Origin of the sequence: Pantoea sp. GCM10028869 (assembly GCF_042666835.1) — a bacterium.
Lineage (GTDB): Bacteria > Pseudomonadota > Gammaproteobacteria > Enterobacterales > Enterobacteriaceae > Pantoea > Pantoea leporis.
In genome coordinates, this window is sequence record NZ_JBHTGO010000005.1 from 432242 (window position 1) to 478824 (window position 46583).

The 46583-nt window shown below is 54.2% G+C and carries 44 protein-coding genes (1 of these 44 cut by a window edge); 28 read left to right on the forward strand and 16 right to left on the reverse strand.

Going from position 1 to position 46583, the window contains the following annotated elements; translation table 11 throughout:
- Nucleotides 1–776 carry the 5' portion of a glutamate-1-semialdehyde 2,1-aminomutase gene (hemL, locus tag ACFQW4_RS15960; RefSeq protein ID WP_101762056.1) on the reverse strand. It extends 505 nt beyond the left edge of the window, so 776 of the gene's 1281 nt are visible here — the first part of the coding sequence; it begins with the start codon at nucleotides 774–776; the stop codon falls past the left edge of the window.
- Nucleotides 777–976: 200 nt separating this feature from the next.
- On the opposite strand from hemL, the gene erpA reads away from it, so the two are divergent.
- The gene (erpA, locus tag ACFQW4_RS15965; protein WP_007893884.1) at nucleotides 977–1324 is read left to right on the forward strand and encodes an iron-sulfur cluster insertion protein ErpA; all 348 of its coding nucleotides are present in this window, start codon (nucleotides 977–979) and stop codon (nucleotides 1322–1324) included.
- 35 nt (nucleotides 1325–1359) lie between these two features.
- Here the strand turns inward: erpA and ACFQW4_RS15970 are convergent, their stop codons facing one another.
- The 3 genes from ACFQW4_RS15970 to mtnN form a co-directional block, all read right to left on the reverse strand.
- Entirely contained in the window at nucleotides 1360–1611 is a 252-nt protein-coding gene (locus tag ACFQW4_RS15970; RefSeq protein ID WP_101762055.1) for a hypothetical protein, read from the reverse strand.
- A 114-nt stretch (nucleotides 1612–1725) separates the two neighbouring features.
- Nucleotides 1726–2529 (reverse strand): vitamin B12 ABC transporter substrate-binding protein BtuF, encoded by an 804-nt coding sequence (gene btuF / locus ACFQW4_RS15975; RefSeq protein WP_101762368.1) that lies wholly within the window; start codon nucleotides 2527–2529, stop codon nucleotides 1726–1728.
- Nucleotides 2522–3220 carry a 5'-methylthioadenosine/S-adenosylhomocysteine nucleosidase gene (mtnN, locus tag ACFQW4_RS15980; RefSeq protein ID WP_101762054.1) on the reverse strand — a complete coding sequence of 233 codons (699 nt, stop codon included), beginning with the start codon at nucleotides 3218–3220 and terminating at the stop codon, nucleotides 2522–2524. Before mtnN ends, btuF begins: the two co-directional genes overlap by 8 nt.
- Nucleotides 3221–3317: 97 nt before the next feature.
- Between mtnN and dgt the strand changes: the two genes are divergently transcribed.
- The 4 genes from dgt (at nucleotide 3318) to ACFQW4_RS16000 (ending at nucleotide 8958) form a co-directional block, all read left to right on the forward strand.
- Nucleotides 3318–4811 carry a dGTPase gene (gene dgt / locus ACFQW4_RS15985; RefSeq protein ID WP_101762053.1) on the forward strand — a complete coding sequence of 498 codons (1494 nt, stop codon included), beginning with the start codon at nucleotides 3318–3320 and terminating at the stop codon, nucleotides 4809–4811.
- Between the two features lie 136 nt (nucleotides 4812–4947).
- On the forward strand, nucleotides 4948–6390 hold the full coding sequence (gene degP / locus ACFQW4_RS15990) for a serine endoprotease DegP (RefSeq protein ID WP_101762052.1): 1443 nt from the start codon (nucleotides 4948–4950) through the stop codon (nucleotides 6388–6390).
- A 184-nt stretch (nucleotides 6391–6574) separates the two neighbouring features.
- Complete coding sequence (locus ACFQW4_RS15995) at nucleotides 6575–7732, forward strand: CdaR family transcriptional regulator (RefSeq protein ID WP_110867567.1); 1158 nt, start codon at nucleotides 6575–6577, stop codon at nucleotides 7730–7732.
- Nucleotides 7732–8958: an alginate lyase family protein gene (locus ACFQW4_RS16000; protein WP_377726167.1), complete on the forward strand. Its 1227-nt coding sequence runs from the start codon at nucleotides 7732–7734 to the stop codon at nucleotides 8956–8958. The genes ACFQW4_RS15995 and ACFQW4_RS16000 overlap by 1 nt, the downstream gene beginning before the upstream one ends.
- Before the next feature lie 42 nt (nucleotides 8959–9000).
- Here the strand turns inward: ACFQW4_RS16000 and ACFQW4_RS16005 are convergent, their stop codons facing one another.
- From ACFQW4_RS16005 to map, 4 genes are all read right to left on the reverse strand, one after another.
- The gene (locus ACFQW4_RS16005) at nucleotides 9001–9393 is read right to left on the reverse strand and encodes a DUF3461 family protein (RefSeq protein WP_007893894.1); all 393 of its coding nucleotides are present in this window, start codon (nucleotides 9391–9393) and stop codon (nucleotides 9001–9003) included.
- A 293-nt stretch (nucleotides 9394–9686) separates the two neighbouring features.
- Nucleotides 9687–10511 (reverse strand): 2,3,4,5-tetrahydropyridine-2,6-dicarboxylate N-succinyltransferase, encoded by an 825-nt coding sequence (gene dapD / locus ACFQW4_RS16010; RefSeq protein WP_008108489.1) that lies wholly within the window; start codon nucleotides 10509–10511, stop codon nucleotides 9687–9689.
- A gap of 76 nt (nucleotides 10512–10587) precedes the next feature.
- A complete protein-coding gene (gene glnD / locus ACFQW4_RS16015; RefSeq protein ID WP_101762367.1) occupies nucleotides 10588–13242 on the reverse strand; it encodes a bifunctional uridylyltransferase/uridylyl-removing protein GlnD in 2655 nt (884 codons plus the stop codon).
- Between the two features lie 70 nt (nucleotides 13243–13312).
- Nucleotides 13313–14107, reverse strand: a complete 795-nt coding sequence (gene map, locus ACFQW4_RS16020) for a type I methionyl aminopeptidase (RefSeq protein ID WP_101762049.1) — start codon at nucleotides 14105–14107, stop codon at nucleotides 13313–13315.
- 318 nt (nucleotides 14108–14425) lie between these two features.
- On the opposite strand from map, the gene rpsB reads away from it, so the two are divergent.
- From rpsB to ACFQW4_RS16125, 21 genes are all read left to right on the forward strand, one after another.
- Nucleotides 14426–15145, forward strand: a complete 720-nt coding sequence (gene rpsB, locus ACFQW4_RS16025; protein WP_007893898.1) for a 30S ribosomal protein S2 — start codon at nucleotides 14426–14428, stop codon at nucleotides 15143–15145.
- 182 nt (nucleotides 15146–15327) lie between these two features.
- The gene (tsf, locus tag ACFQW4_RS16030; protein WP_101762048.1) at nucleotides 15328–16179 is read left to right on the forward strand and encodes a translation elongation factor Ts; all 852 of its coding nucleotides are present in this window, start codon (nucleotides 15328–15330) and stop codon (nucleotides 16177–16179) included.
- Nucleotides 16180–16333: 154 nt separating this feature from the next.
- On the forward strand, nucleotides 16334–17059 hold the full coding sequence (gene pyrH / locus ACFQW4_RS16035) for a UMP kinase (RefSeq protein ID WP_007893903.1): 726 nt from the start codon (nucleotides 16334–16336) through the stop codon (nucleotides 17057–17059).
- A 142-nt stretch (nucleotides 17060–17201) separates the two neighbouring features.
- Complete coding sequence (gene frr / locus ACFQW4_RS16040; RefSeq protein WP_271460756.1) at nucleotides 17202–17759, forward strand: ribosome recycling factor; 558 nt, start codon at nucleotides 17202–17204, stop codon at nucleotides 17757–17759.
- A gap of 119 nt (nucleotides 17760–17878) precedes the next feature.
- On the forward strand, nucleotides 17879–19081 hold the full coding sequence (gene ispC, locus ACFQW4_RS16045; protein WP_192412747.1) for a 1-deoxy-D-xylulose-5-phosphate reductoisomerase: 1203 nt from the start codon (nucleotides 17879–17881) through the stop codon (nucleotides 19079–19081).
- A gap of 165 nt (nucleotides 19082–19246) precedes the next feature.
- Entirely contained in the window at nucleotides 19247–19999 is a 753-nt protein-coding gene (gene ispU / locus ACFQW4_RS16050) for a (2E,6E)-farnesyl-diphosphate-specific ditrans,polycis-undecaprenyl-diphosphate synthase (RefSeq protein ID WP_336768528.1), read from the forward strand.
- 18 nt (nucleotides 20000–20017) lie between these two features.
- Nucleotides 20018–20875 (forward strand): phosphatidate cytidylyltransferase, encoded by an 858-nt coding sequence (gene cdsA, locus ACFQW4_RS16055; protein ID WP_101762046.1) that lies wholly within the window; start codon nucleotides 20018–20020, stop codon nucleotides 20873–20875.
- 12 nt (nucleotides 20876–20887) lie between these two features.
- Entirely contained in the window at nucleotides 20888–22237 is a 1350-nt protein-coding gene (gene rseP / locus ACFQW4_RS16060) for a sigma E protease regulator RseP (RefSeq protein ID WP_101762045.1), read from the forward strand.
- Between the two features lie 51 nt (nucleotides 22238–22288).
- Complete coding sequence (bamA, locus tag ACFQW4_RS16065; RefSeq protein ID WP_110867573.1) at nucleotides 22289–24700, forward strand: outer membrane protein assembly factor BamA; 2412 nt, start codon at nucleotides 22289–22291, stop codon at nucleotides 24698–24700.
- Nucleotides 24701–24795: 95 nt separating this feature from the next.
- A complete protein-coding gene (locus tag ACFQW4_RS16070) occupies nucleotides 24796–25296 on the forward strand; it encodes an OmpH family outer membrane protein (RefSeq protein ID WP_007893920.1) in 501 nt (166 codons plus the stop codon).
- 3 nt (nucleotides 25297–25299) lie between these two features.
- A complete protein-coding gene (lpxD, locus tag ACFQW4_RS16075; RefSeq protein ID WP_110867574.1) occupies nucleotides 25300–26325 on the forward strand; it encodes a UDP-3-O-(3-hydroxymyristoyl)glucosamine N-acyltransferase in 1026 nt (341 codons plus the stop codon).
- A gap of 189 nt (nucleotides 26326–26514) precedes the next feature.
- On the forward strand, nucleotides 26515–26970 hold the full coding sequence (gene fabZ, locus ACFQW4_RS16080; protein WP_007893924.1) for a 3-hydroxyacyl-ACP dehydratase FabZ: 456 nt from the start codon (nucleotides 26515–26517) through the stop codon (nucleotides 26968–26970).
- Nucleotides 26971–26973: 3 nt separating this feature from the next.
- Entirely contained in the window at nucleotides 26974–27762 is a 789-nt protein-coding gene (gene lpxA / locus ACFQW4_RS16085; RefSeq protein WP_101762042.1) for an acyl-ACP--UDP-N-acetylglucosamine O-acyltransferase, read from the forward strand.
- 3 nt (nucleotides 27763–27765) lie between these two features.
- Nucleotides 27766–28914, forward strand: coding sequence for a lipid-A-disaccharide synthase (gene lpxB, locus ACFQW4_RS16090; RefSeq protein WP_377726174.1), 1149 nt, complete (start codon nucleotides 27766–27768; stop codon nucleotides 28912–28914).
- Nucleotides 28907–29533, forward strand: a complete 627-nt coding sequence (gene rnhB / locus ACFQW4_RS16095) for a ribonuclease HII (RefSeq protein ID WP_377726176.1) — start codon at nucleotides 28907–28909, stop codon at nucleotides 29531–29533. The genes lpxB and rnhB overlap by 8 nt, the downstream gene beginning before the upstream one ends.
- A gap of 31 nt (nucleotides 29534–29564) precedes the next feature.
- Nucleotides 29565–33047, forward strand: coding sequence for a DNA polymerase III subunit alpha (dnaE, locus tag ACFQW4_RS16100; RefSeq protein ID WP_192235645.1), 3483 nt, complete (start codon nucleotides 29565–29567; stop codon nucleotides 33045–33047).
- Between the two features lie 12 nt (nucleotides 33048–33059).
- Nucleotides 33060–34019, forward strand: a complete 960-nt coding sequence (gene accA, locus ACFQW4_RS16105) for an acetyl-CoA carboxylase carboxyl transferase subunit alpha (RefSeq protein ID WP_280172481.1) — start codon at nucleotides 33060–33062, stop codon at nucleotides 34017–34019.
- A 375-nt stretch (nucleotides 34020–34394) separates the two neighbouring features.
- Nucleotides 34395–36545: a lysine decarboxylase LdcC gene (locus ACFQW4_RS16110; RefSeq protein ID WP_377726179.1), complete on the forward strand. Its 2151-nt coding sequence runs from the start codon at nucleotides 34395–34397 to the stop codon at nucleotides 36543–36545.
- Nucleotides 36546–36620: 75 nt separating this feature from the next.
- Nucleotides 36621–37010 (forward strand): VOC family protein, encoded by a 390-nt coding sequence (locus ACFQW4_RS16115; RefSeq protein WP_210080834.1) that lies wholly within the window; start codon nucleotides 36621–36623, stop codon nucleotides 37008–37010.
- A gap of 54 nt (nucleotides 37011–37064) precedes the next feature.
- The gene (gene tilS, locus ACFQW4_RS16120; protein ID WP_377726182.1) at nucleotides 37065–38366 is read left to right on the forward strand and encodes a tRNA lysidine(34) synthetase TilS; all 1302 of its coding nucleotides are present in this window, start codon (nucleotides 37065–37067) and stop codon (nucleotides 38364–38366) included.
- Nucleotides 38367–38380: 14 nt separating this feature from the next.
- Nucleotides 38381–38689, forward strand: coding sequence for a cytochrome c (locus ACFQW4_RS16125; RefSeq protein WP_101762035.1), 309 nt, complete (start codon nucleotides 38381–38383; stop codon nucleotides 38687–38689).
- Between the two features lie 39 nt (nucleotides 38690–38728).
- Here the strand turns inward: ACFQW4_RS16125 and rof are convergent, their stop codons facing one another.
- Both rof and ACFQW4_RS16135 read right to left on the reverse strand, forming a co-directional pair.
- Nucleotides 38729–38992: a Rho-binding antiterminator gene (gene rof, locus ACFQW4_RS16130; RefSeq protein ID WP_101762034.1), complete on the reverse strand. Its 264-nt coding sequence runs from the start codon at nucleotides 38990–38992 to the stop codon at nucleotides 38729–38731.
- On the reverse strand, nucleotides 38979–39179 hold the full coding sequence (locus ACFQW4_RS16135; RefSeq protein ID WP_036622231.1) for a YaeP family protein: 201 nt from the start codon (nucleotides 39177–39179) through the stop codon (nucleotides 38979–38981). Before ACFQW4_RS16135 ends, rof begins: the two co-directional genes overlap by 14 nt.
- A 214-nt stretch (nucleotides 39180–39393) precedes the next feature.
- Between ACFQW4_RS16135 and arfB the strand changes: the two genes are divergently transcribed.
- Nucleotides 39394–39804: an alternative ribosome rescue aminoacyl-tRNA hydrolase ArfB gene (gene arfB / locus ACFQW4_RS16140; protein WP_101762033.1), complete on the forward strand. Its 411-nt coding sequence runs from the start codon at nucleotides 39394–39396 to the stop codon at nucleotides 39802–39804.
- 30 nt (nucleotides 39805–39834) lie between these two features.
- On the opposite strand, the gene proS is transcribed toward arfB, so the two are convergent.
- From proS to metN, 6 genes are all read right to left on the reverse strand, one after another.
- Complete coding sequence (proS, locus tag ACFQW4_RS16145) at nucleotides 39835–41553, reverse strand: proline--tRNA ligase (protein ID WP_110867580.1); 1719 nt, start codon at nucleotides 41551–41553, stop codon at nucleotides 39835–39837.
- A gap of 89 nt (nucleotides 41554–41642) precedes the next feature.
- Entirely contained in the window at nucleotides 41643–42350 is a 708-nt protein-coding gene (gene tsaA / locus ACFQW4_RS16150; RefSeq protein WP_192235639.1) for a tRNA (N6-threonylcarbamoyladenosine(37)-N6)-methyltransferase TrmO, read from the reverse strand.
- Nucleotides 42347–42748 carry an Rcs stress response system protein RcsF gene (gene rcsF / locus ACFQW4_RS16155; protein WP_101762030.1) on the reverse strand — a complete coding sequence of 134 codons (402 nt, stop codon included), beginning with the start codon at nucleotides 42746–42748 and terminating at the stop codon, nucleotides 42347–42349. The genes tsaA and rcsF overlap by 4 nt, the downstream gene beginning before the upstream one ends.
- 129 nt (nucleotides 42749–42877) lie before the next feature.
- Entirely contained in the window at nucleotides 42878–43693 is an 816-nt protein-coding gene (locus tag ACFQW4_RS16160; protein WP_377726186.1) for a MetQ/NlpA family lipoprotein, read from the reverse strand.
- 37 nt (nucleotides 43694–43730) lie between these two features.
- Entirely contained in the window at nucleotides 43731–44384 is a 654-nt protein-coding gene (locus ACFQW4_RS16165) for a methionine ABC transporter permease MetI (protein WP_101762028.1), read from the reverse strand.
- Nucleotides 44377–45408 (reverse strand): methionine ABC transporter ATP-binding protein MetN, encoded by a 1032-nt coding sequence (metN, locus tag ACFQW4_RS16170; RefSeq protein ID WP_101762027.1) that lies wholly within the window; start codon nucleotides 45406–45408, stop codon nucleotides 44377–44379. The genes ACFQW4_RS16165 and metN overlap by 8 nt, the downstream gene beginning before the upstream one ends.
- A 187-nt stretch (nucleotides 45409–45595) precedes the next feature.
- Here metN and gmhB point away from each other — a divergent pair, with 187 nt between their 5' ends.
- Nucleotides 45596–46156 carry a D-glycero-beta-D-manno-heptose 1,7-bisphosphate 7-phosphatase gene (gene gmhB / locus ACFQW4_RS16175; RefSeq protein ID WP_192412323.1) on the forward strand — a complete coding sequence of 187 codons (561 nt, stop codon included), beginning with the start codon at nucleotides 45596–45598 and terminating at the stop codon, nucleotides 46154–46156.
- Nucleotides 46157–46583 lie beyond the last annotated feature (427 nt).

Genomic DNA, 46583 nt, shown 5'->3' on the forward strand with positions numbered 1-46583 from the left:
TCTGGCGTCACGTCGTAATAGGCCTGAGCACCACCTAATGCGACACGGAAGCCGGTCATCACTTCGTCGATGATCAGCAGCGCACCGAATTCGTCACACAGCGTACGCAGGCCTGGCAGGAAGTCTGGCTGCGGTGGAATGCAGTTCATGTTGCCCGCTACCGGCTCAACGATGATGCAGGCAATATCCTCAGGATACTGTTCGAAAGCCGCACGCACGGTGCTGAGATCGTTATAGGTGCAGGTCAGCGTGTGCTTAGCGAAATCGGCCGGTACGCCCGGCGAGTTTGGCTGGCCGAGCGTCAGCGCGCCGGAGCCGGCTTTCACCAGCAGGCAGTCGGCGTGGCCGTGATAGCAGCCTTCGAACTTGATGATTTTGTCGCGATGGGTGAAGCCGCGCGCCAGGCGAATGGCGCTCATGGTGGCTTCGGTGCCGGAGTTAACCATGCGCACCATGTCCATGCTGGGCACCAGCTCGCACACCAGCTCGGCCATTTTCACTTCCATCTCGGTTGGCGCGCCGAAGCTCAGACCGCGCGCAGCCGCTTCAATCACTGCGTTACGGATGTTGGCGTTGTTATGACCCAGCACCATCGGGCCCCACGAACCGACATAATCGATATAGCCTTTGCCGTCGGCGTCATACAGATACGCACCGTCAGCGCGTTCGATGAACAGCGGCACACCGCCCACACCGGTAAATGCACGTACCGGGGAGTTCACACCGCCGGGGATCAGGCGTTGCGCTGCGGCATACAGGTTTTCTGACTTACTCATTGTTCTGCTCCTGCTGTTCGGGAAAAAATCTGGCGCCATTCTACGGGAATAACGGCTTGCGCTAAAGTTTAGGGTATATACTTTCCTGCGCATGCGGCGGCACACAGTGTCAAGCGTGAGACTTGATTGCACTGGACGGCTGGCAGATAATAGCGAGATTAAGGTCGTTTTCTGACCTCGACGTTTACCCGGAGTAAAAGATGAGTGACGACTTAGCAGCGCTGCCTTTGCAATTTACTGATGCAGCAGCAAAAAAAGTGAAAAACCTGATTTCTGATGAAGAAAATCCCGAGCTGAAATTGCGCGTTTACATTACCGGCGGCGGTTGCAGCGGTTTCCAGTACGGCTTCACGTTTGACGATCAAATGAATGACGGTGACATGACCATCGAGAAACAAGGCGTGGCGCTGGTGGTGGATCCGATGAGCCTGCAATATCTGGTGGGCGGTTCCGTGGATTACACCGAAGGCCTGGAAGGTTCACGTTTTATCGTGACCAACCCGAATGCCAAAACCACCTGCGGTTGTGGTTCTTCCTTCAGCATCTAATGCTGCTTCTGGCTGCCGTTCTGGTAGCCAGATTCCTACCACTCAATAGTCACTAAACGCGCAGATTCGCGGCGTTTAGCATCGCGTTTTAATACTCGTTCGGTAATGCGCGGCTGCGCGCTGAAGTGACGTCCACAATCCACTTTGGGCAGAGAGTGTTCACTCTGGCGTGAGATATCGCAACGCGAGAATAATGTTAAGGTAGCGGCAATAGAGCCGGTCGACGTGGCCGCACTCAGAGGTGCAGCGATCACGAGCCCTATGGCCAGCAGCAGTGCTCTGGTCATGAATAGTTCCTGGTGAAGACAAAATTGCGCTAAGCGCTAAAAAAGGGCACAGAGCATACGTGGCCGCTGTGCCTTGTATTATGATTTACGACAACTTATGCCGAATCTTTAATCTTAATTAGTGCTTTTTTTCGTCGGATGTAAATCTGCACACAGCTGTTTCGCTGCCAGCAGCATGCGAGGCCCCGGACGGCTCAGCCAGTCGTCATTGATGGCGATCACCGGCACATCCAATTGCGGCTGCCAATATTGCGCGATGCTGGCGGCCCGAGCGGCATCACCCCCGATGACAATCGCCTGCGGATGGCGCATCAGCACCTGTTCGCGGCTCACCTGCGGCCAGCTAACGCTGCTATCGGCAAAAATATTCCTGCCGCCGCACAGCTCAATGACCTGGTTTTGCATGGTGTTACGCGAAGCCGTAAACAGCGGCTGCTGACCAAACTGCAAAAACAGCGGCAGCGGCGTACTTTGCTGATACTGCTTGCGCAGCGCCGCTTCCTGCGCGCGTAATGCCTGCGCCGCATCGATGGCTTGCTGCGGCTGCGGACTCCAGCGCTGTAACGCCGCCAGCGCATCGATCATTTGGTCAATGGTTTGCGGATCGATCCACTCAACCTTGACCCCGAAACGCTGCAGCTGTTCAATTTGCCGCTGTGGATTACCGCCGCGCCACGCCAGCACCACATCCGGCTTCAGTTGCAGAATGCGTTCCACTTTAATGCCTTGCCAGTTCGCCACCTGTTCCAGCGCGTTGGCCTGCGCGGGATAATCGGAGAAGGCGCTGACGGCGAGCGGCGTAATGCCTGCGGCGAAGGCCAGTTCCGTCAGATGGGGCGAAAGAGTGATGACGCGCGGCGCGGCAGCGAACAGGCTGTTGCACAGCAGCAACAGCCCAAGCAGCAGGATTTTAGCCACGCGCCAGCTGAACCAGCAGGTTTTCAACCATCAGTGAAGATTGTTTTGCCGCAACACTGAGGAACTCATCGAAGCTGAGGTGTGATTCCTGATCGGCAACGTCAGAAATGGCGCGCACCACCACAAATGGCACCTTGAACTGATGGCAAACGTGACCAATTGCGGTCGCTTCCATCTCCACCGCAATCGCCTGCGGGAAGGTGGTGCGGATGCGTTCCAGTGGTGCAGCGCCGTTGATAAACGCATCGCCGCTCACCACCAAACCACGTACCGCGTTGAGGTCGAGCTGCTTGATAACCATTTCAGCGGCGGCAATCAGTTTGTCATCCGCCACGAAAGCGGCGGGGCAGCTGGCCATCTGGCCTGGCTCGTAACCGAAGGCGGTGACGTCGGCATCGTGATAGCGCACTTCATCCGACACCACGATATCGCCCACTTTCAGCGTTGGCGCCAGGCCGCCGGCAGAACCGGTGTTGATTACCACATCCGGCTTGCACAGCTGAAGCAGCAAGGTGGTGCCGAGCGCGGCAGCCACTTTGCCGATGCCTGATTTCAGCAGCGCCACCTCAACACCATTCAGCGTACCGGTGTAAATTTCGCAGCCGGCCAGCGTCAGTGTCTGGCGGTTTTCGATTTTGTCACGCAGCAGTGTAACTTCCTGCTCCATCGCGCCAATAATGCCTACTTTCATAAGAATCTCGCTAATTTAATGGATGTAACCCGCAAAAGTGAGGCATAGTCTAACATGGCTGATTGAGGAAGAATTCACGAAAAAATAAGGGGTAATTATGGCGACGATCAATTTCAGGAAGAAGATCAGTTTCACCCGCCCTTATACCAGCCGCAAAGATCCCGAAGGGGAATACTTTATTACCCGCCACTTTGAAAGCGATCGCGGACGTATTATTAACTCCGCCGCCATTCGTCGCCTGCAACAGAAAACCCAGGTATTCCCGCTCGAGCGCAATGCGGCGGTGCGTTCGCGTCTAACGCACTCGCTGGAAGTGCAGCAAACCGGGCGATATATCACCAAAGAGATTCTGCAAGCGCTGAAAACCCAGGGCGGCGGGCTGGCGAATTATGGGCTGGATGAGTTTGAAGGTGCCTTCGAAAGCCTGATTGAGATGGCCTGTTTACTGCACGATGTCGGCAATCCGCCGTTTGGTCATTTTGGCGAGGCGGCGATCAATGACTGGTTCGACGAAAATCTGCCTGCCGAGCTGGTCGATCCGCTGGTGGCGGGCGTTGCCGATGAGGCTGAGCGCGCCGCTTTTGACCAGTTGAATGCAATGATTCGTCAAGATTTATGCCATTTCGAGGGTAACGCGCAGGCGATTCGCCTGGTGCATACGCTGCTGCAACTCAATCTCAGCTATGCGCAGGTCGCCTGTATATTGAAATATACCGCGCCCGCATGGTGGCAAGGCGATAAACCGGCCGAATTTAGCGTATTAATGAAAAAGCCGGGCTTCTATTTATCTGAGCGAGAATATGTGGCTGAGTTGCGTGAAGCGACCAATATTAAACAGCACCATCGTTTCCCGCTTACCTGGATAATGGAAGCCGCCGACGATATCTCTTATTGCATTGCCGATTTGGATGACGCCGTAGAAAAAGACATCTTCCACGTTGAAACGTTGTATAAGCATTTATTGGATGCCTGGGGCGCGGTAAAAAACGGCGATGTTTTCAGCCGCACTATCGGTGATGCCTGGAAAGAGGCTAATCAGAAAAAACGCCGCAGTATCAGCGATCAATTCTTTATGTCATTGCGGGTTAACGTGCAAAACGTGCTGGTTAGCCATGCGGTTAAGCGTTTCATCGACAACTTACCGGCTATTTTCGAAGGCGATTTTAATCACGCTTTACTGGAAGATGATGGTGAAGAAGGGCGTTTGCTGAAACTATTTAAAACGGTCGCGCGTCAGCAGGTGTTTAATCATCCGGAAGTTGAACAACTGGAATTGCAGGGTTATCGGGTAATTAAAGGTTTGCTCGAAATATATCAGTCACTGCTGTTGCTGGATTACGAGCAATTTACCACCTTGATGAACGAAGACTTTCTGGCAAAGCATCCGATTGAAACCCGCTTGTTTCACAAGCTTTCCGGCAAACATCGAAAGGCCTATCAACAACACATGCGCTCATTAATTGTTGAGCATAAATATCAGCGCTTGTTGTGGGAACGTTATTATCGTGCGCGCCTGATTCAGGACTACATTAGTGGGATGACGGACAATTATGCCTGGGATGAATATCGTCGTTTAATGGCGGTTGAATAAGCGCACAATTGTAAAGATGAAGAACAATTTTTTACCTTTACCTAAAACTTTATTAGGAACTTCGCGCTAAAAACTTAATCTCACCATCACGACCACAGCAATGGTCTGGCCGTAATTCTTAGAGAGACACAGATAAATGAAAAAAAACACAATTATGCTGGCGTTGGCGCTGAGTTTCGGCGCGGCGACGTTGAGCCCTGTGAGTGTATTTGCCGCAGAGACCGCTTCTTCTTCCAGCCAGCAGTTGCCAAGCCTGGCACCCATGCTGGAAAAAGTCATGCCTTCCGTGGTGAGTATCAGTGTGGAAGGCTCGACGACGGTTAAAACGCCGCGTATGCCGCAGCAGTTCCAGCAATTCTTTGGTGATAATTCTCCGTTCTGCCAGGACGGTTCACCGTTCCAAAGCTCACCCATGTGTCAAAACGGCGGTGGTGACGGCGGCGCGGATGGCGGTGCTAACGCGCAGAAACAGCAGTTCCGTGCGCTGGGTTCCGGCGTGGTAATTAACGCGGATAAAGGCTATGTGGTGACCAACAACCACGTGGTGGATAACGCGACCAAAATCCAGGTGCAGCTCAGCGATGGACGTCGTTACGACGCCAAAGTGATCGGTAAAGATCCACAATCAGATATCGCGCTGATTCAGCTGCAGGATGCGAAAAACCTCACCGCAATTAAGATTGCCGACTCCGACAACCTGCGCGTCGGTGATTACACCGTGGCGATTGGTAACCCGTACGGCCTTGGCGAAACGGTGACTTCAGGGATTGTTTCGGCGCTGGGCCGCAGCGGCCTGAACGTTGAAAATTACGAAAACTTCATCCAGACCGATGCGGCGATTAACCGTGGTAACTCCGGTGGCGCATTGGTAAACCTTAACGGCGAGCTGATCGGGATTAACACCGCGATTCTGGCGCCGGACGGCGGCAACATCGGTATCGGCTTTGCCATTCCAAGTTCAATGGTGAAAAACCTTACCGCGCAGATGGTGGAGTACGGTCAGGTGAAACGCGGCGAGCTGGGCATTATGGGCACCGAGCTGAACTCAGAACTGGCGAAAGCGATGAAAGTTGATGCGCAGCGCGGTGCCTTTGTTAGCCAGGTATTGCCGAACTCTGCTGCGGCGAAAGCCGGCGTGAAAGCGGGTGACGTGGTGGTGTCGATGAACGGTAAAGCGCTGACCAGCTTTGCAGCGCTGCGTGCCGAAGTCGGCTCGCTGCCGGTCGGTACCAAGCTGCAGCTGGGTCTGCTGCGCGAAGGCAAACCGGTGAACGTCACCGTTGAACTGCAGCAGAGCTCGCAGGATAAAGTGCAGTCCGCCACCATTTACACCGGTATTGAAGGTGCCGATCTCAGCAATATTGATACCAACGGCCAGAAAGGCGTGCGCGTCGATAGCGTCAAGCCTGGCAGCGCAGCGGCGCGTATTGGCTTGAAGAAAGGTGACGTGATTCTGGGTGTCAACCAGCAAGCCGTGGCTAATCTTGGCGAGCTGCGTAAAGTGCTCGACACCAAACCTTCGGTGCTGGCACTGAACGTACAGCGCGGTGACAGCAGCCTGTATCTGCTGATGCAGTAAGTTTCAGGTTGTTGATAACAGGCGAGCTTTGGCTCGCCTTTTTTGTGTCTGTGCAAATGTCCGGTACTGAATGTGACGCTTACCGCAAATCCCGCATAATCCCGCTGGCTATGTGCAGTTGCACAATGTCAGCGCCGTAACGGATGCGTATTCTGTCTGTTCGTCCTTATCTCCGGAGTGTTTGATGGCCACCTATCATCTCGATGCGCGACTGGCTCAGGATATTGTTGCCCGCACCATGCAAATTATTGACAGCAATGTCAACGTGATGGATGCGCGTGGTCGCATCATCGGCAGTGGCGATCGTGAGCGCATTGGCGAATTGCACGAAGGCGCGCTTTTGGTGCTGTCACAAGGGCGTGTGGTAGATATCGACGAAGCGGTGGCAAAACATCTGCACGGCGTGCGTCCTGGCATCAATTTGCCGCTGCGTATTGATGGCGATATCGTCGGCGTGATCGGTTTGACCGGCCAACCGGCAACGCTGCGTCACTACGGCGAATTGGTGTGTATGACCGCCGAAATGATGCTGGAACAGGCGCGTTTGCTACACATGCTGGCGCAGGATAGCCGCTTGCGAGAAGAGCTGGTGCTGAATTTGGTGCGCAGCGAAACCTTATCGCCAGCGCTCAGCGAATGGGCGCAGCGGCTCGGCATCGATCTCAATCAGCCGCGCGTGGTGGCGGTGGTGGAAGTGGACAGCGGCCAGCTCGGCGTTGATAGCGCCATGTCCGAGCTGCAACAGCTGCAAACGCTGCTGACCACGCCAGAGCGCGACAACCTGATTGCGATTGTTTCACTCACCGAAATGGTGGTGCTGAAACCGGCACTGAATGTACATGGCCGCTACGATCAGGACGATCATCGTCGTCGCGTGGATCAACTGCTGCAACGCATGAAGGAGAGCGGCCAGGTGCGAATGCGCATCGCGCTCGGCAACTACTTTACCGGTCCCGGCAGCATCGCACGTTCGTACCGCACCGCGCGTACCACCATGATGGTGGGCAAACAGCGCATGCCGGAACAGCGCAGCTATTTTTATCAGGATCTGGTGCTGCCGGTGCTGCTCGACAGTTTACGCGGCGGCTGGCAGGCCAACGAGCTGGCGCGCCCGCTGGCAAAGCTGAAAAGCATGGATAACAACGGCTTGCTGCGACGCACGCTGGTGGCGTGGTTCAGCCACAACGTGCAACCCAGCGCCACGGCACGCGCGCTGTTCATTCATCGCAACACGCTGGAGTATCGCCTCAACCGTATTTCCGAGCTTACCGGGCTCGATCTGGGCAATTTTGACGATCGCTTGCTGCTGTACGTGGCGCTTCAACTGGATGAGCAAAGTTAATGAGGAACCTATGGATTGCGCTGCTGTGGCTGTATAGCGCGCTAAGTGTGGCTAACGATCCGGCCTTTCTCTCGTTAAACGATCTGCAGAAAGTTAAGCAGCAGCTGGCACATCATCAGGCCGCGCCGCCAACGCTCGACGCCTGGCATCAGCTAAAACAGCAGGCGGATAACGTGCTGCAACACCCCAATCCCAGCGTCACCGATAAAGGTATGTTGCCGCCGAGCGGCTCGAAGCAGGATTATTTAAGCCTGAGCGCCTATTGGTGGCCGGACGCCAGCACCGCCGACGGCCTGCCGTGGCAGCGTCGTGATGGCGAAGTGAATCCTGCCAGTAAGAATGATCAAAGTGATGGCGTGCGGCTGGCGCGCTTTACCGCTGATTTTCAGGCGCTGACGCTGGCCTGGTATTTTTCTGGCGATCAACGTTATGCCGACAAAGCGCTGGCGATGATGCGTCACTGGTTTATCAATCCCACCAGCCGTATGCACCCTAATCTTAACTTTGCTCAAGGCATTCCGGGCCGATCCGCGGGCCGCCATGATGGCGTGCTCGATGGGCGCTACTTTGCCACGCGCGTGGTGGATGCGCTGACTTTGCTACGCAATGCGCCCGGTTGGCAGCCTGCCGATCAGCAAGCGATGCAGCAGTGGTTTAGCGAGTATCTGCACTGGCTGCGGCACAATCCGCTAGCACTGCAAGAAGCGGCGGCGGTGAATAATCATGGCAGTTGGTATTGCACGCAGGTGGCGGGAATCGCGTGGTATCTGGGCGATCGTGAGACAGTCACAGCGATGGTAGAGTTGGCGCGCAATAAAATTGCGCTGCAAATTCGTGCCGATGGCAGCCAGCCCGCAGAGTTAGCGCGTACGCGATCCTTCCATTACAGCTACTTCAATCTGCAGGCGCTTAGCGCATTGGCGCAGCTAGCCGGTAAAGCAGGGTTAGGCGATTTATGGCATAGCCAGCAGCCAGGCGGATCGTTACTGGCAGCGCTCGACATGATGGCGCCGTACAGCGATGCCACTAAACTCTGGCCGTGGAAAAATCGCGATCGCGTGAGCCAGCGCATCATTCCGCTGCTTTCAATGGCCGATAACAGCCTGCAGCAGCCGCGTTATCAACAGTGGATCATGCAGACGCAATGGAAAGATCAAAAGAGTGGGGCGGTGAGGCAGGCACAGCGTGATACCTGGCTGCTTTCGCTGCCTTATCAGCAGCCATAAAAAAAGGCCAGCATCGGCTGGCCTGTTATCTAAAGCGCGAAATTAACGGTTGTTGCGGGTCAGCTGATCAAGGTCTGATTCGATTTCAGCGATCTTGTTCGAAACCACGCTTTCCAGATGGCGCAGATCCGCCAGAATTTTGCGCTTCAGATCCACTTCAACCTGGTCGCGCTGGCAAATCTGGTCCAGTTCATCGATCACATAACGCAGGTTCGGGCTGATTTCCTGCACTTCTTTGTAACCCTGGCTGGTGTGATCGGCGACAACGGTTTTGCGCTGACGTGGATATTTGAATTTCACGCTTTTAGCAAAGAATTCACCTTTGTCTTTGCGGAAGTAGATTTTAAGAATGTCGTTGTTAGCTTCCTGACGCAGGCTGTAACGGTCGATGTCGTCAGGGTTGCTGATACCTAAGCTTTTCAGGTTGTCGTACATAGCGTTTATATTCCATCTAAGAGTGGGTGAGCGCGCAGGACTATCATCATCATTCGGGATGCAGCAGAAACGCGGCAACCGGAACGCTTACGGCATACTTAATCAACTGTAGACACAAAAACCGGGATGAACAGTGCGCGACCGGAGTTAACTTGGCGCGGATTATGAACTGTTTGAAAAATAAACGCACGTGTTAATTCGCGGCGCGAAACAGGTAATTCTTGCGGGAGTGTAAACAAATAATTACGGGCCTGTAGGCAGGCCCGTCGGGAAGATCTTCAGGCAGGAGAAGCTCAGTCGATGCTGCGCAGCAGTTCGTTAATGCCTGTTTTGCTGAGCGTTTTAGCGTCAACTTTCTTCACGATTACCGCGCAGTACAGGCTGTAGCTACCATCTTTAGACGGCAGATTACCGGAAACCACCACGGAACCCGCAGGTACGCGGCCGTAATGCACTTCGCCGGTTTCGCGGTCAAAGATTTTGGTGCTCTGGCCGATGTAAACGCCCATGGAGATCACGGAACCTTCTTCGACGATCACGCCTTCAACGATTTCTGAACGTGCGCCAATGAAGCAGTTATCTTCGATGATGGTTGGGTTAGCCTGCAGCGGCTCCAGCACGCCACCGATGCCCACGCCGCCTGACAGGTGGACGTTTTTACCGATCTGCGCGCAAGAACCCACAGTCGCCCAGGTATCAACCATGGTGCCTTCATCAACGTAAGCGCCGATGTTGACGTAGGAAGGCATCAGCACGGTATTACGTGCGATGAATGCGCCCTGACGCACGGCAGCAGGTGGCACAACGCGGAAACCGGCGTTTTTAAAACGCGCTTCATCCCAGCCAGCAAACTTCATTGGCACTTTGTCGTAGAAGCGGGTTTCAGAACCTTCCATGACCTGATTGTCGTTGATGCGGAACGACAACAGCACTGCTTTCTTCAGCCACTGATGCGTTACCCACTCACCGTTGATCTTTTCAGACACGCGCAGTTCACCGCTATCCAGCAGGCCAATAACCTGGGTGATAGCATCGCGGGTCGCGCTGTCTACGCTAGATGGCGTGATGTCGGCGCGGCGCTCAAAGGCAGATTCGATAACGCTCTGTAACTGTTGCATAATGATTTCCTAAGTCTGTAATACGGGTGCCAGCATCGCACTGGCACGGTAAATAAATTTGATTAATCGATTGCGGTCACACTTTATCGTTTGGATTAAGGGCCTCTGTCAACCTCTGTTGCAACACATTGCGCATTTCCACCCCAAGCGCACGTCGCTCACTATCGGCGAGGATGAAAAGATCCTCAACCCGTTCACCAATCGTACTAATGCGTGCGCCGTGCAGCGACACACCCAAATCGGCGAACACTTCACCCACGCGCGCCAGCAAGCCGGGCTGATCGAGCGCGACCAATTCCAGATAACTGCGGCGGTCGGTGTGCGTTGGCAGGAAATTGACTTCGGTATCGACACTGAAATGCTTGAGGCGCGCAGACTGACGGCGCGTACGCGGCGGCACCCATTCGTTTTGCGTGATGGCTTGTTCCAGCGCCTGAATGATCAGCGGATGGCGATCGGCTGCCAGCGGGCTGCCATCCGGCTCCAGCACAATAAAGGTGTCCATTGCCATGCCATCGCGACTGGTAAAGATCTGCGCATCATGCACGCTGAGATTGCGGCGATCCAACTCGCCGGCCACCGCCGCAAACAGGTGCGGACGATCCGGGCTCCAGATAAAGATCTCGGTACCGCCGCGCGTGGCCTGCGGGCTGACCAGCACCAGCGGTTTGTTGAGATCGTGATGAATTAAATGACGCGCATGCCAGGCGAGCTGATTCGGTGTGTGGCGCAGGAAATAGTCGGCGCGGCAGCGGCTCCAGATATGGTGCAAACGCTCTTCATCGAGGTTTTCCATCCGCAGCAGCGCCAGCGCTTGCAGACGATGATGGCGCACGCGCTCGCGCAGATCCGGGCTGTTTTCCATGCCGCGGCGCAGCTGTTTTTCGGTCGCGAAGAACAGCTCGCGCAACAGGCTCTGCTTCCAGCTGTTCCACAAGCTTTCATTGGTGGCGCAGATATCGGAAACCGTCAGGCACGCCAGATAGCGTAAGCGATTTTCGTTCTGCATCACTTCGGCGAATTGCTGAATCACGGTGGGATCCTGAATATCGCGGCGCTGCGCGGTGACTGACATCAATAAATGATGACGTACCAGCCAGGCAACCAGCTGCGTTTCGCGGGAGTTCAGTCCGTGTAGTTCGGCAAAGTCGAGCGCATCCTGCGCGCCGAGAATGGAGTGATCGCCGTTGCGGCCTTTGGCGATATCGTGCAGCAGCGCAGCCATCAGCAACAGTTCCGGCTGTGGCAGGCGCGGCCAGAGTTCAACGCACAGCGGATGCATCGGGCGCGTGGCTTCGTCGGCAAAACTCTCCAGCTTCTGCAACACGCGGATGGTGTGCTCATCCACCGTGTAAGCGTGGAACAGATCGAACTGCATCTGGCCAACGATGTTGCCCCACAGCGGCGTATAGGCCCATAACACGCTGTGACGATGCATCGGCACCAGCGCACGCTTAACCGCGCCAGGATGACGCAGAATCGCCATAAAGGTTTCACGCGCTTCAGGAATTTGACACAGCGGCTGCTTCAAATGGCGGCGCGCATAGCGCAGTTGCCGCAGCGTGGTGGAGTAAATACCTTTGATGTTTTCGTTACGCACCATCACGTAGAACATACGCAAGATGGCTTGCGGCTCACGCTCAAACAGCGTGAGATCGCGCAGGTCGATGAGATCACCGCGAATCTGGAAATCGTCATCAATGTTGCGCGGTTTTTCAGTGGTCGACAGCGCCAGAATCGCTTCATCGAACAGCTGCAGCAGCATCTGATTGAGTTCGCCGATGCGACGCGTGACGCGATAGAAGTCCTTCATCATGCGCTCAACCGGCTCGTTGACTTCGCCCAGATAGTTGAGGCGCTGAGCGACGGTGAGTTGGCGATCGAACAGCAGACGATTGTCATAGCGTGGCAGCGTTAAGTGCAGCGCAAAGCGAATGCGCCACAAAAATTCCTGACACTCGTTGATTTCATTGCGTTCCGCTTCGGTGATAAAGCCGAAACCAACCATCTCATCCATGGTGGTAGCGCCAAAGTGACGACGCGCCACCCATTGCAGCGTGTGTATGTCGCGCAGGCCGCCGGGGCTGCTTTTGATATCCGGTTCAAGGTTGTAGCTTGTGCCGTGATAGCGCTGGTGGCGCTCCTGTTGCTCTTCAATTTTGGCGGCGAAGAAGCGCGACGACGGCCAGAAACCATCGCTGAAGATGTTCTTTTGCAGTTCGAGAAACAGCGCCACATCGCCGGTGAGCATGCGCGATTCGATCAGGTTGGTGGCGACCGTAAGATCGGATAAACCTTCCAGCAGGCACTCTTCCAGCGTACGTACGCTGTGCCCGACTTCCAGCTTCAAATCCCACATCAGCGTTAGCAGCTCGCTGGTGCGCTGCGCGGCTGTGTCGTCCAGCGGCTGGCGGCTGAGGATCAGCACATCAATATCGGAGAGCGGATGCAGTTCGCCGCGACCATAACCGCCAACGGCAACCAGTGCGATCTCCTTCATCTGGTCGAAACCAAAGAAGCGCCACAGACGACGCAATAAGCGGTCGATAAACAGCGTGCGGGCATCAATCAGAGATTCAATATCGGTGCCCGCATCAAATGCAATGCCCAGGTGCTGCTGGAATTGCTCAAGATAGTGTTTGAGCTTGTCGCGCGTCAGGGCGTCATCGGGCCAGCTGGCGGGGGAATCGGTCAGGCCTTTGTGTACTGCTTCGGTCACGCTACCACTCATCAACATGCCTCTTCATTACGCACATAAAAAAGGCCAGCGATAAGCCGGCCTGGTACTGTTAGCGAGATGATTACGCGACGTTTTCAAGCACCGCTGGAAGGGTGTCGTCTTCACGCAGCGTCAGAATCTCACAGCCGTTTTCTGTCACCACAATAGTATGCTCATACTGCGCGGACAAGCTGCGATCTTTGGTTTTCACGGTCCAGCCATCCTTCATGGTGCGGATGCGGTAATCACCGGCATTGACCATCGGTTCGATGGTGAAGGTCATGCCTGCTTGCAACACCACGCCGCTATCATCCGCGTCGTAATGCAGTACCTGCGGCTCTTCGTGGAAGCCTTTGCCGATGCCGTGACCGCAATACTCGCGCACCACCGAAAAATCCTGTGCTTCGACATACTGCTGAATCGCGCGGCCCAGTTCACGCAGACGAATACCCGGTTTCACCAGACGCAGCGCGATATAGAGACTTTCCTGAGTAACGCGACACAGGCGCTCGCCCTGAATGGTGGCTTTACCGACGATGAACATTTTTGAGGTATCGCCGTGATACTCATCTTTGATCACCGTGACATCGACGTTAACCACGTCGCCATCCTTCAGCACGCGATCGTCGCTCGGAATACCGTGACATACCACTTCATTCACCGAAATACACACCGATTTCGGGAAGCCGTGATAGCCGAGGCAGGCGGAAATCGCCTGCTGCTTCTGCGTGATGTGTTCGTGGCAGAGACGATCCAGTTCACCGGTGGTGACGCCAGGCACCACGTGCGGGGCAATCATCTCCAGCACTTCAGCGGCAAGGCGGCCCGCCACGCGCATTTTTTCGATTTCTTCAGGGGTTTTAATTGAAATAGCCATTAAATTAATCCGCAATCGTCGAATTTTTCGACAATAATGAGTTCTGTGGCAGTCATGTTAGCAGCCAGCAAAAGGGCTGCCAAATGGCGATTGTCTGCGCCTGCGGCGCTCAACTACTATTGGCGTATTCCTGCGCATTGTGGTATAAAGCGCGCCGACGATTCTCTGTCACCGACGTTTGGCTGGCAGGAAACGCATAAAACTCATTATGTGTACTAAAACACACATGTATCGACACATACGCCGGGGTGCCTTGAAAGAGGTCGGTCGTATGGGATACATGGAGGCCCAACCCCAAATCAAACTTTAGAGGTAATCATGGCAACTGTTTCAATGCGCGACATGCTCAAGGCTGGTGTTCACTTTGGTCACCAGACCCGTTACTGGAACCCGAAAATGAAGCCATTCATCTTCGGCGCACGTAACAAGGTTCACATCATCAACCTCGAGCAGACTGTGCCAATGTTCAACGACGCTCTGGCTGAGTTGAAAAAGATCTCTTCCCGTAAAGGTAAGATCCTGATCGTTGGTACTAAGCGCGCTGCTGCCGAAGCGGTAAAAGAGTCAGCTCTGAGCTGCGACCAGTTCTTCGTAAACCACCGCTGGTTGGGTGGCATGCTGACTAACTGGAAAACCGTTCGTCAGTCAATCAAACGCCTGAAAGATCTTGAGTCTCAGTCTCAGGACGGTACTTTCGACAAACTGACCAAGAAAGAAGCGCTGATGCGCACTCGCGAACTGGCCAAGCTGGAAAACAGCCTGGGCGGTATCAAAGATATGGGCGGTCTGCCGGATGCACTGTTCGTTGTTGACGCTGATCACGAGCACATCGCTATCAAAGAAGCAAACAACCTGGGTATCCCAGTTTTTGCTATCGTTGATACCAACTCTGATCCAGACGGCGTTGACTTCGTTATCCCAGGTAACGACGATGCGATCCGTGCTGTAAGCCTGTACCTGACTGCCGTTGCCACTACCGTGCGCGAAGGCCGTTCACAGGATCTGGCTGAGCAGGCTGAAGAAGCTGCTGAAGCTTAATAAGGTTCGCTCTTTCTAAGAGCCCTTAGACATCAGATGTTATCTGTTAAGGGGGCCGTTCAGGCCCCTTTATTTTATCTAAGTCTGTCACGCTCACTACAGAGCGAGCGGGGCAGAGTAAATTTTCCGCAACAAGTTTCTGACAGTGTGTGAGCACACAGAGACGAATCGAGGATTCTGGAATGGCTGATATTACCGCTGCATTGGTAAAAGAACTGCGTGAGCGTACTGGCGCAGGCATGATGGACTGCAAAAAAGCGCTGACCGAAGCGAACGGCGACATCGAGCTGGCGATTGAGAACATGCGCAAATCTGGCGCAATCAAAGCGGCTAAGAAAGCAGGCAACGTTGCTGCTGATGGCGTGATCAAAACCAAAATCGCTGACGGCTTCGCGGCGATCCTGGAAGTAAACTGCCAGACCGACTTCGTTGCAAAAGATGGCGGTTTCCAGGCGTTTGCTGACAAGGTTCTGGATGCAGCTGTCGCTGGCAAAGTTACCGATGTGGAAGTTCTGAAAGCGCAGTTCGAAGAAGAACGCGTAGCGCTGGTTACGAAAATCGGTGAGAACATCAACATCCGTCGTATTGCTATCCTGGAAGGCGCTGAGCTGAACAGCTATCAGCATGGCGCACGTATCGGTGTGGTTGTTTCTACCACCGGTGCTGACGAAGAACTGAGCAAGCAAGTTGCTATGCACATCGCTGCGAGCAAGCCAGAATTCGTTAAGCCAGAAGACGTGTCTGCAGACGTGGTTGAGAAAGAGTACCAGGTTCAGCTGGATATCGCCATGCAGTCTGGCAAGCCAAAAGAAATCGCAGAGAAAATGGTTGAAGGCCGCATGAAGAAATTCACCGGCGAAGTTTCTCTGACCGGTCAGGCTTTCGTTATCGACCCAAGCAAAACCGTTGGCCAGGCGTTGAAAGAGAAAAACGCTGACGTCATCAACTTCATCCGCTTCGAAGTGGGCGAAGGCATTGAGAAAGTTGAAGCTGACTTCGCAGCAGAAGTTGCTGCAATGTCCAAACAGTCTTAATGGTCCGAAAGAACCGCCACAAGGCGGTTCTTTTTTGTCTGCGATTTAGTGCAGCACTTTCAGTCTCATCCCAATAGCTTTTCTCGCGGGCTTTGCGGATGATCGACCAGATTTTACTTCTCCTTTTCATCATATCTTCCAGGAAGAACTGACCATGGCGACCAACGCAAAACCTGTATATCAACGTATCCTGCTAAAACTGAGTGGCGAAGCACTGCAAGGTGCCGAAGGTTTTGGCATCGACGCGAGCGTGCTTGACCGCATGGCGCAAGAGGTGAAAGAGCTGGTTGAGCTGGGCATTCAGGTGGGTGTGGTTATTGGTGGCGGTAACCTGTTCCGCGGCGCAGGTCTGGCCCAGGCGGGCATGAACCGTGTGGTCGGCGACCATATGGGCATGCTGGCAACAGTGATGAATGGCCTGGCAATGCGTGACGCGCTGCACCGTGCGTATGTCAATGCGCGCTTGATGTCAGCGATTCCGCTGAACGGCGTGTGTGATAACTACAGCTGGGCAGAAGCGATCAGCCTGCTGCGTAATAACCGCGTCGTGATCTTCGCGGCCGGTACCGGCAACCCGTTCTTTACCACTGACTCTGCAGCCTGCCTGCGCGGCATCGAAATCGAAGCCGACGTGGTACTGAAAGCCACCAAAGTAGACGGCGTCTACTCTGAAGATCCGGTGAAAAACCCGGATGCCACGCTGTATGACCAACTGAGCTATGCAGAAGTGTTGGATAAAGAGCTTAAAGTAATGGATCTCGCCGCCTTTACGCTGGCGCGTGACCACAAGCTGCCTATCCGCGTCTTCAACATGAACAAGCCTGGCGCATTGCGTCGCGTCGTGATGGGTGAAAAAGAAGGCACCCTGATTACGCATTAATACCCGACGCGCGTTAAAATAAGGTATATTCTTTTGCCGCGATGCTCTGACATCGCGCAGCAATTAGGATGATCGATGTTTATCGATACCGCTTCCGGTTAGCCCGGAAATGGCCAGGTCAACCGAATTCAAGGGTTTCAACGTGATTAACGACATTAAAAAAGATGCAGACACGCGCATGGAAAAATGTGTGGATGCATTTAAAAACAACATCAGCAAAATCCGCACCGGTCGTGCTTCGCCTTCACTGCTCGACGGCATTGTGGTTCCTTATTACGGTACACCAACGCCGCTGCGCCAGCTGGCTAGCGTGACGGTTGAGGATTCACGTACGTTGAAAATCAACGTATTTGATCGCTCGCTGAGCACTGCGGTTGAGAAAGCGATTATGACGTCTGATTTGGGTCTGAACCCAAGCTCAGCCGGTAGCGATATTCGTGTGCCGCTGCCAGCGCTGACCGAAGAGCGTCGTAAAGACCTGATCAAGATCGTACGTGGCGAAGCAGAGCAGGGCCGTGTTTCCGTGCGTAACGTCCGCCGTGACGCCAACGATAAGATCAAAGCGCTGCTGAAAGACAAAGAGATCAGCGAAGACGACGAACGTCGTACGCAGGACGAGATCCAGAAAATGACCGATGCGCACATCAAGAGTGTTGATGCCGCATTGGCCGATAAAGAAAAGGAACTGATGGATTTCTAATTCCATCAACTGCTTTTCAAAACGCCGTTCAGAGACGAGACGTGTTCGACTCTGGCGGCGTTTTACATTGTGTTCGGCGCTGTTGCGGACACTCTCCACGACTTCACAGGGATAGCATGATGAAGCGATTAACTCTGCTGGGATCGACCGGCTCCATTGGTACCAGCACGCTGGCGGTGATTGCCGCAAATCCTGAACTTTATCAGGTGACCGCGCTGGTGGCTGGCCAGAATGTGGCGTTGATGGCTGAACAATGCCTGCAATTCCAACCGCGCTATGCCGCGATGTCCGATGAGACTTCCGCACAAGCGCTGCGTGAGCGACTGAAAGCACTCAACGTTAATACCGAAGTGCTCTCCGGCGTTCAGGCAGCCTGCGAATTGGCCGCGCTGGATGACGTGGATCAGGTGATGGCGGCGATTGTTGGCGCCTCAGGTTTACAGCCCACCATGGCGGCGATTCGCGCCGGTAAAACCGTGCTGCTGGCCAACAAAGAGTCGCTTGTCACATGCGGCCGTCTGTTTATGGAGGCGGTACGCCAACATCAGGTGCAATTGCTGCCGGTCGATAGCGAGCACAACGCCATTTTTCAGAGTTTACCCGCTTCCATACAGCATCAGTTGGGGTACGCTGATCTGCGGGGAAACGGCATCGAGTCGATTCTCCTTACGGGATCGGGTGGTCCTTTTCGTGACACGCCATTAGCGGATTTAGCCGGTATGTCGCCGGATCAGGCTTGTGCGCATCCGAACTGGTCAATGGGGCGTAAAATCTCCGTTGATTCGGCCACCATGATGAATAAAGGTCTTGAATACATTGAAGCCCGCTGGCTGTTTAATGCGACTGACGCGCAGATGGAGGTGATCCTGCATCCGCAGTCGGTTATCCATTCGATGGTGCGTTATTGCGACGGCAGCGTGCTGGCGCAACTGGGCTCTCCGGATATGCGGACGCCTATTGCGCACAGCATGGCATGGCCAGCACGTATTTCTGCGGGCGTAACGCCGCTCGACTTCACGCGCATGAAGTCGTTGACGTTTTCCGAGCCGGACTACGAGCGCTATCCCTGCCTGAAGCTTGCGATTGATGCCTGTGCCACAGGTCAGGCCGCTACGACATCGCTGAATGCAGCGAATGAAGTGGCGGTGGCAGCTTTTCTGCAGCACCAGATTCGCTTTACCGATATTGCCGCCATCAACAGCGAAGTGCTGGCGTCCCTGAGTTGTCAGGAGCCGGGCAGCATTGACGAGGTGATGGAGATTGATCGGTTAGCGCGCGTGCGTGCCAATGAATTGTTACCGCGCTTTCGTTTAGCAGGTTGATAGTTCCCGCTATTTGTTCGCTCTGGGTGAAAATGGTATAGTCGCTCGCTCGCGTTTCACAGCCGACATTGTTTCGATGTCATCTGGCGTGTTTGCCGGAGTTTGCTGCAGGCGCAATGTATTCAGAAACCACAGCATTTCTGATGAAAGGAATTATTACGCGTTATGTCGTCCAACAATCACAACACAATCGATGACGAGTCGTACTGCACGCCACGTCACGTGGCCATCATTATGGATGGTAATGGTCGCTGGGCAAAAAATCAGGGCAAACTGCGTATTTCAGGCCACAAAGCCGGGGTAAAATCAGTACGCCGGGCTGTCAGCTTTGCGGTTAGCCATAAACTGGAAGCGCTCACGCTTTATGCGTTCAGCAGTGAAAACTGGAGCCGTCCGATTCAGGAAGTGACAGCGTTAATGGAGTTGTTTGTCTGGGCGCTCGACAGCGAAGTTAAAAGCCTGCACAAACACAATGTGCGTCTGCGCATTATTGGCGATATCAGTCGTTTCAATAACCGAATTCAGGAACGCATTCGCCGCGCCGAGGAACTGACTCAGCAAAATAATGGACTGACCCTAAACATTGCTGCCAACTATGGCGGCCGTTGGGATATTATCCAGGGTGCCAGAAAATTGGCCGAACAGGTTCAGGAAGGTTTACTGCGTCCTGACCAGATTACCGAAGAAAGCCTGGCTCCGCATCTGTGTATGCAGGAGCTGGCGCCAGTGGATTTAGTGATAAGGACCGGGGGAGAGCATCGGATTAGCAACTTCCTGCTGTGGCAAATCGCCTATGCTGAGTTTTGGTTTACCGATGTTCTTTGGCCTGATTTTGATGAAAACGTTTTTGAAGGTGCACTGAATGCATTCTCTACGCGGGAGCGACGCTATGGCGGTACTGCACCAGGCGGCGCCTAAGCAATTTGGGGGTAACCTTTGCTGAAGTCTCGTCTGATTACCGCGTTAATTTTGATTCCGCTGGTGATCGCTGCACTGTTCTGGTTACCCCTGTCCGGTTTTGCGATTATCACTATCATCATCTGCATGCTTGCCGCCTGGGAATGGGGGCAGTTTGCTGGCATGAAAACGCGTCAGCAACGTATCTGGCTGGCCGTGCTTTGCGGCCTGTTGCTGTCCGCGATGCTCTTTACCCTTGAACCCTATCAACGCAATCTGCACCAATTCCAGATGGAAGGCTCGCTCTGGGCATCGCTGTTGTGGTGGATTGTCGCGCTCATCTTAGTACTGTTCTATCCCGCTTCTGCCGCGTTGTGGCGTCACTCACGTACGCTGCGCCTGCTGTTTGGCGTGCTCACCTTGATTCCGTTCTTCTGGGGCATGATGGCGCTGCGTCAGTATCATTACGATACCGACCATTTCGCCGGCGCATGGTGGCTGCTGTTCGTAATGTTCCTTGTCTGGGGCGCAGATTCTGGTGCTTACATGTTTGGTCGCCTGTTTGGCAAACACAAGCTGGCACCAAAAGTCTCTCCGGGTAAAACCTGGGAAGGTTTCTTCGGTGGCCTATTGTCATCTGCCATCATCGCCTGGCTGTTTGCTCTGCTGGCACCGCTTTCGGTGGCGCCGGGCACGCTAATTATCTGTGCGGTGATTGCGACGCTGGCATCGGTATTGGGCGACCTGACAGAAAGTATGTTCAAGCGTGAAGCGGGCATTAAAGACAGCGGTAACTTGATTCCGGGGCACGGTGGTATTCTCGATCGTATTGATAGCCTGACTGCTGCGGTGCCGGTGTTTGCCTGCCTGCTGCTGTTGGTGTTTCGCACCCTCTGAGGATAGCTGGCGATGTTGAGTATACTCTGGAGTTTTGCCGCCTTTATCGTGGCGCTTGGCGTGCTAATTACCGTGCACGAGTTTGGCCATTTCTGGGTGGCGCGCCGCTGCGGTGTTAAAGTTGAACGTTTCTCGATTGGCTTTGGTAAAGCGCTGTGGCGTCGCAGCGATCGTCAGGGCACCGAATATGTCATCGCGCTGATCCCTCTTGGCGGCTACGTCAAAATGCTCGACGAACGCGTTGAAAGCGTTCCCGCCGAGCTGCGTCATCAAGCCTTCAACAATAAAACCGTGCTGCAGCGTGCTTCGATTATCGCAGCCGGTCCTATCGCCAACTTCATCTTCGCCATCTTTGCTTACTGGGTAGTGTTTATTCACGGCGTGCCAGGTGTGCGTCCTGTGGTTGGTGAAATTCTGAACGGTTCCGTCGCTGCCGAAGCGCAAATTACTTCCGGCATGGAACTTAAAGCGGTAGATGGTATCGAAACGCCTGATTGGGATGCTGTGCGTATGGCGCTGATCGGTAAAATCGGCGACAGCGATGCCACGCTTACCGTCTCGCAATTTGGCGAAGAAGCCACGCAGCAAAAGCAATTAAATTTGCGCGATTGGCAATTTGAGCCTGATAAACAGGATCCGGTGGTCGCTTTAGGTATTCGTCCACGTGGGCCGCAGATTGAAACGACCTTAGCCGAAGTTCAGGCAAACTCACCGGCAAGCAATGCTGGTTTGCAAGCGGGCGATAGGATCGTTAAAGTCGATGGTCAGCCATTGTCACAGTGGCAGGCTTTTGCGGCACAGGTGCGGGATAATCCGGGTAAAAACATGGCGCTAGATATCGAGCGCAACGGCGAACCTGTGGCGTTGACGTTAACGCCGGAAGCGAAACCGGGCAATGAAGCGGAAGGCTTCGCGGGTGTCATCCCGCGTGTGATTCCGCTGCCTGATGAGTACAAAACGGTAAGGCAGTATGGACCTTTTGCGGCGATCGGCGAAGCCAGTGTAAAAACCTGGCAGTTGATGAAGCTAACAGTCTCCATGCTGGGCAAGTTGATAATCGGGGATGTGAAGCTGAATAACCTGAGCGGGCCGATTTCGATCGCGCAGGGTGCCGGGTTATCAGCAGAGTACGGGGTGATTTATTACCTGATGTTCCTGGCGCTGATCAGCGTCAACCTGGGCATCATTAACCTGTTCCCTCTGCCGGTTTTAGATGGTGGTCACCTGCTCTTTCTGGCGATCGAAAAGATCAAAGGTGGACCGGTGTCCGAGCGAGTTCAGGACTTTAGTTATCGCATTGGCTCAATATTGCTAGTGCTGTTAATGGGGCTTGCACTTTTCAATGATTTCTCACGTCTGTAATAGCTGGAACGCATACAGGCGCGGGATGTGTTAGGAAAACGCATAACAACGATGGCGATGAAAAAGTTGCTCATAGCGTCGCTGCTGTTTAGCAGCGCCACCGTTTACGGTGCAGACGATTTCGTAGTGAAGGACATTCATTTCGAAGGTCTCCAGCGAGTCGCCGTCGGCGCGGCTCTGCTCAGCATGCCGGTACGTGTCGGTGATACGGTGAATGACGATGATGTCAGAAACACCATTCGCTCACTGTTCGCCACCGGTAACTTTGAAGATGTGCAGGTTCTGCGTGACGGTACAACCCTGATTGTTCAGGTGAAAGAGCGTCCAACCATTGCCAACATCACTTTCTCCGGCAACAAAGCGGTGAAAGAAGATCAGCTGAAACAGAACCTCGAAGCCTCTGGCGTGCGCGTTGGCGAAGCGCTGGACCGCACCACGCTCTCTTCAATCGAGAAGGGTCTGGAAGACTTCTACTACAGCGTCGGTAAATACACCGCCAGCGTCAAAGCGATTGCTACGCCGCTGCCGCGCAACCGTGTGGATCTGAAATTCGTCTTCCAGGAAGGCGTTTCAGCGCAGATCCAGCAGATCAACATCGTCGGTAATAAAGCATTTACCTCTGATGAACTGATCTCGCGCTTCTCACTGCGTGACGAAGTGCCATGGTGGAACGTGGTGGGCGATCGTAAATACCAGAAACAGAAGTTAGCGGGCGATCTCGAAACCCTGCGCAGCTTCTATCTGGATCGCGGTTATGCGCGTTTCAACATCGATTCCACGCAGGTGAGCCTGACGCCAGATAAGAAAGGCATCTACATCACCGTGAACATTAACGAAGGCGATCAGTACAAGATTGCTGGCGTGATCGTGAACGGCAGCATGGCGGGCCATTCTGCTGAAATCGAAAAGATGACCAGGATTCCATCGGGTGAGTTGTATAACGGCACTAAAGTCACCCAGATGGAAGATGACATCAAGAAATTGCTGGGTCGCTACGGTTACGCCTATCCGCGCGTAATGACGCAGCCAGAAATCAACGATGCTGATAAAACCGTCAAGCTGCATATCAACGTGGATGCGGGCAACCGTTACTACGTGCGTAAAGTGCGCTTTGAAGGTAACGACACCTCAAAAGATTCCGTACTGCGCCGTGAAATGCGTCAGATGGAAGGTGCCTGGTTGGGCAGCGACCTCGTCGATCAGGGTAAAGAGCGTCTGAATCGTACCGGTTACTTCGAAACCGTGGATGTGGATACGCAACGTGTACCGGGTGCGCCGGATCAGGTTGATGTGGTCTACAAGGTGAAAGAGCGTAACACCGGTACTTTCAACTTTGGTGTCGGTTACGGTACTGAAAGTGGCGTCAGCTTCCAGGTGGGCGTGACCCAGGAAAACTGGCTCGGCACCGGTAACACTGTTGGCATCAGCGGTACCAAAAACGATTACCAGACCTATGCTGAGTTCTCACTGACCGACCCATACTTCACGGTCGACGGCGTGAGCCTTGGCGGTCGTTTGTTCTATAACGACTTTAAAGCTGATAACGCCGATCTGTCTGACTATACCAACAAAAGTTATGGTCTCGACGGTACGCTGGGCTTCCCGGTCAATGAAAATAATACGCTGCGTGTTGGTTTAGGTTATGTGCATAACGACCTGTCCAACATGCGTCCTCAGGTTGCGATGTGGCGTTATCTCGATTCGGTCGGTCGCCATCAGGGCTTGAACGATGACGGTGATTTCTCTGCAGATGATTTCACCTTCAACTACGGTTGGACCTATAACACTTTAGACCGCGGCTTCTTCCCTACGCGCGGTAACCGTACCAACCTGAACGGTAAAGTGACGATTCCAGGCTCTGATAATGCGTTCTATAAAGCGACATTGGATAGCCAGCAATATGTGCCGCTGAACCGCGATGGTACGTGGGTGGTGTTAGGCCGTGGCCGTGTAGGATATGGTGACGGACTTAATGGAAAAGAGATGCCGTTCTATGAGAACTTCTACGGCGGTGGCTCGAGCACGGTTCGTGGCTTCCAGTCCAACACCATTGGTCCTAAAGCTGCGTACCTGAACGATGGCTCGTCAAACTGTAAGATCTCTGATCCAAACGGCGTCTGTAAGTCGGACGATGCGGTTGGTGGTAACGCCATGGCGATTGCCAGCCTGGAGCTGATTACACCAACGCCGTTCCTGAGCGAGAAGTATGCGAATTCCGTGCGTACCTCGGTGTTTATGGATGCCGGTACCGTTTGGGATACCAAATGGCAGAACACTGCGGAAACACGCGCGGCGGGTGTGCCAGATTACAGCGATCCTAATAACATTCGCGTCTCTGCCGGTGTGGCACTGCAGTGGATGTCACCGTTAGGACCGCTGGTCTTCTCATACGCCCAGCCGATGAAGAAAGTCGAGGGAGACAAGTCAGAGCAATTCCAGTTTAACATTGGTAAAACCTGGTAAGGCTCTGAGCAGGGAAGTGAAAATACCGTCTTGCACGCGTGCTGCCTGATAATGTGGCACGCTGCAAACACACACGTTGAGGTAAGGAGTTTATAGTGAAAAAGTTGTTCTGTGCTGCTGCTCTGGGTGTTGCATTAGCTGCTTCTGCGGGTGCCCAAGCGGCTGATAAAGTTGCCGTCGTAAACCTGAGCCAGGTTTTCCAGCAGTCTCCGCAGCGTGCCGCTGTTGCTAAACAGCTTGAAGGTGAATTCCAGAGCCGCGCCTCTGACCTCCAGTCTCAGCAGCAGAAGATCCAGCAAGAAATTCAGGATCTGCAGCGTAATGCATCGACCATGAAAGCGAGCGACCGCACCAAGAAAGAGAAGCAAATCTCTTCTGAGCGTGCTGCCTTTGAACAAAAAGCACAGGCTTTTGACAAAGACAACCAAACTCGTCAGATGCAGGAGCGTAACAAGCTGCTGGCTAAAATCCAGACCGCTGTTCAGTCTGTAGCGAAAAGCGAAGGTTACGATCTGGTTCTGGACTCTCAGGCCGTGCTGTATTCTTCTTCTGATGCTAAAGACATCACTGCTGACGTTGTAAAACAGGTTAAATAATTGATGTCATCAATTCGACTGGCTGATTTAGCCCAGCAGTTGGATGCAGAATTGCACGGAGATGGCGATATCGTCATCTCCGGCATTGCTTCTATGCAATCCGCCACAACTGGCCAAATCACTTTTCTTGCAAACAGCCGCTACCGCGAGCAGCTCGCTACTATCCAGGCTTCAGCCGTGGTGCTGACGGAAGCGGATCTGGAGTGGTGTAAAACGGCCGCCCTGGTGGTGAAAAATCCTTACCTGACTTATGCCCGCATGGCACAACTGCTGGACACAACGCCGCAGCCCGCGCAGAATATCGCGCCCAGCGCGGTGATCGATGCAACGGCTAAGCTGGGTAACAACGTTTCGGTAGGCGCAAATGCGGTGATCGAGTCTGGCGTAGAGCTGGGTGACGACGTCGTTATTGGCGCAGGATGTTTTGTTGGTAAGCAGACGCGTATCGGTCGCGGCTCACGTTTGTGGGCTAACGTCACGATTTATCACGAAATCCAGATTGGTCAGGATTGTCTGATTCAGTCCGGCACCGTCATTGGTGCTGATGGTTTCGGGTATGCTAACGATCGCGGCAATTGGGTGAAAATCCCGCAGCTGGGTACCGTCGTGATTGGTGATCGGGTTGAAATTGGTGCCTGTACTACCATCGATCGCGGCGCGCTGGATAACACTCTGATCGGCAATGGTGTTATCATAGATAACCAGTGTCAGATTGCGCACAACGTCGTGATTGGTGATAACACCGCTGTTGCGGGTGGTGTGATCATGGCGGGTAGTCTGAAGATTGGACGTTACTGTATGATTGGCGGCGCCAGCGTCATTAACGGCCATATGGAAATCTGTGACAAAGTGACCGTAACGGGCATGGGCATGGTAATGCGCCCGATCACAGAGCCAGGCGTATATTCGTCGGGTATTCCACTGCAACCTAACAAAACCTGGCGTAAAACAGCAGCGCTGGTGATGAACATCGATGAAATAAGCAAACGCTTAAAAGCCATCGAACGTAAGGTCGGTAAAGACGACTAAACGCATCCCACGCTACTTGCTTTCATAACAAGAAGTGTACTTTCTTCCACCTTCGGTAACCCGAGAATGGCAGCAGGTATCGTAAGAAAGCGAAACGCCCCGAACTAATTTGCGGCCTGCGGAAGATCATTTTGATCGGTGCAGGCCGTGTTATTGATGCCATCAGATTTTTAGGACAGGAAGAGTATTTTGACTACTGAAACGCATACTCTGAAAATTGAAGAGATTTTAGAACTGCTGCCACATCGCTATCCTTTCTTGCTGGTTGATCGCGTGCTGGATTTTGAAGAGCATAAATATCTGCGCGCGGTGAAGAACGTTTCTGTTAACGAACCGTTTTTCCAGGGACACTTCCCTGGTAAGCCGATTTTCCCAGGCGTTCTGATCCTGGAAGCGATGGCGCAAGCGACCGGTATTCTGGCGTTCAAAAGCGTTGGGAAACTGGAACCAGGCGAACTCTATTACTTCGCTGGTATCGATGAAGCCCGTTTCAAACGTCCGGTTGTGCCGGGCGATCAGATGATCATGGAAGTGACCTTCGAGAAAACCCGTCGTGGTCTGACGCGCTTTAAAGGCGTGGCGACCGTGGACGGCAAAATTGTCTGTGAAGCGACCATGATGTGTGCCCGTAGCCGGGAGGCATAATAAGTGATTGATTCAACCGCCAATATCCATCCCAGTTCTGTCATTGAAGAGGGTGCCGTCATCGGCGCCAATGTTCACATCGGCCCGTTTTGCTTTATCGGCGCTAATGTGGAAATTGGTGAAGGAACCGTACTCAAATCGCACGTGGTGGTGAACGGCCACACGCGTATCGGCAAAGACAATCAGATCTACCAGTTCGCTTCCATCGGTGAAGTGAATCAGGACCTGAAATATGCGGGCGAACCGACGCGCGTTGAAATTGGCGATCGCAACCGCATCCGCGAGAGCGTCACCATTCATCGTGGCACTACGCAGGGCGGCAATGTGACCAAGGTCGGCAGCGATAACCTGCTGATGGTGAATGCTCACATCGCGCATGACTGCGTGATCGGTAATCGCTGCATCTTTGCTAACAATGCCACGCTGGGCGGTCACGTCACCGTTGATGATTTTGCGATTATCGGCGGCATGACGGCGGTACATCAGTGGTGCACCATTGGTGCTCACGTGATGGTTGGCGGTTGTTCAGGCGTCGCGCAGGATGTGCCGCCTTATGTCATTGCGCAGGGCAACCACGCAACGCCATACGGTATCAACATCGAAGGTCTGAAGCGTCGCGGCTTTAGCAAAGAAGCGCTGCATGCCATTCGCAACGCGTACAAACTGCTGTACCGCAGCGGCAAAACGCTGGATGAAGTGAAACCAGAGATTGAAGAGCTGGCGAAACAACACAGCGAAGTGCAGCCTTTCTATGACTTCTTTGCCCGTTCAACGCGTGGATTGATTCGTTAATCCATGTCAGCGCGTCCCCTAACGATTGCCCTGGTCGCCGGAGAAACCTCCGGCGATATTCTTGGTGCAGGTCTCATCCGTGCGTTAAAAGCGCGCCATCCTGATGCGCGCTTTGTTGGCGTGGCCGGTCCGCTGATGCAGGCCGAAGGCTGCGAAGCCTGGTATGAGATGGAAGAGCTGGCGGTGATGGGCATCGTCGAAGTGCTGGGACGCCTGCGGCGTCTGCTGAAAATTCGTCGTGACCTGACACAGCGCTTCACCGAACTCAAGCCGGATGTGTTCGTGGGCATTGATGCGCCGGATTTCAACATCACGCTGGAAGGTCGCCTCAAGCGCGCGGGCATTCGCACCATTCATTACGTCAGCCCTTCGGTTTGGGCATGGCGTCAAAAGCGCGTTTTCAAAATCGGCCGCAACACCAATCTGGTGCTGGCATTCCTGCCGTTTGAAAAAGCGTTTTACGATCGCTTTAACGTGCCGTGCCGCTTTATCGGCCACACCATGGCTGATGCGATGCCGCTGCAGCCCGATAAGCTGGCGGCGCGCCGCGAGTTAGGCATTGCTGACGAGGCGATTTGCCTTGGCTTGTTGCCGGGCAGTCGCGGTGCCGAAGTGGAAATGCTCAGCGCCGATTTCCTGCGCGCCGCGCAGCTGTTGCGTCAGCGCTATCCCACGCTGGAAATCGTGGTGCCGCTGGTGAACGCCAAACGCCGCGCGCAGTTTGAGCAGATCAAAGCGCAAGTTGCGCCAGAACTGCCGATGCATTTGCTGGATGGCAAAGGCCGTCAGGCGATGCTGGCCAGCGATGCCGCTATTCTTGCGTCTGGCACCGCCGCGCTGGAGTGCATGCTGGCGAAATGCCCGATGGTGGTCGGTTATCGCATGAAGCCGTCTACTTTTTGGCTGGCAAAACGTCTGGTAAAAACGCCGTACGTTTCTCTGCCAAATCTGCTGGCCGGTCGCGAGCTGGTGAAAGAGTTGCTGCAGGACGAATGCCAGCCTGACGCGCTAGCTGCGGCGCTGGAGCCGTTGCTGCACGCGGGCCCGGAGCGCGAAGCGCTACTGAAAGCCTTCACCGAACTGCATCAACAGATTCGCTGGAATGCCGATGAGCAGGCGGCGGATGCGGTACTGGAGATTATCAATGGCTGAATTTATCTATCCTAACGCGCAGCGGATTGCTGGCGTTGATGAAGTGGGGCGCGGCCCGCTGGTTGGCGCCGTGGTCACGGCGGCGGTGATCCTCGATCCCGCCAACCCGATTGCCGGACTGGCCGACTCGAAAAAACTCTCCGAGAAGCGTCGTCTGGCGCTGTATGACGAGATCAAAGAGAAGGCGCTGGCCTGGAGCCTTGGTCGTGCCGAGCCAGAGGAGATCGATCAGCTCAATATTCTGCACGCTACCATGCTGGCGATGCAGCGTGCGGTCGCGGGTTTGCACATTGCACCGGACTTCGTACTGATCGATGGCAACCGTTGCCCGGCGCTGCCGATGCCCTCACAGGCGGTGGTGAAGGGCGATAGCCTGGTGCAAGAAATCAGTGCTGCCTCGATCATCGCCAAAGTCACGCGCGATCGTGAAATGACCGAGCTGGATTTGCTGTTCCCGCAATATGGCTTTGCGCAACACAAAGGCTATCCAACCGCGCTGCACATGGAAAAGCTGACGCAGCACGGCGCCACACCTCATCATCGTCGCAGCTTTGCGCCGGTGCGTAACGCCTTGATTGATGCCGATGTGCTGGCAGCCCGCCAGCCAACTACGCTTTAATAGCCTGACGCTGTTTTAACCGGAAACTGATATGGCTGAACCTCGTTTCATACATCTGCGCGTCCACAGTGATTACTCCATGGTTGATGGTCTGGCGAAAACCGGACCCTTAGTCAAGAAGGCGGCTGCGCTGGGCATGCCGGCGATTGCCATTACCGATTACATCAACCTGTGCGGGCTGGTGCGTTTTTACGGTAGCGCACACGGCGCGGGGATCAAGCCGATTATTGGTGCTGACTTCCAGGTTGCCAGCGAATTGATGGGCGATGAGCTGACACAGTTAACGCTGCTGGCGGCCAATAACACCGGTTATCAAAACCTGACCTTGCTGATTTCACGTGCATATCAGCGCGGTTACGGCATTGCGGGCCCAATCATCGATCGCGACTGGCTGCTGGAGCTGGGCGAAGGCCTGATTCTGCTGTCTGGCGGACGTCGCGGCGACGTGGGCCGCAGTCTGCTGCGCGGCAATAGCGCAATGGTGGCGCAGTGTTTAAGCTTTTATCAGGAACACTTCCCGAATCGTTATTACCTGGAATTGATGCGCACCGGTCGCGCCGATGAAGAAGCGTATCTGCATGCCGCCGTTGAGCTGGCGGTGGCCGAAGGCGTTCCCGTCGTTGCCACCAACGAAGTGTGCTTCCTGAATGAAGAAGATTTTGATGCGCATGAAATCCGCGTCGCGATTCATGACGGCTATACGCTGGACGATCCCAAGCGTCCACGCAACTACAGTCCTCAGCAATATATGCGCAGTGAAGAGGAGATGTGCGAGCTGTTCTCGGACATTCCGGAAGCGCTGGAAAATAGCGTAGAGATTGCTAAGCGCTGTAACGTGACGGTGCGCCTCGGCGAATATTTCCTGCCGCAGTTCCCCACCGGTGACATGAGCACCGAAGACTTCCTCGTGGCGAAGTCTCGTGAAGGCCTGGAAGAGCGTATGGAATTCCTCTTCCCGGATCCGGCGGTGCGCGCAGAAAAACGCGTGGAATATGATGAACGTCTGGAGATTGAACTCACCGTTATCAACCAGATGGGCTTCCCCGGCTACTTCCTGATCGTGATGGAGTTTATCCAGTGGTCAAAGGACAACGGCATTCCCGTCGGCCCAGGCCGCGGTTCGGGTGCCGGTTCATTGGTGGCGTATGCGCTGAAAATCACCGATATCGATCCGCTGGAGTTTGACCTGCTGTTCGAACGTTTCCTGAACCCGGAACGTGTGTCGATGCCTGACTTTGACGTTGACTTCTGCATGGAGAAGCGCGATCAGGTGATCGATCACGTGGCCGATATGTATGGACGCGATGCGGTATCGCAGATCATCACCTTCGGTACCATGGCGGCGAAAGCGGTCATCCGCGATGTGGGACGCGTACTTGGCCATCCGTACGGTTTTGTTGATCGTATCTCGAAACTGATCCCGCCGGATCCGGGCATGACGCTGGAGAAAGCCTTCCTGGCTGAACCGCAACTGCCGGAGATCTACGAGGCCGATGAAGAGGTGAAAGCGCTGATTGACATGGCGCGCAAACTGGAAGGTGTCACGCGTAACGCCGGTAAACATGCCGGTGGTGTGGTGATCTCGCCGACCAAAATCACCGATTTTGCGCCGCTCTACTGCGATGAAAATGGGCAATTCCCGGTTACCCAGTTTGATAAGAATGACGTGGAATATGCCGGGCTGGTGAAGTTTGACTTCCTTGGCCTGCGTACGCTTACCATCATCGACTGGGCGCTGAAGATGATTAACCCGCGCCGTGAAAAGCAGGGTTTGCCACCGATTGATATCGCCGCCATCCCGCTGGATGACAAGAAAAGCTTTGATATGCTGCAGCGCTCGGAAACCACGGCGGTGTTCCAGCTTGAATCGCGCGGCATGAAAGATCTGATCAAACGTCTGAAGCCTGACTGCTTCGAAGATATGATCGCACTGGTGGCGCTGTTCCGTCCGGGACCGCTGCAATCGGGCATGGTAGATAACTTCATTGACCGTAAGCACGGTCGCGAAGAGATCTCTTATCCGGATATTCAGTGGCAGCACGAAACCCTGAAGCCGGTGCTGGAGCCGACCTACGGCATCATTCTGTATCAGGAGCAGGTGATGCAGATCGCTCAGGTGCTGTCTGGCTATACGCTGGGCGGCGCGGACATGCTGCGTCGTGCGATGGGTAAAAAGAAACCCGAAGAGATGGCGAAGCAGCGTTCGGTGTTCCGGGACGGTGCGGAGAAGATGGGCGTCGACGGTGAGCTGTCGATGAAAATCTTCGATCTGGTAGAAAAATTTGCCGGTTATGGCTTTAACAAGTCGCACTCCGCCGCTTACGCGCTGGTTTCCTATCAAACGCTGTGGCTGAAAGCGCACTATCCGGCAGAATTTATGGCGGCCGTAATGACCGCTGATATGGATAACACCGAGAAAGTGGTTGGCCTGGTCGACGAATGCTGGCGCATGGGCCTTAAAGTGCTGCCGCCAGACATCAACTCCGGTTTGTATCCGTTCCACGTCAATGACGAAGGCGAGATCGTTTACGGCATCGGCGCGATCAAAGGCGTGGGTGAGGGCCCGATCGAAGCGATCATTGATGCGCGTAATGAAGGCGGCTACTTTAAAGAGTTGTTTGATCTCTGTGCGCGCACCGACACCAAAAAGATCAACCGTCGCGTAATGGAAAAACTGATCATGTCGGGCGCATTCGATCGTCTCGGCCCGCATCGCGCGGCTTTGATGAGTGCACTCGGCGATGCATTAAAAGCGGCCGATCAGCATGCTAAAGCCGAAGCCATCGGCCAGGCCGATATGTTTGGCGTGCTGGCCGAAGAGCCAGAGCAGGTAGAGAAATCCTACGCCAGCATCACGCCGTGGCCGGAACAAATTCAACTGGATGGCGAACGTGAGACTTTGGGTCTCTATCTTACCGGACATCCGATTAACCAGTATTTGAAAGAAATTGAGCGTTACGTCGGCGGCATGCGGCTGAAAGACATGCATCCGACAGATCGTGGTAAAGTAACCGTCGCGGCGGGGCTGGTGATTGCCGCCCGTGTGATGGTCACTAAACGCGGCAACCGAATTGGTATTTGTACCATTGACGATCGTTCTGGTCGTCTTGAAGTGATGTTATTTACCGATGCGTTAGATAAATACCAGCAGTTGCTGGAGAAGGACCGTATCCTGATCGTCAGTGGACAGGTCAGCTTTGATGACTTTAGCGGTGGCCTTAAAATGACCGCTCGAGAAGTGATGGACATCGACGAAGCGCGGGAAAAATACGCGCGCGGACTTGCTATCTCGCTGACGGACAGGCAAATTGATGACCAGCTTTTAAACCGTCTCCGCCAGTCTCTGGAGCCTCATCGTTCCGGGACCATTCCGGTGCATCTCTACTATCAGAGAGCCGATGCGCGAGCGAAGCTACGCTTTGGTGCAGCGTGGCGTATTTCGCCCAGCGATCGTTTACTCAACGATTTGCGGTCGTTAGTAGGATCGGAGCAGGTGGAACTGGAGTTTGACTAAAACAGGAACATTATGAGTCTTAATTACCTGGATTTTGAACAGCCAATCGCAGAGCTTGAAGCGAAAATCGACTCGTTAAAATCGATTGGCCGTTCGGATGAGAAACACGATATTAATTTGGATGAGGAAGTGCAGCGTTTACGCGAAAAAAGCGTTGAGCTGACCCGTAAAATCTTCTCCGATTTAGGCGCATGGCAAGTGGCGCAACTCGCGCGTCATCCGCTGCGTCCTTATACACTGGACTATATCCGCAACGCGTTTGATGATTTCGACGAACTGGCTGGCGATCGTGCTTATGCCGATGATAAAGCGATTGTCGGCGGTATTGCCCGTCTTGACGATCGTCCAGTGATGATCATTGGTCATCAGAAAGGTCGCGAGACCAAAGAGAAAATTCGTCGTAACTTCGGTATGCCGGCACCAGAAGGCTATCGCAAAGCGCTGCGTCTGATGGAAATGGCTGAACGCTTTAAGATGCCGCTGATAACCTTCATCGATACGCCGGGAGCTTATCCGGGCGTGGGTGCAGAAGAGCGCGGTCAGTCAGAAGCGATCGCACGCAACCTGCGTGAAATGTCTGGCCTGAAAATTCCGGTGATTTGTACCGTAATCGGCGAAGGCGGTTCCGGTGGTGCGCTGGCAATCGGCGTGGGCGACAAAGTCAATATGCTGCAGTACAGCACCTATTCGGTGATTTCACCGGAAGGTTGTGCGTCGATCCTGTGGAAAAGCGCCGATAAAGCTCCGCTGGCTGCGGAAGCGATGGGTATCACAGCTGAGCGTCTGAAAGAGCTGAAGCTGATCGATTCCATCATTCCTGAGCCGCTGGGCGGCGCGCATCGTCAACCGGTAGATATGGCGGCTTCTCTTAAGCAGCAACTGCTGGCGGATCTGGCCGATCTCGATGTACTGAGCACCGAAGAGTTGCTCAACCGTCGCTATCAGCGCCTGATGAACTACGGCTACGCTTGATACATCAGATCTAAGCAAGAAGCGGACCCCGGTCCGCTTTTTTTATGTCGAACGAACACCATTCTGATCAGCCATCCGTAGGGTAGCCATCCATGGCTACCTGGTTCGACGATTTCGCTGTGACTCCGGTGCAAGGTCCAGAAAAGACCAGCCCGATCGAAAAGAATAACTGCATCCATGCAGATCGGCCTCGCCATCCATGGCTCGGACGCTTTGCTCTTCGGGCTGGTCTTTCCTGTCCCCTTTGGCTTGATCGTGGCTTTTCTGGTGCATTAGCATTCGGTTACAATCACTCAACAGCAGAGCATTCCAGGTTTATCCGCGCGCGGTTTTCGCTATCCTTATTCAGTGCCACAACACCACAGGAGGTGAGCATTGAATATTATTGCGATCATGGGACCGCACGGCGCTTTCTACAAAGATGAGCCTATTCGCGAGCTGGATGCTGCCCTCAAGCTGCAAGGCTTCCAAACCGTTTACCCCAATAATGCCAGCGACCTGCTGAAGTTGATTGAACACAATCCGCGTATCTGCGGTGTGATTTTTGACTGGGACGATTACAGTCTGGCGCTGTGTAGCGACATCAATCAGCTTAATGAATATCTGCCGCTCTATGCCTTCATCAACACCCATTCGCAGATGGATGTCAGCATCAACGAGATGCGCATGGCGCTGCACTTCTTCGAGTATGCCCTGAGCGCTGCCGATGACATCGCGCTGCATATTCGTCAGTACACCGATGAGTACATCGATAACATCACGCCGCCGCTAACTAAAGCGTTGTTCACCTACGTCAAAGAGGGCAAATACACCTTCTGCACGCCGGGTCACATGGGCGGCAGCGCCTTCCAGAAAAGCCCGGTGGGCAGCCTGTTTTATGACTTCTTTGGCTCGAACACCTTAAAAGCGGATGTCTCGATCTCGGTCACGGAATTGGGTTCATTGCTCGATCACACCGGCCCGCATCTGGAAGCGGAGGAGTACGTTGCGCGCACCTTTGGCGCTGAGCAAAGCTACATGGTGACTAACGGCACCTCGACCTCGAACAAAATCGTCGGCATGTATGCGGCGCCTGCGGGTAGCACGGTGCTGATTGACCGCAACTGCCATAAATCGCTGACCCATTTGCTGATGATGAGCGACATCATCCCAATCTGGCTCAAACCGACGCGCAACGCGCTGGGCATTCTGGGCGGCATTCCGCAGCGCGAGTTTACGCGTGACAGCATCCAGCAAAAGGTCAACGCCACGCCGCGTGCCAGCTGGCCGGTGCATGCGGTAATCACCAACTCAACCTACGATGGCCTGCTGTACAACACGCAGTTCATCAAACATACGCTGGATGTGCCATCGATCCACTTTGATTCTGCGTGGGTGCCGTACACCAATTTCCATCCGATCTATGCCGGTAAAAGCGGCATGAGCGGCGATCGTACTCCCGGCAAAGTGATTTATGAAACGCAATCGACGCACAAACTGTTAGCGGCGTTCTCGCAGGCTTCGCTGATTCACATCAAAGGCGATTACGACGAGCACACCTTCAACGAAGCCTACATGATGCACACCACCACCTCGCCGAGCTACGCGATTGTCTCGTCGATTGAAACCGCGGCGGCGATGCTGCGCGGCAATCCGGGTAAGCGACTGATCAACCGCTCGGTTGAGCGTGCGCTGCATTTCCGTCGTGAGATTCAACGCTTGCGGGAAGAGTCTGACGGCTGGTTCTTTGATATCTGGCAGCCAGAGCAGGTCGATCAGGCCGAATGCTGGCCGATCCAGCCGGGCGAGGAGGATTGGCACGGTTTCACCCATGCCGATCGCGATCATATGTATCTCGATCCGATCAAAGTCACCATTCTGACGCCGGGCATGAGCGAGCTCGGTAACATGGCGGAAGAGGGCATTCCAGCCGCGCTGGTGGCGAAGTTCCTCGATCAGCGCGGCATCGTGGTGGAGAAAACCGGGCCGTACAATCTGCTGTTCCTGTTCAGCATCGGCATCGATAAAACCAAAGCGATGAGCGTGCTGCGTGGGCTGACGGAGTTTAAGCGTGCATACGATCTCAACCTGCGGGTGAAAAATATGCTGCCGGATCTCTATGCTGAAGATCCCGACTTCTACCGCAACATGCGCATTCAAACGCTGGCGCAGGGCATTCATCAATTGATCCTGCAACATGATCTGCCGCGCCTGATGTTGAAAGCATTCGACGTGCTGCCGGAGATGAAGATGACGCCGCATCAGGCATTTCAGCGCCAGGTAAAAGGTCAGGTGGAAACGGTGGATATTCGCGAGCTGGTGGGGCGCATTTCCGCCAACATGATTCTGCCGTATCCGCCTGGCGTGCCGGTGGTGATGCCCGGCGAGATGATCACCGAAGAGAGCCGTTCAGTGCTCGATTTTCTGCTGATGCTCTGCACCATCGGCCGGCACTATCCCGGCTTCGAGACCGACATTCACGGTGCGACGTTGACGGACGATGGGCGCTATCTGGTGCGCGTATTGCGTGAAGATGATGAAGGCTAACTTAGGACAATCACCTCTTTTCATCGTCGCATTTGCCACGTAGGGTAAGCGGCTTATGTGAAAACCGGAGTCGCTATGCTGCAGATTAAACAGATCCATCACATCGCCATTATTGCCACCGATTATCAGCGCAGTAAGGCGTTTTATTGTGATGTGCTGGGCTTTGAATTGTTGGGTGAATATTACCGCGCCGAGCGTGACTCGTGGAAAGGCGATCTTGGCCTGAATGGGGTTTATACCATTGAGCTGTTCTCTTTCCCCTCGCCGCCGCCACGCGTTAGTGGACCGGAAGCCTGCGGCCTGCGTCATCTGGCGTTTTGCGTTGACGATGTTGAGCAGTCCATAGCGGCGCTGGCGGAGAAGGGCGTGACGTGCGAGCCGATTCGTATCGATGCGTTAACCGGTAAAGCCTGCACCTTCTTCCCCGATCCGGATGGTTTGCCGCTGGAGCTGTATCAGGCGTAAACTAGCGTCCGCCGCGAGCCGCAATTCGGTGGCTCGCCCGGACGGAACGCGCTCATGTCTTTATCTCATCTTGCTTCGCTGCTGACACCCGACGCTGGCTATGTGCTGGCGTTCAGCGGCGGACTTGATTCCACCGTGCTACTGCATCAATTGGTCTGCTGGCAACGTCAGCAGCCAGCGCTACGCGTGCGCGCGTTACACGTCCATCATGGTCTTAGCCCGAATGCCGATAGCTGGGCGCTGCATTGCCAGCAAGTTTGCCAGCAGTGGCAGATTCCCTGTGAAGTGCTGCATGTGCAGGTTGATGGCCGCGCCAACGGCATTGAAGCGGCTGCCCGCGAAGCACGCTATCAGGCGCTGTTTCAGCATCTGCAACCCGGTGAACACTTACTTACCGCTCAGCACCTCGACGATCAGGCGGAAACGCTGCTGCTGGCGTTAAAACGCGGCAGCGGACCGGCGGGTTTGGCCGCGATGCCGCTGCAGCGCAGCGTGGGTGAACATCGGCATCTGCGTCCGTTGCTCGACGTTAGCCGTCAGCAGCTGGAAAACTATGCTACCGAGCATCAACTGCGCTGGATTGAAGATGAAAGCAACGCCGATAGCCGCTATGACCGCAACTTCCTGCGTCAGCAGATTCTGCCGCAGCTGCAGGCGCGCTGGCCGCACTTCAGTGCCGCCAGTGCACGCAGCGCCGCGCTCTGTGGCGAGCAGGAGCAACTGCTCGACGAGTTGCTGGCGGAACAGCTGGCGCAGCTTAGCGATGCGCAGGGCGCGCTGCACTTCCCGCCGTTAATGAACATGAGCGAAGCGCGGCGTCATGCGCTGTTACGCCGCTGGATTGCTCAACAGGGCGGCGCGATGCCTTCGCGCGAGGCATTGAAACGCATCACCGATGAAGTCATCAACAGCCGTGAAGACGCCAAACCTTGTTTGCGTTTCGGCGCTTTTGAGCTGCGCCGCTATCGCCAGCAACTCTATTGGTTACCGCCGCAGCCTTCACTTAGTCAGCACTTGCTAACCTGGCAAGACCGCACGCAGCCGCTTAATTTACCCGCTGGTTTAGGTTCGCTGCACGCGAATGCGTGGATTGCCGAGCTGCGCCAGCCTGCAGCGGATGAAGCGATCACGATCCGCTTCCAGGCGCAGGGTTATTATCATATACAGGGGCGCGCAGGTGGCCGCGAGATGAAGAAGCTGTGGCAAGAGCTGGGCGTTGCGCCCTGGCAGCGCGAACGTATTCCGTTGATTTATTTTAACCAGACGTTAATTAGCGCGCCGGGGCTGTTTATTACCCGCGAAGGCGCAGCCAGCAACGAGCAAGGCTGGCAGGCGATCTGGTCACCACAACAATAAAATGGAGAGCAATGATGAAACTTTGGATGGCCGCGGCGTTATTCGCTGCGGCGCTGCCGGCGTTGGCCGATGGCGATGTGAATGCGGGTGCGCAAAAAGCGGCAAGCTGTATGGCGTGTCACGGTGCGGAGGGCAAAAGCGCGGTGCCGCTCTATCCCAATCTGGCCGGGCAACATGCGCCTTATCTGCTGCATTCACTGCAAGCCTATAAAAAAGGCGAGCGGAGCGGCGGCCAGGCGGAAGTGATGAAAGCGTTTGTAGCGGGATTGAGCGATCAGGATATGGCAGATTTATCGGCGTATTACAGTTCGTTAAAACCTTAAGCGAGGTGGGCGGGATGTGATTCCCGCCCGAGAGAGGTTTTACTCGTCTTCGCTGACGACGACGGTGCCCAGCTCAGGATGTGTGAAGCTGGCGATGTGGTCGAGCCGCACTTCGCGGGTCTCGCCTGAAAGATCGACGGCAAGGTACTCGACGTTTTTACGTGAGACCATGTCCACGGCTTTGGCCTTGAGCTGATCGCCGTTTTTTAACTCTAACGACAGCGTCCAGTGTTTTTGGCAGGCGAGTTCAAGGTTGTCGTAATCATCGCAGTTGATGGGTTTGTAGGCTTCATTCGTCAACATAGTCGCTCACCAATAAGTTTGCAGCGGCATACGCTGCTTGTTCCCTGAGAGAAGAGTTTAGCGCAGAATCAGCGGCAATATCGTTGAGAGCCTTCAACGCACAACCTATGGCGTCTGGCACATACCCAAGGTCGCCGCTACCAATTTCGGCATACTTCTGGCGAACTAACTCACAATACTTTTGCACATACACCTCCTCAGCAGAGTTGATACTCTGGATGATAGGCGACTATATCACAGGAATTTCATCGAAATCAGCCCGGTCGTCACGGGAATGATGCAAGCAAATGGGCAAAAGTGACATTTCGCGCTGGTCTTATGCATTCAGCGTGCGCACAAAAGGTTAAGTTGATGAACAGGTTATTACGCGACGCAACGTCGAGCCAAACGGTAGGTGACAGATGATTGTGCTGTCTCGATCGCTTTCACTTGCAGATAATGAAGTGGAACTCAGTGCCATCCGTGCGCAAGGTGCCGGTGGCCAGCATGTGAATAAAACGTCGACGGCGATTCACCTGCGATTTGATATTCATGCCTCATCGCTGCCGCCGTTTTATAAAGAGCGGCTGCTGGCGGCGAGCCATCATTTGATTACCGCGGAAGGCGTGGTGATCATCAAAGCACAGGAACATCGCAGCCAGGAAATGAATCGGGAAGCGGCCGTGCAGCGGCTGATAAATCTGATTCGGGAGTTAACCACGGTGGAAAAAGTGCGGCGTGCGACCAAACCGACGCACGGTTCTAAAGTGAGGCGGCTGGAAGGTAAAACGCGGCGCAGTAACGTGAAGGCGATGCGCGGAAAGGTGCAATAAAAAACGCCTCCGGCTGGAGGCGTTTTAGCGTTACTTGTTGAGTGCTTTCACCAGGAAGTCGACGATGTCATGTTGCTTAATCATCTGCTTCTCGCTGGCGGTACGCGCCTTGTACTCAATCTCTTCGTTATCGAGATTACGATCGCCAATTACGATGGTGTGCGGCACGCCAATCAGCTCCATATCCGCGAACATCACGCCCGGACGCTCTTTACGGTCATCCAGAATCACGTCAATGCCTTTGGCACGCAGCGTGTTGTACAGCTCTTCAGCCAACTGCTGCACACGGAAAGATTTGTGCATATTCATTGGCAGAATGGCCACTTCAAACGGTGCCAATGCCGCAGGCCAGATGATGCCACGTTCGTCGTTGTTCTGCTCAATTGCCGCCGCCACAACGCGCGTAATACCGATGCCGTAACAGCCCATGGTCATCACTTGGTTACGACCATCTTCGCCCTGTACCGCTGCTTTCATCGCTTCGGAGTACTTGGTACCCAGCTGGAAGATGTGGCCCACTTCGATACCGCGTTTAATCAGCAGCGTACCTTTGCCGTCTGGGCTTGGATCGCCTTCCACCACGTTACGGATATCTTCCACGCGCGGTTCTGGCAGATCGCGGCCCCAGTTGATGCCGCTCAGGTGTTTGCCATCAATGTTGGCACCCGCGCAGAAGTCAGCTGTTTTTGCCACAGTACGATCGGCGATCACTGGCATGGTCAAACCGACCGGGCCGAGCGAGCCTGGACCGGCACCCAGCAGCGCGCGAATCTGTTCTTCGCTCGCCATCTCCAGCGGTTCAGCGACGATATCCAGCTTCTCCGCTTTAATTTCGTTCAGCTGATGATCGCCGCGCAGCAGCAGGGCAACCAGCGTGTGGCCGCTCTCTTCGGTGGCTTTGACGAACAGCGTCTTAACGGTTTTCTCAATCGGCAACTGATGTTGCTCAACCAGCTCGGCGATAGTTTTGGCGTTTGGCGTATCGAACTGCGTCATGGCTTCTGTGGCCTGCGGACGCTCGCCAGCCGGCGCTAAGGCTTCGGCTTTCTCAATGTTGGCCGCGTAATCAGATTCGCTGGAGAAGATCACGTCATCTTCACCGCTCAGCGCCAGCACCTGGAATTCATGTGATGCGCTGCCGCCGATAGAACCGGTGTCAGCTTGTACGGCGCGGAAATCCAGGCCCATACGGCTGAAGCTCTGGCTGTAGGCGCGGTACATCGCGTCGTAGGTTTCCTGCAGCGATTCCTGCGTGGTGTGGAACGAGTAAGCATCTTTCATGATGAACTCGCGTGAACGCATCACACCAAAACGCGGGCGCACTTCATCGCGGAATTTGGTCTGGATCTGATACAGATTGAGCGGCAGCTGTTTATAAGAGCTCAGCTCGTTGCGGATCAAATCGGTAACCACTTCTTCGTGGGTTGGACCCAGCACGAAGGGACGTTCGTGACGATCTTTAATGCGCAGTAGTTCCGGGCCGTATTGCTCCCAACGGCCGCTCTCTTCCCACAGATCGGCAGGCTGAACCACCGGCATGGAGATCTCAATCGCACCGGCGTTGTTCATCTCTTCACGCACGATGTTTTCAACTTTTCGCAGCACGCGAATCCCGGTCGGCAACCAGGTGTAGAGACCGGAAGCCAGTTTGCGGATCATGCCGGCGCGCAGCATCAGCTGGTGGCTGATCACTTCTGCATCGGAAGGTGTCTCCTTCAGAGTGGAGAGCAGATATTGAGTAGTACGCATTGATTACGATTCCAGTTATACGGAAGGAAACTGACAAAATTTTTCTGGCGGCTAGTGTACCAGCGAGATCAATCACTCAAAAGCGGGTTTTAACGGGGATCGAGGGCGATCACCTCGGTTCCTGCCTCATCAATGCGCCAGCGCACGTTAAAGTCGAGTAGCCAGGCGGCATATTCACGATCTTCCGTCTCACCTTTACGGTAAGCCGGGCGCGGATCCTGTGCCAGCACTTCGCTAATGAAACGCGCTAGCTGCGGATGGGTTTTCTGCTGCAGCTGAAGCTGGCTCTGCGCCAGCGGCGAAAAGCGCACCGGCATGGTGGCATCAGGCGCCGCCTGCGCAAACCCGGCGCGCGCATCAGGCAGCGCTTCGGCGAACGGCAGATAAGGTTTGATATCCACCACCGGCGTGCCATCGACTAAATCGAGGCTGCCGAGCTGCAAGATCACCTGCTGCTTCTCGCAGCGAATGCCTTTTAACTCAACCAGCGACATGCCGATAGGATTGGGGCGGAAGGTTGAACGGGTGGCAAACACGCCCATACGCGCATTGCCACCGAGGCGCGGGGGACGCACTGTCGGACGCCAGCCACCTTCCATCGTTTGGTGGAACACAAACAGCACCCACAAATGACTAAACGCTTCCAGCCCGCGCACCGCTTCCGGCTGATTGTAAGGTGGTAGCAGATGCAGCTCGCCGCCGCCATCCTGCACCAGACCGGGCTGGCGCGGGACGGCAAACTTCTCTTTCCACGGCGAACGAATTACGCCGATTTGCGCAAAGGCAAACTCACTCATTGATTTGATACTTTCAGTGCGGAGCCCTGGCAAATGGCCTGGCGATAGCATCCCGGCGTGCTGGTGACAATTTCGCACTTATGCAGCAGGACGGCGTTGGCTTTCATGCCGGCTGCGCGAATCTGCAGGCGCTTGCGCGCGGTGTTGATGTTAGGAGGCGAATCCTGGCTGCTGCTCTGGCAATCTTCAGCAGAGACTTCGCCCAAATCGCGGAACGGGTTGCTGACCAGATCGGTCGCATCGGTGTAGATCTTCACCGGCGCGGGACGTGGAGTCGGTTTACGTTGTGGTTCGCTGGATGCCTGTTGCGGACGAGAAGGAGCACTGCTTATCGGGTGATATTCACGCACACACCCGGTTAGCATCAATGCTAACAAGCAGAGCGGTAAAAAACGCATGGCAACATCCTCAAGTAATAAAAAAGTGGCGTTATTGAAACAAGGACGACAATAAATAACAAGTCAGGTGCAATTTATGGCAAAAGAAAGGGCGGCCGAAGCCGCCCTGCAAGGCATGAAAGGTGAACATTACCAGCCTTTCACTGCGCCGCCGTTGAAGATCTTGCTGGCCGCTTCAGACACTTCGTCTGATTGGTAAGCCTGCACAAACTTCTTCACGTTCTCAGCGTCTTTGTTGTCTTCACGGCTAACAATCAGGTTCACGTAAGGTGAATCTTTGTCTTCCACGAAGATGCCATCTTTCGCTGGCGTCAGACCAATCTGGCTGGCGTACGTGGTGTTGATCACCGCCAGTGCGATCTGCTGGTCGTCAAGTGAACGTGGCAGCTGCGGCGCTTCCAGCTCAACAATCTTCAGCTTTTTCGGGTTCTCAATGATATCCAGTGAGGTTGGCAGCAGGCCAACGCCATCTTTCAGTTTGATCAGGCCGACCTTCTGCAGCAGCAACAGTGAACGTCCCAGGTTGGTTGGATCGTTCGGGATAGCAACCTGTGAACCGTCCTGCAGTTCATCCAGTGATTTGATTTTCTTCGAGTAGCCGGCGATTGGGTAAACGAAGGTGTTCGCCACAATGGCCAGCTTGTAACCGCGATCTTTGATCTGCTGATCCAGATACGGCTTATGCTGGAAGGCGTTAACGTCAATATCACCTTTGCTCAGCGCTTCGTTTGGCAGCACGTAATCGTTAAAGGTCACCAGCTCAACATCGAGGCCATATTTCTCTTTCGCCACTTTAACTGCAGTTTCAGCAACCTGCTGTTCAGCGCCGACAATCACACCCACTTTAATGTGGTTTGGATCTTTTGCTTTCTGATCGCATCCTGCCAGCGCAATTGCGCCAATCAGAGCACCCACAGCGGCAATCTTTTTAAATGTAAAAGACATATCCTTTCCTTAATAGAGGACTATTGATGTTGCTTGCTTACTTATGGGACACAGCACGTACAATGCGGTCGCCACAGAATTGGATTAAATAGACCAGCACAACCAGCAAAACCAGCACGGTGTTCATTACGGTGGCGTTATAGCCAATGTAACCGTATTGATAGCCAATCTGGCCCAAACCGCCTGCGCCAACCGCTCCGCCCATTGCGGAGTAGCCAACCAGCGTAATCAGGGTAATTGTAGCGGCATTCACCAGACCTGGCAGCGCTTCCGGCAGCAGGACTTTACGCACGATCTGCAGCGGCGTGGCGCCCATGGCGCGAGATGCTTCGATCAATCCGGTTGGCAGTTCCAGCAGGGCGTTTTCCACCATACGTGCAATAAACGGCGCGGCGCCGACGGTTAGCGGCACAATCGCGGCTTGCAGGCCAATCGAGGTGCCGACTATGGCGCGGGTGAATGGAATCATCCATACCAGCAGGATAATGAACGGAATCGAACGGAAGATATTCACCAGCGCGGACAGCACGCGATAAAGCGCGTTGTTGGCCAGAATCTGGCCGGGACGCGTCACATACAGCAGCACGCCAATCGGAAGACCGAGGACAAAACCAAAGAAACCAGAGACGAAGGTCATCATCAGCGTTTCCCAGACGCCACGCGTCAGTAACCACATCATCGCTTCAGACATAACCCAACACCTCTACTTTCACATGATTTTCTTTCAGCCAGGCAATCGCGGCTTGTGTATCTGTTTCACTGCCATCCATCTCAGCCAGCATGATGCCGAACTTCACGCCGCCGGCGTAATCCATCTGCGCACTGATGATGTTGTTATTAACGTTAAAGCGGCGAGCCGATTCTGACAGTAGCGGAGCATCCACCGATTTGCCGGTGAACTCGAGACGCAGCAGCGGCACGCTATCAGCTGTTGGCTGTGGCGCCATGCGTTGCTGGTAGTCGTCGGGGATATCCAGATGCAGCGTCGATTGAATGAATTGTTGCGCCAGCGGCGTTTTCGGATGCGAAAACACTTCGCTCACGCTGTCTTTTTCAATTAACTCACCATTGCTGATCACCGCAACCTGATCGCAGATGCGTTTCACCACATCCATTTCATGGGTGATCAATAGAATGGTAATGCCCAGACGACGGTTAATGTCCTTAAGCAGCTCCAGAATCGAACGCGTGGTTGCAGGATCCAGTGCGCTGGTGGCTTCATCACACAGCAGCACCTTAGGATTGCTCGCCAGTGCGCGGGCAATCGCAACACGCTGCTTTTGTCCGCCAGAGAGATTCGCTGGCCAGCTATCATGCTTGTCTGATAATCCCACCAGATCCAGCAATTCGCTAACGCGCTTCTTTATCTGTTCGCGCGAAAGATTGCCTAACTCTAATGGCAGCGCCACGTTACCGGAGACGGTGCGGGAGTTCATCAGATTAAAGTGCTGGAAAATCATGCCAATCTGGCGGCGTGCCAGCGTCAATTGGCCAGAAGAAAGGGTGGTTAATTCCTGGCCATCAACCAGCACGCGTCCGGAGGTTGGGCGCTCCAGCAGATTGACGCAGCGAATCAGGGTACTTTTACCGGCACCGGAGGAACCGATGACGCCATAGATCTGTCCAGCAGGCACGTGCAGGCTGACGTTGGATAGCGCCTGAATGGTGCGTGAGCCTTGCTGGAACACTTTGGTGATATTTTCGAGTTTAATCATTAGTTTATTTATTATCGTGTTGCATAGTCCGTGGTGTATCGGGCTTCACTCAGCAGGGCTGTGCGAAATTTGAATGGATGTTAAGGCATCCAGACGGCTAAATCAATGGAAGTCATTCAAACTGCCATTCTCTCGCTATACGCAATCATGCGATACTTAGCGACACATTTTCAGCAGGAGTTTCTACGTGGCGAACAAAGTCCCGGCTATTTTTCTCGATCGTGATGGCACATTGAATGTTGATCACGGCTATGTTCATGAAATCGATAATTTCGAATTCATTGATGGCACCATCGAAGCGCTACAGGCGTTAAAGAAGATGGGCTATGCGCTGGTACTGGTGACTAACCAGTCGGGCATTGCGCGTGGCATGTTTACCGAAGACCAGTTTATGCAACTCACAGAATGGATGGATTGGTCGCTGGCCGATCGTGATGTTGATTTGGATGGCATCTATTTCTGTCCGCATTTGCCAGATGCCACGGTAGAAGCGTATCGCCAGCAGTGTGATTGCCGTAAGCCGCAGCCGGGCATGTTGCTCTCCGCGCAGCAGCATCTGGATATCGATATGGCTTCTTCTTATATGGTAGGCGACAAAATAGAAGATATGCAGGCGGCGCTAGCAGCGGGTGTGGGTACCAAAGTACTGGTGCGTAGTGGCAAGCCGGTAACGGCAGAAGGGGAAGCAGTGGCGGATTGGGTGATTAACAGTCTGGCAGAGCTGCCAGCGCGTATCAAAAAGGCCTGAAAACGGGCCTTTTGCGCAAATTTCAAGCGAACAGCAAAAAACTTGAAATTTGCACTTGTCAGCTCCGAATAACTCCCTATAATGCGCCACCACTGAGACGGCAAAGCGGCAACGCAGACGGCTCAGCAGGGAGTGAAGAAATTCATCCCGCCGGATGAAAACGCTGAAAAAAGTGTTTGACTCCGAAGGAGAGTAGCGTAGTATACGCCACCTCGCGACAGACGGTTCAGCCGCTGTTCGCAACGCTCTTTAACAATTTATCAGACAATCTGTGTGGGCACTCGCAGGATTGATATCCGCGTCTCCGGACGCAAAAAAATATCAAAGCCTCACGAGTGAACACATAATGAAATTCATTATGACGTTTTACAGATGAGCACCGCTGAACTGGTTTCAGCAAATCAAACTTAAATTGAAGAGTTTGATC

Coding starts and splice junctions, on each gene's coding strand:
- erpA (WP_007893884.1), top strand. CDS start 977: ATGAGTGACGACTTAGCAGCGCTGCCTTTGCAATTTACTGATGCAGCA.
- ACFQW4_RS15970 (WP_101762055.1), bottom strand. CDS start 1,611: ATGACCAGAGCACTGCTGCTGGCCATAGGGCTCGTGATCGCTGCACCT.
- mtnN (WP_101762054.1), bottom strand. CDS start 3,220: ATGAAAGTAGGCATTATTGGCGCGATGGAGCAGGAAGTTACACTGCTG.
- dgt (WP_101762053.1), top strand. CDS start 3,318: ATGGCGACGATCAATTTCAGGAAGAAGATCAGTTTCACCCGCCCTTAT.
- degP (WP_101762052.1), top strand. CDS start 4,948: ATGAAAAAAAACACAATTATGCTGGCGTTGGCGCTGAGTTTCGGCGCG.
- ACFQW4_RS15995 (WP_110867567.1), top strand. CDS start 6,575: ATGGCCACCTATCATCTCGATGCGCGACTGGCTCAGGATATTGTTGCC.
- ACFQW4_RS16000 (WP_377726167.1), top strand. CDS start 7,732: ATGAGGAACCTATGGATTGCGCTGCTGTGGCTGTATAGCGCGCTAAGT.
- ACFQW4_RS16005 (WP_007893894.1), bottom strand. CDS start 9,393: ATGTACGACAACCTGAAAAGCTTAGGTATCAGCAACCCTGACGACATC.
- dapD (WP_008108489.1), bottom strand. CDS start 10,511: ATGCAACAGTTACAGAGCGTTATCGAATCTGCCTTTGAGCGCCGCGCC.
- glnD (WP_101762367.1), bottom strand. CDS start 13,242: ATGAGTGGTAGCGTGACCGAAGCAGTACACAAAGGCCTGACCGATTCC.
- map (WP_101762049.1), bottom strand. CDS start 14,107: ATGGCTATTTCAATTAAAACCCCTGAAGAAATCGAAAAAATGCGCGTG.
- rpsB (WP_007893898.1), top strand. CDS start 14,426: ATGGCAACTGTTTCAATGCGCGACATGCTCAAGGCTGGTGTTCACTTT.
- tsf (WP_101762048.1), top strand. CDS start 15,328: ATGGCTGATATTACCGCTGCATTGGTAAAAGAACTGCGTGAGCGTACT.
- pyrH (WP_007893903.1), top strand. CDS start 16,334: ATGGCGACCAACGCAAAACCTGTATATCAACGTATCCTGCTAAAACTG.
- ispC (WP_192412747.1), top strand. CDS start 17,879: ATGAAGCGATTAACTCTGCTGGGATCGACCGGCTCCATTGGTACCAGC.
- ispU (WP_336768528.1), top strand. CDS start 19,247: ATGTCGTCCAACAATCACAACACAATCGATGACGAGTCGTACTGCACG.
- rseP (WP_101762045.1), top strand. CDS start 20,888: ATGTTGAGTATACTCTGGAGTTTTGCCGCCTTTATCGTGGCGCTTGGC.
- bamA (WP_110867573.1), top strand. CDS start 22,289: ATGGCGATGAAAAAGTTGCTCATAGCGTCGCTGCTGTTTAGCAGCGCC.
- lpxD (WP_110867574.1), top strand. CDS start 25,300: ATGTCATCAATTCGACTGGCTGATTTAGCCCAGCAGTTGGATGCAGAA.
- lpxB (WP_377726174.1), top strand. CDS start 27,766: ATGTCAGCGCGTCCCCTAACGATTGCCCTGGTCGCCGGAGAAACCTCC.
- rnhB (WP_377726176.1), top strand. CDS start 28,907: ATGGCTGAATTTATCTATCCTAACGCGCAGCGGATTGCTGGCGTTGAT.
- dnaE (WP_192235645.1), top strand. CDS start 29,565: ATGGCTGAACCTCGTTTCATACATCTGCGCGTCCACAGTGATTACTCC.
- accA (WP_280172481.1), top strand. CDS start 33,060: ATGAGTCTTAATTACCTGGATTTTGAACAGCCAATCGCAGAGCTTGAA.
- ACFQW4_RS16115 (WP_210080834.1), top strand. CDS start 36,621: ATGCTGCAGATTAAACAGATCCATCACATCGCCATTATTGCCACCGAT.
- tilS (WP_377726182.1), top strand. CDS start 37,065: ATGTCTTTATCTCATCTTGCTTCGCTGCTGACACCCGACGCTGGCTAT.
- ACFQW4_RS16125 (WP_101762035.1), top strand. CDS start 38,381: ATGAAACTTTGGATGGCCGCGGCGTTATTCGCTGCGGCGCTGCCGGCG.
- rof (WP_101762034.1), bottom strand. CDS start 38,992: ATGTTGACGAATGAAGCCTACAAACCCATCAACTGCGATGATTACGAC.
- arfB (WP_101762033.1), top strand. CDS start 39,394: ATGATTGTGCTGTCTCGATCGCTTTCACTTGCAGATAATGAAGTGGAA.
- proS (WP_110867580.1), bottom strand. CDS start 41,553: ATGCGTACTACTCAATATCTGCTCTCCACTCTGAAGGAGACACCTTCC.
- tsaA (WP_192235639.1), bottom strand. CDS start 42,350: ATGAGTGAGTTTGCCTTTGCGCAAATCGGCGTAATTCGTTCGCCGTGG.
- rcsF (WP_101762030.1), bottom strand. CDS start 42,748: ATGCGTTTTTTACCGCTCTGCTTGTTAGCATTGATGCTAACCGGGTGT.
- ACFQW4_RS16160 (WP_377726186.1), bottom strand. CDS start 43,693: ATGTCTTTTACATTTAAAAAGATTGCCGCTGTGGGTGCTCTGATTGGC.
- ACFQW4_RS16165 (WP_101762028.1), bottom strand. CDS start 44,384: ATGTCTGAAGCGATGATGTGGTTACTGACGCGTGGCGTCTGGGAAACG.
- metN (WP_101762027.1), bottom strand. CDS start 45,408: ATGATTAAACTCGAAAATATCACCAAAGTGTTCCAGCAAGGCTCACGC.